Source organism: Rhizobium changzhiense, from assembly GCF_013087625.1.
Classification (GTDB): domain Bacteria; phylum Pseudomonadota; class Alphaproteobacteria; order Rhizobiales; family Rhizobiaceae; genus Rhizobium; species Rhizobium sophorae.
Window position 1 is genome coordinate 1 of record NZ_JABFCQ010000003.1, and the last position, 55,712, is coordinate 55,712.

Below are 55,712 nucleotides of genomic sequence, written 5' to 3' on the forward strand. Positions count from 1 at the left end.
AATGTACTCTCCATGGAGAAACTCCCGTTGCTCGTCCATGGAAAGGCGATCACAGATTAGAGCGGCATCGACAACGTGGGAGCGGGACACCGGTTACTCCCAAGCGAACGGACCGCACGGTAAACACCAAGCGCTGTCATCGTGGAACCGGCAACGATGGCGGTCGGCGCATTCGCGCTCTCCAGAAAAGAGCGGGCATGACGGAAGCCGCTCTCGTCGGAGAATTTATCGCAGACCATCAGGTTGGGATCGACGACGAGCCCACGCTCCTGATGGGCAATCCGAAAACCATGTTCGCGATGGATCGAATACGTCTTGCCCCGCAGGCCATTGATCATGGCAATGCGCCGGTGCCCGAGATCGATCAGGTGTTCGGTGGCTCTACGCACGGCATTTTCATTATCGATATCGAGCCACGCGTGAATGTGCTCGGTCTCCGAGCGGCCGTGAACCAGGAAAGGCAGGCCCAAGCTGTTCAGCAGCTCGATCCGCGGGTCCTTGGGGCGAGGCGAATGAATGATCACTGCATCCACTCGGCGACTTTCGACCAAGCGTCGGTAGGCCTGCATTTCGTCGTCATCATTGTGCGCGGTAATAGGCGTGATGAGAATATCGGTATCGGCCGTTTCCAGGCGCTGCGCCATCCCCGACATGAATTCAGCGAAATGGATTTCTCCCGAACGCGCCATCATGACGCCTATCGCTCCGGCTCTCCCGGTCTTTAGCCGCACGGCATTGATATCGGGGCGATAGCCGAGCCGCATTGCTTCGCTCGCAACCCGGGCGCGCGTGGCTTCGCTCACTTCGGGATAGCCGCTGAGCGCACGGCTGACCGTCGTCGGAGAGAGCCCAAGCTGCTTTGCAAATTCACGAAGTTTCATCGGATGTCTTCTTTGTCCCGGCAATCAATGGAGGAAGCGTCGGCGATGCGCAACGGGCAAGTGTCAATCCGGCAAAAAATTGAAATCGGTTTCAATTTTGTTGCTTTGAAACTCCGCTCGCGGGGGTAAAAAATACCTCCAATCACTGTATATCGGCGATTTTCCTATCGGAATACAACTGAAGATCGCTAATCGTGATGGCTTGACGCCTCTGCGACCTTCTGCAATGGTCCGATTGCCAAATCGATTTCAATTTCTGGGAGGAGATCATGAAAAAGTTTGCTTTAGCTTTGTCGGCACTCAGCGTCGCTATCGCTGCCGGCTCTGTCCGTGCCGCTGAAATTTCGTTTGCCGCAAATACCACCGGCAAAAACGTCGAATTCCTTCACAACCAGCTCGCAATTTTCGAGAAGAATACCGGCAATCATGTCAAGCTCGTCACCATGCCGTCATCGAGCAGCGAGCAGTTTTCCCAATATCGCCTGTGGCTTGCTGCTGGAAACAAGGACGTCGATGTCTATCAGACTGATGTCATCTGGGCACCGCAGCTTGCCGACCAGTTCGTAGATCTGAAGGAAGCCACCAAAGACGTGGTCGGCCAGTTCTTCCCGTCGATCATCGCGTCTCAGACTGTCAATGGCCGGCTTGTGGCGCTGCCGTTGTTTACCGATGCCCCAGCGCTGTTTTACCGAAAGGACCTGCTAGAGAAATATGGAAAACAGCCGCCGAAGACCTGGGACGAGATGGCAGCAACCGCCAAAGAGATTCAGGACAAAGAACGCCAGGCCGGACAGAAGGACATCTGGGGCTACGTCTTCCAGGGCAATTCCTACGAAGGGCTTACCTGCAACGGACTGGAATGGGTGAAGTCGTCGGGCGGCGGCCAGATCGTCGAGCCGGACGGGACGATCTCGATCAATAACGAGAAGGCGGCAGCAGCACTTGAACGGGCCAAGGACTGGATCGGCACGATCTCACCGCCAGGGGTGCTCGCATATCAGGAAGAAGAATCGCGCGGCGTCTGGCAGACAGGCAACGCCGTCTTCATGCGCAACTGGCCCTATGCCTATTCTCTCGGAAACGGTGCCGACAGCGCCGTAAAGGGCAAGTTCGACGTAATGACGCTACCGGTTGCGGCTGTCGGCGATAAGCCGTCTTCGACACTTGGCGGCTGGAACCTGGCGGTTTCGAAATATTCCGAAAAGCAGGACGCAGCCATCGCGCTCGTAAAATTCCTGGCGTCGAAGGACGTTCAAAAGGCACGTGCCATCGAACTCTCCAATTTGCCGACCCTGACGGATCTTTATGACGACAAGGATGTCGCTGCGGCCCAGCCCTTCATGCCGAACTGGAAACCCATTTTCCAGGACGCGGTGCCACGCCCTTCGGCGACGGCCAAGATAAAGTACAATGAGGTGTCCTCGAAGTTCTGGACTGCAGTGCACAATACCTTGTCAGGCAGCGGCTCAGCTGCCGAGAACCTCGAGCTTCTCGAAGCCGACCTAACGACCCTCAAGGGCGACGCTTGGTGAGTATTCCGACCGGCGGCTGTCAGGCCGCCGGTCCGGTCTTCGGACGCGCCAACGAGGGATAGACGTTTCATGAGCGAAATCGTAGTTCCACAAGCAATCAAGCCCAGGGTTTCCCATTTCAGAGCCACCACGGAGTTGCGGTCCGAGCGCATTCGATCGGCATGGATGTTTCTGGCGCCGACGCTGTTGATCTTGGCAATCGTCGCTGGCTGGCCGCTGTTCAGAACGATCTATTTCAGTTTTACGAATGCGTCGCTGAACGACCTTGGCAATGCGCAGTTCGTCGGCTTTGACAATTATTTGTCGTGGGTAACACTGAAGAGCGGAAGGACCGTCTATCGCGGGCTGCTTGCCGATCCGGTCTGGTGGAATGCCGCCTGGAACACTGCCAAGTTTACCGTCCTTTCGGTGGTGATCGAGACCGTGCTCGGGCTGATCGTCGCCTTGGTGCTGAACGCACGGTTCTTCGGGCGTGGGATCGTGCGGGCCGCAATCCTCATTCCTTGGGCGATCCCAACAATCGTGTCAGCAAAGATGTGGGCCTGGATGCTCAATGATCAGTTCGGCATTCTGAACGATATTCTGCTCGGCTTCGGTCTTATCAGCGAGAAGATTGCCTGGACCGCCAATCTGGAAACGGCGATGATCGCAGTGCTGATCGTCGATGTCTGGAAGACGACACCCTTCATGGCGCTTCTGATTCTTGCGGGACTACAGATGGTTCCGGGAGACATCTATGAGGCTGCCAGGATCGACGGCGTCAATCCGGTCAAGGTGTTCTGGCGTCTGACGCTGCCCCTGATCCGACCGGCCATCATGGTTGCCGTAATCTTCCGGATGCTGGATGCGATGCGCATCTTCGACCTGATCTATGTTCTGACACCCAACAATGCGCAGACGAAGACCATGTCGGTCATGGCGCGCGAGAACCTGTTCGACTTCGACAAGTTCGCCTACGGCGCCACCGCGTCAACGGTGCTTTTCCTCATCATTGCCTCCGTAACCGTCCTTTATATCTGGCTCGGTCGCGTCAAGCTCGGCGGGGAGGAACGTTGATGCTGCTTTCGATCGCCAAGAATACGCTCTTCTACCTGCTCGTCACAATCATCGTCATCATTGCGGTATTTCCGTTCTACTATGCAATCCTTACGAGCCTGAAGACCGGCACGGCCCTTTTCAAAGTCGATTATTGGCCGACCTCCATCTCCTTCGGCAACTACACTTCCGTGATGGGCCAGGGCGGTTTCGTCCGCAGTCTGGCAAACTCCGCGATGATCGCCTGCGTCGTGGTTTCAGCATCCCTGCTGCTTGCGATCACCGCTTCGTTCGCTTTGGCCCGGGTGCACTTCCGCGGGCGGGCGCTGTTGATGTTGACCATCCTCTCCGTGTCGATGTTTCCGCAGATTGCCGTTCTTGCGGGCCTCTTCGAACTCATCCGCTGGATCGGCATCTTCAACACGCCCTTCGCGCTGATCTTTTCCTACATGATCTTCACGCTCCCCTTCACCGTCTGGGTGCTGACGACCTTCATGCGGGAATTGCCGATCGAGATCGAGGAGGCGGCGATCGTCGACGGTGCCTCACCATGGGTCATCATCACCCAGGTGTTCATGCCGTTGATGTGGCCGGCGCTGGTGACGACCGGACTGCTCGCCTTCATCACCGCCTGGAACGAGTTTCTTTTTGCGCTGACATTCACATCGTCGGATACGCAGCGAACCGTCCCGGTTGCGATCGCCTTGCTTTCGGGCAACAGCGAATTCGAGATCCCCTGGGGCAACATCATGGCGGCTTCAGTGATCGTCACCGTGCCGGTCGTCGTGCTTGTTTTGATATTCCAGCGCCGGATCATTTCGGGGCTGACCGCCGGCGGCGTCAAGGGTTGAGGGAGTAGGACATGGCAGAAATCCGACTGGAGAATATCCGCAAGAGCTTCGGCGCTTTCGAGGTGATCAAAGGCGTGACGATGGACATCCGCCGGGGTGAGTTCATGGTGTTCGTGGGGCCATCGGGATGCGGCAAGTCCACGCTACTGCGGCTTATCTCCGGGCTCGAGGACATCACATCGGGAACCCTCTCCTTCGACAACAAGACAGTGAACCAGCACGCGCCGTCGAAGAGAGGGATCGCCATGGTGTTCCAGTCCTACGCGCTCTATCCGCATATGACGGTCTTCGACAACATGGCTTTCGGCATGAAACTTTTCGGGAGCACCAGAGACGAATGCCGCCAGCGTGTTGAACAGGCCGCCGGCATGCTGCAGCTCTCCCCCTACTTAGACCGCTTGCCGCGTCAGCTTTCCGGCGGGCAGCGTCAGCGCGTCGCAATCGGCCGGGCGATCGTACGCGATCCCAAGGTCTTTCTCTTCGACGAGCCGCTGTCCAACCTCGATGCGGCGCTTCGCGTCGCGACGAGGCTGGAAATCGCGAAGCTTCATCGCAGCATGCACGACACGACGATGATCTATGTGACCCATGACCAGGTCGAGGCCATGACACTCGCCGATCGGATCTGCGTGTTAAGGGACGGCGTCGTCGAGCAGATCGGCACGCCGCTGGAGCTTTACGAAAGCCCCAATTCGGTCTTCGTTGCCGGCTTCATCGGTTCGCCGAAAATGAATTTCCTCTCGGGCGGGCCGGCGCAACCCTATGATAGCCATACGATTGGCGTGCGCGCAGAGCATGTTCGCATCACGCCCGAGTCGCCCGTTTGGAGCGGCACGGTCATCCATTCAGAAATCCTCGGCGCCGATAGCTTCGTCTATCTGGATATCGGGGCGGATGAGCCGTTCGTCGTGCGGGAAGCCGGTGTCTCCCGCCACGCGCCCGGCCAAACACTTGGCCTTGTGCCGCTTGCCAGCCACGTTCACCGTTTCGACCGGTCGGGCCGGGCGCTTGAGCGAGCATCCATGCGGGCTGCCTGATTTTCCCAGGGTCGATGTTCCTCCCAAGGCTCGATCCGTTTTTAACTATAAGGAGAGAAGACGTGACCATTCGCACCGTTGTGTGGGGAGAGAATATCCACGAGAATACCAATGAGATCGTCCGGGGGATCTATCCCGAAGGCATGCACACGACGATCGCCAATGCGCTGAACACCGATCCAAGTATCTCGGCGACGACGGCGACGCTGCAGGAGCCGGAACACGGCCTCAGCGAAGCCCGCCTTAATGAGACCGACGTCTTGACCTGGTGGGGCCACAAGGATCACGGCGCGGTTTCCGACGTCGTCGTCGAGCGTGTCGCCAAGCGCGTCTGGGAAGGCATGGGCCTGCTCGTGCTGCATTCCGGCCATTTCTCCAAGATCTTCAAGCGGCTGATGGGCACGCCCTGCGCGCTGAAATGGCGCGAGGCGGGTGAGCGTGAGCGACTGTGGACGATCAACCAGCGCCATCCGATCGCCGCCGGCATCGGTGAATATTTCGAGCTTGAGAACGAAGAAATGTACGGCGAGCAGTTCTCTGTGCCGGAACCGCTCGAAACGGTGTTCATCTCCTGGTTCCAGGGCGGCGAAGTGTTCCGCTCAGGCCTGACCTGGCGCCGCGGCGCCGGCAACATCTTCTATTTCCGCCCCGGCCACGAGACCTATCCGACCTATCACGACGTCAATGTCCAGAAGGTGCTGATCAACGGCGTGAAGTGGGCCTATAACCGCGAAGGGTCGTTGACTGGTATCACCGACGCTCCAAATGTGCCGGTAGAAAAAGCACTAGAGCCGATCGTCGAACGCGGCCCGAGACTGCACCAGGCCGGCGAAGCCGGTTACCGCTGAGGAACTGAAACGCCTTCCTTGGGCGTGTATCCACGCGTGCGGTCGGCCCGGCAAACACTGCGCTGTCAGTCGTCGCTCTCTATCTGGCAAGACCATCTGGCGCTTGTGAAGGACGACGGTTTTGGAGCCAATGATTTCTATAAACGACCATGAGGACAAAAATGCGCTTGATCATTCTCGGAACCGGAGGATGGGCAAATACCCATGCCATGAATTTTTCCGAAATCACCGACGTAAAAATTGTTGCTGCTGTCGATACGGACGAGGTCCGGCTGCGGGCCTTCGCGCTCAGGCATGGTATCCCACTTACTTTCACGTCGCTTGATGACGCCCTTGCATGGGGAGAGTTTGACGCCGTGACCAATGTCACGCCGGATCGCGCGCATTATTCCACGACAATGAAGATACTCGGCGCCGGCAAGCATGTCCTCTGCGAGAAGCCGCTGGCGGTCAACTACCGCGAAGCCAAAGAGATGGCCGACGCAGCCGCTGCGTCCGGCAAGGTCACGATGGTAAACCTTACCTATCGTAATGTAGCGCCGCTGCAAGCAGCGCGTAAGATGGTGTTGGACGGACGCCTCGGCGCGATCCGCCACTTCGAAGCGTCCTATCTCCAGAGCTGGCTGGTCTCAAAGGCGTGGGGCGACTGGACCAAGGAATCGCAATGGCTTTGGCGGTTGTCGACAAAGCACGGCTCCAATGGCGTGCTGGGCGATGTCGGTATCCATATCCTCGACTTCGCGGTTTTTGCCGCCGGAAGTAACGTCAAGGCCGCCGCATCGCATCTTAAGGTGTTCGACAAGAGCCCCGGGAACCGGATCGGCGAGTATGATCTCGACGCTAACGACAGCTTCTTGATGATGGCTGAACTCGAAAACGGTGCTGCTGGCGTCATCCACGCAACGCGCTGGGCGACTGGCCATCTGAACGAATTGCGGCTGCGCCTGCATGGAGACAAGGGCGCGCTGGAGGTGGTGCATACGCCTGAAGGTTCGACGCTCAGGGCCTGTGAAGGTCCTGATGCCGACAAGGCAATCTGGCGTAAGATCGAGGTCGAACCGGTTATCACCAATTTCCAGCGTTTTGCAAATGCCGTGCAAAAGGGGCAGCCGGATGAGCCTGGTTTCGGCCACGCAGCCAAGCTGCAATTCGTTCTTGACCATGCAGTGAAGACGGCGGGCGCTCTGACTGCACTTTAGACCGGCCTCACACAGGTTCGTCGGCAGGGGAATTGCAAAGCACGATGATCTTATCAAGTTCGCTGGTTAAGATCATCTTCGCTGATGCCGAAGTGCTCGAGGATGATGCCGACGTTGCGGCGATGCGATTTGAAGTAGACGTCGAAGAGATCGCCGAGCAATGGAACCGAACCGCCGGCCGCATCGATGCCGAGATTGACAGCCATGCGTGCAAGCTTGTCGTTGGGAATGCCGAGACGCCGCGCCTCATTGAGAATGTAAAGACCGATGAGTGACGTGGCAACGTCGCCGACGGCTGGAAGGAGGCCGAGCACAGAGTCGGCGCCGATCCTCACACCGATGACGGGCAGGCGGATGGCAGTGTCCATAAGCCGAGCGATACGGGCAGCGCGGCGAATTCTTTCGAGTTCGGAAGAGGTGGGGTATCTCGTGGCATTGGAAGCTGACATCAGTGGTCCTGCCGCGCGACGGATCGCTGCGCCTCCGTCGAGAATGAAAGGAAGCCTTCCATCATCCGGCACAGCGAGTGCTCGCCGCAATCGTACGGGTTTTTCATGGCCGGGAAACGCCGCAAACCCGATAAGGTTCGTCTGCGGGGCGATGCAGATCATCTCTCGTCGGGAACCACGACCAATTTGCCCACGAAGTTCTTCGCCATGAAATCGGTCTGCGCGCGGTGGAATTCCGACAGCGGATAGACACCACCTACGAGAGGCCGAATCTTCCGGCTTTCGATATAGCCGACGATCCGGCGAAAGTCGGCGCGGCTTCCCTGGCTCGAGCCGTGCAGCTCCAGCTGTTTCAGATACATGGTCCGCAAATCGAGCTGAACGACCGGGCCGGCGATGGCGCCGGCCGTCGTGTAGCGGCCTTCGGGGCGCAGGATCTTTAGGAGATCGTTGAACAGCGGTCCGCCGACGAGATCGGCGACGACATCGATCGGCTGGCCACGGCTGGCGGAATGGACGGCTTCGACGAGATCGCCCTTGCCGCGGGTCACGACCGCTTCGGCGCCGATATCGAGCATCGCCGCCTCCTTGCCGGGGCCGGCGACCGCGATCGGGATGGCGCCGCGGGCCCGTGCGAGCTGGATGATCGCCGAGCCGACGCCACCCGAGGCGCCGGTCACGAGGACGCGTTCGCCGGCGACAAGCCTTGCCCGTTCGAGCATGCGCTCGCCGGTCAGATAGGCGCAGCAGAAGGTGGCGAGTTCGACGTCGGTCAGATCGGTTGCGACGACATGCGCGTTCTCGGACGGCAGTGCCATGTATTCGGCATACCCGCCGTCGCGGCCATGGCCCATGTAATCGATGTCGGCGAGGCTGTCGTCGTCCCGGTTGTAGATCGAGAAGTCGACCATGACGCGTTCGCCGACGCGCGCCGGATTAACGCCGGCTCCGACGCCGACGATATGGCCGACCGTATCGGTGCCCTGGATGCGTGGGAATGTCAGCGTATTGCCTTGCCTGCGCCACGTGGAGACGGCCGATGGATCATCCTCGGTGCCATAGGCGCCCTGGCGCACCCAGACGTCGGTATTGTTCATGCCGCAGGCCGTGACGCGGATAAGAACCTCGCCGTCCGCGGGTCTCGGGACGGGCACGCCCCTGTCATAGACGAGCTTGTCCAGACCGCCATGGCCGGTGAGCAATACGGCCGCCATCTTTTCCGGGATCGTCATACCGCTCTTCTCCCTCAGATGCTCTTGAAGACGGTTTCGATCGCATCCGCCGCGGCCCTGACCACGATGTCGGCCTCCTCGCGTGTCAGGCAGAGCGGCGGGGCGAAGCCGAGGATGTCGCCCTGCGGCATGGCGCGGCCGATGACGCCGCGTTCGAGGAGGGCAGAGGCGACCTGCGGGCCGATCTTGCGGCCGGCATCGAAGAACGTGCGGTCGTCCTTGTCCTCGACGAATTCGATGGCTGCCATCAGCCCGTCGCCACGGACTTCGCCGACGTTGCGGTGGCCGCCGACGGCCTTTGCGAGTTCCGAACGGAAATAGGCGCCTGTCATGCCGGCATTCTCGACGATGCCGAGTTCGTCGATCAGTTCGAGATTGGCAATGCCTGCCGCAGCACAGATCGGATGGGCGGAATAGGTCCAACCGTGACCGATCGCGCCCATCTGATCGGAACCCTGAACCAGGACTTGCCAGATCTTGTTCGAAACGATCGTGCCGGAAAGGGGAGCGTAGGCCGAGGTCAGCCCCTTGGCGATGGTGATCAGGTCTGGCTTCATGCCGTAATGGTCTGAGCCGAACATCGTGCCGAGACGGCCGAAGCCGGTGACGACTTCGTCGGCGACGAGCAGGATATCATACTTGTCGAGTACGGCTTGGATCTTCTGCCAGTAGGTTTTCGGCGGCGGCACGATGCCGCCGGTGCCGAGAATGGGTTCGCCGATGAAGGCCGCGATCGTTTCCGGGCCTTCGGCCATGATCATCTCCTCGAGCTTGTCGGCGCAATATTGCGAGAACTGCTCCTCGCTCATCGACCGGTCGGGGCGGCGGAAATAATAGGGTGCTTCGGTGTGCAGCACCGGTGCCCGCGGCAGATCGAAAGCGTTGTGAAAGAGCGCAAGGCCGGTGAGGCTGCCGGTCATGACGCCGGAGCCGTGATAACCGCGCCAGCGTGAGATGATCTTCTTCTTTTCCGGACGGCCGAGGATGTTGTTGTAGTACCAGATGAGCTTGATGTTGGTCTCGTTGGCATCCGAGCCGGAGAGACCGAAATAGACGCGGCTCATACCGGCGGGCGCGCGGTCGATGATCATCTTCGACAGCGTAATCGAGGCTTCCGTGCCGTGGCCGACATAGGCGTGGTAATAGGCGAGGTTCTTCGCCTGTTCGGCGATCGCGTCGGCGATCTTCTGGCGACCGTAGCCGACATTGACGCAATAGAGGCCGGCAAAGGCGTCGAGGCTTTTGCGGCCTGTCGTGTCGGTGATGTAGACGCCTTCGCCGCCGGCGACGACACGGGTCGGCGTCTCGCCGCGGGCATGCCCACCCATATGGGTCGAGGGATGGAAGAAGTGATCGCGGTCCCAGGCGGTGAGTTCGTTACTTCTGTCGAGCATATCTAGCCTCTTTCTTGAAAATGGGGCTCACTTGAAATGGGGTCAGGCGGCCGTGTCGATGCAGAGATATTTGAGCTCGGTAAAGGCCTCGAGCCCATGGTGTGAACCCTCGCGGCCGAGGCCGGACTGCTTCCAGCCGCCGAAGGGAATGGGAGCGCCGGTGATTTTTACGCGGTTGACGGCGACCATGCCGTATTCCAGCGCGCGGCCGAGCCGCATCTGGCGGGCGCCGTTCTCCGTGACGATATAGGCGACGAGGCCGTATTCGGTATCGTTGGCGCGGGAGATAACCTCGTCTTCGGTGTCGAAGGCGGTCATGGCCGCTACAGGGCCAAAAGTCTCCTCGCGCATGATCAGCGCATCCGCCGGCACATCGGTCAGCAGCGTCGGCTCATAGAAAAGCCGGCCGGCCCTGTGGCGCTTGCCGCCGGTGACGAGCCGCGCGCCGTGCACCAGCGCGTCGGAGACCTGCTCCTCGACCTTGGCGACGGCGCGTTCATGCATCAGCGGCCCGATCTCGGCGCCATTCTCGAGCCCCGGACCAACCTTCAGTTCGGCGATGCGGTCTGCGAAGGCCTTGGCAAAGCCATCGGCGATCCGCTGCTGGACGAAAATGCGGTTGGCGGCGAGGCAATCCTGGCCTGATGTGGCAAACTTGGCGTTGACGGCGATCTCGACCGCTTTTGATATATCGGCATCATCGAAGATGATCAGCGGGGCGTGGCCGCCGAGTTCCATCACCAGCCGCTTCAGGGTCGGCGCGCACTGGGCGGCGATCAGCCGTCCGATTCCGGTGGAGCCGGTAAAGCTCATGGCGCGCACGCGGGTGTCGGTGCACATCCGTCCGACGATCGTTGCGGCATTGCCGGTGACCACGTTGAAGACGCCGGCTGGAATGCCGGCCCGCTCGCCGAGCTCGGCAAGCGCCAGTGCCGAAAGCGGCGTCTCGGAGGAGGGGTGGGCAATGACCGTGCAGCCGGCGGCCAGCGCTGCGGCAGCCTTTCGGGTGAGCATGGCAGAGGGGAAATTCCAGGGCGTGACGATGCCGGCGACGCCGAGCGCCTCGCGCCGGACGATCATTTCCGCGCCGGGCAGATGGCTGGTGACGCTCTCGGCGTGCAGCCGCTTGCCTTCTTCGGCATACCATTCGATGAAGGAGGCAGCATAATCGATCTCGCCACGCGATTCCGCAAGCGGCTTGCCCTGTTCGAGCGTCATGATCAGCGCCAGGTCCTCCTTGGCCGCAAGCATCAGCTCAAACCATTTGCGCAGGATCGCCGCACGACCCTGCGGCAGCATCGCGCGCCAGGCGGAGAAAGCCTCCGACGCCGCATCGATCGCCACCGCCGTCTCATCGGCGCCAAGGCTTGCAACCCAGGCCAGCGTCGCCGAAGAAGCGGGATCGGTGACCTCGAAACTTTTCCCTGTTTTGCCGGCAATCCACCGGCCGCCGACATAGGCCAGATCGCGCAGGAGATGACGGTCGGCGAGCCGAGACAGCGCGTCATGATAGGCGGGGCGGGCAAAAACGGCGGTCATGTCCAGTCTCCTCGTGGCGGTTGACGTAGTCTTCCACGGGAGCGGGCGAGAGATTGTCTGTTGGCGGATGCGAAAAGAGAGAGATGGTCTAAAGGGCGGCGGCCTGGCAGAGAGATTGTCTACGGTGCGCTCTGTTCTTCGCCGGTGGCAGTGAAGGAAGAGACCGGAAGGACGGTGTCCTCCTTCACCGTCTTGGTGACGATGTAGGTGAAGTAGCGGTCGATGCCGAGTTCACGGTCGAGAAGCCCGTCGACCAGCCGCTGATAGGCGTCGATATCGGGCGCGATGATCTTCAGAATGTAATCGACGCCGCCGCCGACCGACCAGCAGGCAACGATCTCTGGGATTGCGCTCACGGCGCGCTCGAAGCGCTCGAAATCCGCCTGGCGATGATTGGCGAGCGTCACTTCCATCATCACGCTGGCGACCGGCGCGATGCGCCGTGGCGCGACGCGCGCGTGGTAACCTGTGATGATCCCGGCCCTTTCGAGTTTGCGCAACCGCATCCAGCACGGTGTCGGCGACAGTCCGGCCTTTTCGGCCAGTGCCAGTTTGGTGATGCGGCCGTCGCGCTGGACGGCGTCGAGAATGCGCAGATCGATGGCGTCGAGCTTCATGGTGCCTTCTTAAGAAGAAATCATTTCAAACGCAGGGAAAAGACAATGGGAGCGCATTTTTGCATTGTCAATTGAACTGATTTTCAGCAGTGTTAAAATCATGACAAAGTGGCGCCCTGATCCCTCGCAACTCCGCCGTCCGGCCTATCTCTCGCTTGCCGAGCAAATCGCAAACGCGATCACGGATGGCAAGCTCACCGACGGCACGCAATTGCCGCCGCACCGTAAGATGGCGGATGATCTGCATCTCTCGGTGCAGACGGTCAGCCGCGCCTATGACGAGCTGATCCGCCGGGGGCTGATCTCCGGCGAGATCGGACGCGGCAGCTTCGTCCAGACCAGGCCGCGTGAGCCGGAGCCGCCCTATCTGCCGGAACGGCTGGGCGAGGTGATCGATCTTTCGATCCTGAAACCGGTCTGCGAGCAGATCCATTTGGAAAGGCTGCGGCAGGCCTTCGGCTGGCTTTCGGAAAACCTGCCTTCCAGCTCGGCGCTTTCGTTCAGGCCGAACATGGTATTTCCGCGCCATCGCGCGGTCGCTACGGAATGGCTGGCGCGCTGCGGGCTGGAGGTATCGCCGCTGAACATCAGCGTGACGAACGGTGCGACATCGGGCATGACGGTGGCGCTGATGAGCGTTGCCCCGCCCGGCTCGACGGTTGCGACCGAAGCGATCAGCCATCATACGCTGGTTCCGCTCTCCAGCTATCTCGGTCTCCACCTCGAAGGGCTGGCGATCGACGAGGAGGGCATGATCCCCGAAGCGCTGGACGAAGCCTGCCGAAAGGGACCGATCCGGGCCATTTTCCTGCAGCCCTCGGTGATCAATCCGATGGCGGCGCTGATGAGCGCGGAGCGCAGGCAGGCGCTTGCCAGCGTCGCTGCGAAACATGATATCGCGATCATCGAAAACGATATTCTCGGCCCGATGGTCGAGGGTCGTGCGCCGCCGATGGCCGCGTTTGCGCCGGAGCGGACACTTTACGTCACGAGCTTCACGAAGATTACCGTTCCAGGCCTACGGATCGGCTATCTCACAGCGCCCGACCGTTATGTCGCCGCCGTCGCCAACCGGCATCTCGTCTCCAACTGGATGGCGACGCCTGCCATGGCCGAGATCGCCACCCGCTGGGTCAGCGACGGCACGGCAATGGAACTGGTCAATTGGCAGCGCCGTGCACTTTTGAGCCGTCACGCGATCGCGGCGGAGATGCTGGCCGGCCTCAGCTACCGGGCGCATCCGCAAAGCCTGCACGTCTGGCTGCCGCTCTGCGACAACCATACGGAGGACGGTTTCGTGTCGCAGGCAAGGCTGCGCGGCGTGGCGATCGCGCCCGGCAAATCGTTCCACACCGCCGATCAGGGCTGGACGCCGGCCGTGCGCATCTCGCTTGGTTCGACAACCGAAGGCGAGCTGCGGACCGGGCTTGGCATCGTCGCCTCATTGGCGCAAGGAAATCCGGAAGAGCTGCTGCTTGCGATCTGATGCCGCTGCCTTGTATTTGAGCGCGAGCAGAATAATTGTCATGATATTATTTTACGAATTGACATGATTTTGATGGGCCGTCATCGTTAGGACATTGCTTGTCTCAACAGGGAGAGACATGAATGCTTCCGCCCATTATCCGCATCGACAACATCGTCAAGAAATACGGCCCGCTGACCGTGCTCGACGGCCTGTCGATGAATGTCATGCCGGGCGAGAAGCTGGCGCTGATCGGGCCATCCGGCTCCGGCAAGACGACGATCCTGCGCATTCTGATGACGCTGGAGACGATCAGCGGCGGCCATATCGAGGTCGACGGCGAACAGCTCTACCATATGCCGAATGGCGGCGGGCTAGTGCCGGCCGATGAGCGGCATCTGCATCGCATGCGCGAAAAGATCGGCATGGTCTTTCAGCATTTCAATCTGTTCCCGCACAAATGCGTGCTCGACAACGTGACGCTGGCGCCGATGTTGACCAAGGGCATCAAGCGGCCCGTGGCGGAAAAGCGGGCGATGGAGCTTCTCGACATGGTCGGCTTGGCCGACAAGTCAAAGAGCGTTCCGGCGCAGCTTTCCGGCGGGCAGAAGCAGCGCGTCGCCATTGCCCGGGCGCTGGCGCTGTCGCCGAAGATCATGCTGTTCGACGAGGTGACGTCGGCGCTCGACCCGGAGCTTGTCGAGGAGGTGCTGAACGTCATGCGACGGCTGGCGTCCGAAACCGATATGACCATGCTTCTCGTCACCCATGAAATGGGTTTTGCCCATGATTTCGCCGACCGTGTGCTCTTCTTCGATCGCGGCAAGATCGTCGAGGAAGGCAAACCGGGCGACATCTTTCGCAATCCGACGCAGGAGAGGACGCAGACCTTCTTGCGCAAGATCATTGCGGCGGGGCACCGCGTCTGAGTTCAGACATTGCCCGCAAGAACAAGACTCAAGGAAAATCAGAGGAGTTGGGAACGATGAAAACAGGATATCTTTTGAGCGCCGCCAGCCTGTCGGTGCTTCTGGTCACGGCGGCTGCGCCTGCATCCGCCGCCGATGACAAGCTCGAGCAGCTGAAGGAGCAAGGCTTTGCGCGTATCGCCATCGCCAACGAGCCGCCGTTCACCGCCGTCGGCGCCGATGGCAAGGTGTCCGGCGCCGCACCCGATGTGGCGCGCGCAATCTTCGAAAAGCTGGGCGTCAAGGAAGTGGTCGCCTCGATCTCGGAATATGGTGCGATGATCCCCGGCCTGCAGGCCGGCCGCCATGACGCGATCACCGCAGGCCTCTTCATGAAGCCCGAGCGCTGCAACGCCGTTGCCTATTCCGAACCGATCCTTTGCGACGCCGAAGCTTTCGCTCTCAAGAAGGGCAATCCGCTGAAGCTGACGAGCTACAAGGACATCGCCGACAATCCGGACGCCAAGATCGGCGCGCCGGGGGGCGGCACCGAGGAGAAGCTGGCGCTCGAGGCCGGCGTGCCGCGTGACCGCGTCATCGTCGTTCCGGATGGCCAGAGCGGCATCAAGATGCTGCAGGACGGCCGCATCGACGTCTACTCGCTGCCGGTTCTGTCGATCCATGATCTGATGGCCAAGGCAAACGATCCGAACCTCGAAACCGTCGCTCCCGTCGTCAATGCGCCGGTCTATTGCGATGGCGCTGCCTTCCGCAAACAGGACGTTGCGCTCCGCGACGCCTTCGATGTCGAGCTGAAGAAGCTGAAGGAATCCGGCGAATTCGCCAAGATCATCGAGCCCTACGGGTTCTCGGCCAAGGCGGCGATGTCGACGAGCCGCGAAAAGCTCTGCGCCGCGGCGAAGTAAACGAGGTGAACAGCCGGCCATGCCATGGGCATGGCCGGATTGTCCCCCAACGATCTCCCAAAGCGCGTCGCGCTTTAGGTCCTTGTTTTTACGCATGTCGTTATCGCAAAACCGCTGCACCCTTTTGCGCGACATGCTCTAGGAAGTGAGTTGCCGATGTCGGTATGGTCCGGCTATCTGACACTGATCCTTGAGGGCGCCCTGGTGACGCTCGAATTGACGATCATGGGGTCTGCGCTGGCGCTGGTGATGGCCTTCCTGGCGGGCCTCGGCCGGTTGTCGCGCTTCTTCGCCGTGCGGGCTCTGGCGACGGCTTATATCGAGTTCTTCCGCGGCACCTCGATCTTCGTCCAGCTCTTCTGGGTCTATTTCGTGCTGCCTTTTGCGGGCTTGACCCTGACGCCGCTGCAGGCGGGCGTGCTGGCGCTCGGGCTGAATGTCGGCGCCTATGCGGCGGAAGTGGTGCGCGGCGCCGTCAAGGCCGTCGGGCGCGAACAGTCGGAAGCCTGCATCGCGCTCAACCTGTCGCGATACCAGCGTATGCGCCACGTCATCCTGCCGCAGGCGCTGCCGCTGATGCTGCCGACCTTCTGCAACAATGCGATCGAACTCCTGAAGGGCACGGCCGTCGTCTCGCTGATCTCGCTGACGGATATGACCTTCCAGGCGCAGGTGGTGCGGGCGCAAACCGGCAATACGCTGGTGCCCTTCGCAACGATCCTCATCCTCTATTTTCTCATGGCCTCGGCGATCTCCGCGACGATGCGCTGGCTGGAGCGGCGAATGGCGCGCAGCCTCGATGGCATAAGGACCTGATCAGATGGAATGGGATTGGGACTTCGTCTGGCAGATCATGCCGACCCTTCTCGAAGGGTTCAAGATCACTCTTCTCGCCACCATCCTCGGCGCTGCCGTCGCCATGATCGTCGGCCTGGGGCTCGCCATTGCGCGGCGCTCACCGGTCGCCGGCATTTCCAGGACGGTCGCTTTCGTCTCGGAATTCATCCGCGGTACGCCATTGCTGGTGCAGCTCTACTTCATCTTCTACGTGCTGCCGGATATCGGCATCCGGTTGGCGCCGCTGGTCGCCGGCGTCATCGGTATGGGCATTCACTATGCGACCTATACCGCCGAGGTCTATCGCGCCGGCATCGAGAACGTGCCGCGCGGACAATGGGAGGCAGCCAAGGCCACCAATCTGTCGACGCGCCAGGCCTGGATCCACGTGATCCTGCCGCAGGCGATCCCACCGATGATCCCGGCGCTCGCCAATTACTTCATCGCCATGTTCAAGGAGACGCCGCTGCTTTCGGCGATCACCGTGCTCGAACTGATGAACCAGGCAAAGAGCATCGCCAACAGCAATTACCGCTACATCGAGCCGATGACGCTGGTCGGCGTCTTCTTCCTCGTCATCAGCCTGATCTCGGTGGTGGGTTTGCGCTGGCTCGAGGAACGTTACGCCAGGATGGATGACTGACCATGAGCGCAAAGATCGAAATCATTCCCGCCGGCCGGCTGCCGCGACTGGAGGACCGGCCGCTGGAAAAGCGCATCGGGCTGGTCATCCTCGCGACGGACCACACGACGGAAGTCGATTTCCAGCGCATGGTCGCCAGCCATCGCCTCGGCGTCTATGTCAGCCGCATCCATTATGCCAATCCGGTCACACCGGAAAACCTCTTGAGGATGCAGCCGTCGCTGACCGAAGGCGCAGCGCTGATCCTGCCGGACGAGGCGCTCGATGCCATCGTCTATTCCTGCACCTCCGCCTCGGTGGTGATCGGCGACCGGAACATCGAGGCGGCGATCCATGCGGCCAAGCCAGGCGTTCCCGTCGTGACGCCGACGGCTGCCGCCGTTACCGGCCTGAAGGCGCTGGGCGCTAAACGGATTTCGGTGCTGACGCCCTATACGATCGACACCAGCCGGCCGATGGCGGATTATTTCGCGAAGCTCGGCTTTGCGATCGACCGCTTCACCTGTCTCGGCCTGACCGATGACCGCGAGATGGCGCGGATCGCACCGGACGAGATCCTTGCCTTCGCGCGCCAGGCCCTGGCGCCGCAGTCGGACGCGCTGTTTATCTCTTGTACGGCCGTGCGGGCAGCAGAGGTCGCGGCCCGGATCGAGGCTGCGATCGGCAGGCCGGTCGTCACCAGCAATCTCGCGACCGCCTGGGCTTGCCTGCGGCTTTGCGCCGATGATTGGGCGCGGCCAGAACTCGGTCAATTGATGACCAAGCCCTATCGGGAAGGCTGAGATCATGGTGAGCACCTTGCCCGTTTCGCTGGAGGATATCCGCGCTGCGGCGCGGCGGATTGCCGGCCGCGTGATCGGCACGCCGATGGTGCAGTCGTTTTCACTCGGCGAATTGGCCGGCGTGCCAGTCCATCTCAAGCTTGAGCATCACCAGACGACCGGCAGCTTCAAACTGCGCGGCGCGACCAATGCGGTGCTCTCCTTGTCGCCGGCGGAGCGTTCGCGCGGCGTCGTCGCGGCCTCGACCGGAAATCACGGCCGGGCGCTTGCCTATGCGGCAAAGGCGGAAGGCGCTGTTGCGACCATCTGCATGTCGCGGCTGGTGCCGGAGAACAAGGTTTCGGAAATCCGCCGCCTCGGTGCCGATGTCCGCATTATCGGATTATCGCAGGACGAGGCGCAGCAGGAGGTCGACCGGCTGGTCCGCGAGGAGGGGCTGGTGATGGTCCCGCCGTTCGACCAGCCTGATGTCGTAGCCGGGCAGGGAACACTGGGGCTCGAAATCATCGACACCTTGCCGGAGGCGGCAACCGTGCTGGTGCCGCTCTCGGGCGGCGGCCTTGCGGCCGGCGTTGCCGCCGCAGTCAAAGGCATCAGTCCGACGACCAAGGTGATCGGCCTGACGATGGAGAAGGGTGCCGCGATGAAGGCGAGCCTCGATGCCGGACGGCCGGTGCAGGTCGAGGAAGTGGCGAGCCTTGCCGACTCGCTCGGCGGCGGCATCGGCCTCGACAACAGCGTGACCTATGCCATGTGCCGCGACCTTCTCGACGAGGTCATCCTGCTGACGGAAGCGGAAATCGCCGCTGGCATGCGCCATGCCTATGCCGCTGAACGCCAGGTCGTCGAAGGCGCTGGCGCCGTCGGTATTGCGGCGCTGCTTGCCGGGAAAACCTGGGGCGACGGTCCCATCGTCGTGATCCTGTCCGGGCAGAATGTCGACATGGAACAGCACCGGCGGGTGATCAATGGCAAGGCGGCACTCGGTGGGGAGGAGAGACCATGAGCCGGATGATCATTCTGACGGAAGCGGAACTGAGGAAAGTCATCGCGCTTGATCGCGATGCGGTTGATTGCGTCGAGGCCGCTTTCGCAGCGCTTGCGACCAAGGCTGTCGCCATGCCGCCGATCCTGCGGCTCGACATTCCGGAATATCGCGGCGAAGTCGATGTGAAGACGGCCTATGTGCCCGGCATCGAGGGCTTCGCGATCAAGATCAGCCCCGGCTTCTTCGACAACCCCAAGATCGGCCTGCCGAGCACCAACGGCATGATGGTGCTGCTGTCGAGCCGGACCGGGCTGGTGCAGGCGCTGCTCTTGGACAACGGCTATCTCACCGACGTGCGCACCGCAGCAGCCGGCGCCGTCGCGGCAAAACATCTATCGCGGGAAAATGCATCCGTGGCCGCGATCTGCGGTGCGGGCATGCAGGCGCGGCTGCAGCTCGAAGCACTGACGCTGGTCCGGCCGATCCGCGAGGCGAGGATATGGGCGCGCGATGCGGCCAAGGCGCAAAGCGTGGCAGCCGAATTGGCCGCAAAGCTCGGCTTTCCCGTCACCGCGACAGCGGACGCCAGAGGCGCAATGATCGGCGCTGATCTCATCGTCACCACCACGCCGTCGGAAACCCCGATCATCGGGGCCGGGTGGCTGGAACCCGGACAACATCTGACGGCGATGGGCTCGGACGCGGAACACAAGAACGAGATCGATCCGGCCGCCATTGCGGGTGCCGGCCTCTACGTCGCCGACAGCCTGAAGCAGACGCGGCGCCTCGGCGAGTTGCGTCACGCAATCGATGCTGGGCTGGTCGCAGGCGATGCGGTCTTTGCCGAGCTCGGCCAGATCGTCGCCGGCCGGACTCCGGGACGGATGCGCGACGACCAGATCACCATTGCGGACCTGACCGGGACCGGCATCCAGGACACCGCCATCGCCACGCTCGCCTTTGCCCGCGCCGGCGCGGCAAATGCAGGGACCACGTTCGAAAGCTGACCGGCGCGGCGCCGGAAAAGAAGGGAAGAAACATGACCCAGCCCAATCTCAAATTCTCGCTCGGTGAATATGCCGCGCGGTTGGAAAAGACACGGCGTGCCATGGAGGCGAAGGGCGTAGACCTGCTGATCGTCAGCGACCCGTCGAACATGGCCTGGCTGACCGGCTATGACGGCTGGTCCTTTTACGTGCACCAGGCGGTGATCGTGCCGCCGCAGGGCGAGCCGATCTGGTTCGGCCGCGGCCAGGACGCCAACGGCGCCAAGTTCACCGCCTATCTGAAGCACGACAACATCGTCGGCTATCCCGATCACTACGTGCAGTCGACCGAGCGCCATCCGATGGACTACCTTTCGGGCATCCTGACCGAGCGCGGCTTCGGCAAGCTGACGATCGGCGTCGAGATGGACAATTACTGGTTTTCGGCAGCAGCCTTTGCGGCGCTGCAGAAGCACCTGCCGAATGCGCGCTTCATCGACGCGACCGCCCTCGTCAACTGGCAGCGAGCCGTCAAGAGCGAGACCGAGATCGGCTACATGCGCAATGCCGCCCGTATCGTCGAGGCGATGCACGCCCGCATCTTCGACAAGATCGAGGTCGGCATGCGCAAGTGCGATCTGGTTGCGGAAATTTATGATGCCGGCACCCGCGGCGTCGACGGCATCGGCGGCGACTATCCGGCGATCGTGCCGCTGCTGCCGTCCGGCGTCGAGGCGTCCGCACCACATCTGACCTGGGATGACCGGCCGATGAAGAAGGGTGAGGGCACCTTCTTCGAGATTGCCGGCTGCTACAACCGCTATCACCTGCCGTTGTCGCGCACCGTCTTCCTCGGCAAGCCGACGCAGGCCTTTCTCGACGCCGAAAAGGCGACTCTGGAGGGCATGGAAGCCGGTCTTGCGGTCGCCAGACCCGGCAATACCTGCGAGGATATCGCTAACGCCTTCTTCGCGGTGCTGAAGAAATACGGCATCGTCAAGGACAACCGCACCGGTTACCCGATCGGCCTTTCCTATCCGCCGGACTGGGGCGAGCGCACCATGAGCCTGCGACCGGGCGATCGGACGGAGCTGAAGCCCGGTATGACCTTCCATTTCATGACCGGCCTCTGGCTCGAGGACATGGGCTTCGAGACGACCGAGAGCATCCTCATCACCGACAGCGGTGTCGAGTGCTTCGCGAACGTGCCGCGCAGGCTGATGGTCAAGGATTGAGGCTGTCATGACAGAGATTGGCTTGCGGCCGTCGCCGATCAGCGCGACGGTCAATTTTGCCGCCGAGGGCGTCCAGCACGGCTTTCTGCGCCTGCCTTATAGCCGCGACGATTCCGCCTGGGGATCGGTGATGGTGCCGATAACGGTCGTTCGGAACGGCAAGGGGCCAACGGCACTGCTGACCGGCGGCAATCACGGCGACGAGTATGAAGGACCGATCGCGCTTTTCGATCTTGCCCGGACGCTGAAGGCCGAAGAGGTGAGTGGCACTGTCATCATCGTGCCGGCCATGAATTATCCGGCATTCCTGGCGGGAACCAGGACCTCGCCGATCGACAGGGGCAACATGAACCGCAGCTTCCCGGGCCGGCCGGACGGCACGGTGACGGAGAAGATCGCCGACTATTTCAGCCGTGTGCTTCTGCCGATGGCGGATCTCGTCCTCGACTTCCATTCCGGCGGCAAGACGCTCGATTTTCTGCCGTTCTGCGCGGCCCACATCCTGCCGAACAAACAACAGGAGAAAAAAGCCTTCGAATTCGTGACTGCCTTTGCCGCTCCCTATTCGATGAAAATGCTGGAGATCGATGCGGTCGGCATGTACGACACCGCGGCCGAGGAGATGGGCAAGATCTTCATCACCACGGAACTCGGCGGCGGCGGCACCGCCACGGCCAAAAGTGCTGCGATTGCCAAGCGCGGCGCCATCAACGTGCTACGCCATGCAGGGATCGTCGTGGGCGCCGTCGATCCCGGGCCGACGACCTGGCTCGACATGCCGGACGGCCGCTGCTTCTCCTTCGCAGAGGAGGGCGGGCTGATCGAACCTGTCATCGATCTCGGTGAAGCCGTCACCGCCGATGCCGTCATCGCTCGCATCTATCCGACCGGACGGACCGGGGTGGCGCCCCGCGAGATCCGCGCCAGCATGAACGGCATTCTCTGCGCACGCCATTTCCCGGGGCTGGTCAAATCAGGCGACTGCGTTGCCGTGGTGGCGATCGTTACGGACTGAGGTGGAAGAGCCGGGTCTTCCCTTTGCCGCGGACGCGTCAGGCCGCTTTCTGCGATCTCGACGGGCTGGCGGCCGCATCGATCTGAAAGCGGCTGACGACCCCCTCCAGCGTCTGCGTCTGGCTGCCGAGCGCCCGGCAGGCCGAAGCGGTTTCGACGGCCATGGCGGCGTTGCGTTGCGTTACCTGATCGAGAGCGTTGACGGAGGCATTGATCTCGCCGATCGCCACCGCCTGCTCGGAGGAGACCGAGACGATGCGGGCGATCAGGCCGGCAACCTGCTCGACCTGTCCTTCGATTTCCAGGAGCGCCTTGCCGGTCCGGTTGACGAGCTCCACACCGCTGGAGACCTGAGACGAGGAGGTGGAAATCAGAGCTCTGATCTCCTTGGCGGCGTTGGCCGAGCGCATGGCAAGTTCGCGCACTTCCTGTGCGACAACGGCAAAACCCTTGCCTGCTTCGCCGGCGCGCGCTGCTTCAACCCCGGCATTCAGCGCCAGAAGATTGGTTTGGAAGGCGATTTCATCGATGACATTGACGATGTCGCCGATTTGGGAGGATGAGCCTTCGATCCTTTCCATGGCGGCGATTGCTTCACGAACGACAGCCGCCGAATGTTCGGCGCTGGTGCGGGTCTCGGCCATCATGCCGGTTGCCTTGCCGGCATGGTCGGAGGCGTCTTTCGCCTTGGCATTCATCTCATCGAGCGCGGCTGTGGCCTCTTCGAGCATCGCTGCCTGCTGTTCCGTGCGCGAGGCAAGGCTGTCGGCGGCATCGGTGATGCCGGCCGAGGAACTGCCCACTTGCTTGGAGGTCTGGGCGATCTCCGCCATCGAAGCGCAAAGCGCGTCCATGCTGTCGTTGAACTTTGCGCGCAAAGTTTCGTAGGCCGTGGCGAAAGGCGTCTTGATGCGGCAATCGAGATTGCCGTTCGACAGTTGTTCCAGGCCGTATGTCAGCTGGGCGATCACCGTTTCGCGGATCTGCTCCTCGGCGGCCTTTTCGGCCAGCTGGCTGCGTTCACGCTCGAATTCCGCATCGCGAAGTGCGGTCTCGCGCTTCTGCGCGTCCTGCCGCTCGAGCGCGTTGCGGCGAAATACCGCCACGGCCTTGGACATGGCGCCAATCTCGTCGGAACGGTCGGCATAGGGGACTTCGGTTGAAAAATCGCCCTTGGCAAGGTTGCCCATGTAGGCCTTCATACCGTCGAGCGGTATGATGGCGCGGCGGCGCAAGAGATAAAGGCCGACGAGCAGCAGGGCGAACGAGCCGAAGCCCGCAGCACCGGCATAGATCGTCCAGGTCACGATCTCCGAGGCTGCATTGCGCTCCTCGCCCTTCAGGAAGGCGTCGGAATTGGCAACGAGTTTCTCGACCGCGTCCTGGTGCGAATGGAAGGCGACGCGCAGCTGCTCGATCGCACCATGCGCCTTGTCTTCATCCTTGGCATTTAAGGCGGGGATGATCTCGCGGTTCATCACCCCCCAGAATGCATCGCCCTTGGCGATGACATCGTTTTCAAGCTGGTCCTTCAAAGCTTGCGGCAGCCGGGTGGTTTTCCAATAGGCGCGGCGGTCGTCGTAAGCGGCCTTGAGATTGGCGATCTTGGCAAGATTGGTCTCGGTGAGTTCGGGAAATTTGCTCGCCTCGAAGGAGAGCATGTAGGATTCGACTACAAACAACGGCGGCGGCAGAATATCGGCGATCAAATCTTTGCCGTAGACCACCTGTTCATAAACCGGCCCGTTGACTTTCAGCCGTTCGAGCGCCGATTGCTGCAATCCGATCGACATGAAAAGACCTACTGAAACGGCGACGCCGAACGCCACCAGACTGCGAGCAATGGTGAATGCCAAGACTGTCTCCAAATAACTTTTGGCCTCTCTGCTTCGATGCGCCAGATCGACGCGTAGCATTATTTCGAAAGAATGCTGAAATATGGTTAATCTATTGGCGCCGGAAGAAAACGCCAACCCAAATACTTATGATATCCCGCCATCAGTTGTCATCCTGATGGCTAATGCGCTGATGCTATGCATAGATGAAAGGAGATCTGCATGGCTGAACCCCAACTTTCCGTGCGCAGTGCGAAGGCACGCGATCTTGCACATCGGCTTGCCAGACGCGAAAGTCGCTCATTAGCTGACATTGCTCCTCGCGGTAGCCCGACTGGTCGGAGAAGCGGTTCATGACAGCGTCATCAGCTGGGATAGGAGTTCGTCGGCGCTGATCGACGTGTCTTCGTCGAGCTCCCGCTTTTGGTTGCTTTTGCGGACTAAACCGTAGAGGATAGATGTCCTAGGACGCGGATGTCGGGCGCTTGTTATAGGAATAGGAAGAGACTGATGTTGCAGCGGAAATGGTCGTCACAAGCGCTCCATCGTTAGACAGGTGGGGATGCAAAGAGTTACAGAACTGATTAGTTCTCAAAATTGAAATCACTAATGCCACAACCGAAAACACAATCCCTCAGAAATCGTCGTCTGCGTTCTCAGGTCGTCGGCACGCGATTCGGTAGAGTGGTCTAGATTATCATGGATATTGTCGACGAGCCTGCGGTTGAGCCGCGCAAACGGGGCCGGCCGAAAGTTTCCAGCGACGAGGACAAGCGGGCGCATATCGTCGAAGTCGCCGGACGCGTTTTCGTGAAATACGGTTATGCGGGAAGCACGACCGCGATCGTCGCCTCCGAGGCGGGCGTTTCGAAGCAAACGCTCTATAAGCTGTTTCAGAGCAAGGAAGAGCTGTTTGCCGCCGTGGTCGGTGCGCATCGGCGCTTGATGCTCGATCTGCCCAGGCCCGCCGAAGATATTTCGATTGCCGCGAGCCTCGAGCGCATTTTCATGATCGATATGGATGAGGACAAGGATGCGGATCGCACCGGCTTCCTGCAGCTCGTCTTTCGCGAAGCGGTGCAATTTCCCGAACTTGTCGATATCCTTCAGCGCGAAGGTATGCTTGCCAGCCGGCAGCATCTCGCCGACTGGCTGAGCGAACGCCGGTCGGAAGGCAGATTGACGCTGGACGATACGGCGAGCGGAGCCCGGATGCTGATGGATATGATCCTCGGCGGCATGGGTCCGCCGGAAGGGCGCGCGCAGGCCTGGCCCGATCGGGCTGGACTGTTTGCCCATCTTCGACGCTGCATTGCCATCTTTGCCGCAGGCGTCGGCGCGGCCTAAAACGCGTTTGCAATCTGTCAGATTCGCTCCTCGCGCTTTCGTCCGGCAAAACGCCATCCGTTGACTTTCGCTTCCAATTCCGCATTGGATTAATTATAGAACTATAAAGTTCTATAAAATTGATTCGACCACATGTAGGTGGCTGCGCTTCGCCATGACCGGCGACGACATTTCCGCAGAGATGAAATTTTCACCCGTGACTGCTGGCAGGCTTTCGCGCACCGCCTTGCCTATGAAAGGCCGACGATCGTCTGGTTTCCTTCGTGCTCGAGGCGAAGGGGCTTGATCCTGATGATGTCACGTCGGACGAGTTGGAGAAGATGTTTTCTTCCGCCCTCGGATTGGCTGTCAGATCGCCGAACGGGAAGGCATGATGTTGAGCCTCTGAAACAAGAGAACAATGCTGCACTGCCGAAAAAATCACCTCGCGCACCGCTGCGCGTTTTTTCGGCATGACCCATTGACAATTCATCCTTGATGGCACTTCATAACATTGTTCCAGTAAAACAGACATGCGTCCATTATACTGGAACAATACAAGCCATCCATAAGGGGAACGCCATGACCAATTCCTTTCGCACCGGCGTGATATCGCTGGCAGTCGCCGCTCTGTTGTCCACGCCTGCGCTGGCCGACGGCAGCAAGCTCGATGAAGTGCTGGCCCGCGGCCATCTCGTCCTCGGCACGGGCAGCACCAATGCGCCTTGGCACTTCAAAAGCGCCGACGACAAGCTTCAGGGATTCGACGTCGACATGGGCCACATCATCGCCAAGGCGCTCTTCGGCGATCCTGAGAAGATCGAATATGTGAACCAGTCCTCCGATGCCCGCATCCCGAATATCACCACCGACAAAGTCGACATCACCTGCCAGTTCATGACCGTTACCGGCGAGCGCGCCCAGCAGGTTGCCTTCACCATTCCTTATTATCGCGAGGGTGTCGGCCTGATGCTCAAGGCAGACGGAAAATATGCCGACTACGCCGCCCTCAAGGCAGCTGGTTCCTCCGTCACCATCTCGGTTCTCCAGAACGTCTATGCCGAGGCGATGGTGCATGCGGCCTTGCCGGAGGCGACCGTCGACCAGTACGATTCCGTCGACCTGATCTATCAGGCGCTGGAATCGGGACGCGCCGATGCAGTTGCCACGGACCAGTCGTCGCTTGCCTGGTACATGACGCAGAATCCGGGCCGCTACAAGGATGCCGGCTACGGCTGGAATCCGCAGACCTACGCCTGCGCCGTCAAGCGCGGCGATCAGGATTGGCTGAACTTCGTCAACACCGCCCTGCACGAAGCCATGACCGGCGTTGAATTCGACTTTTACGCCAAGTCCTTCAAGACCTGGTTCGGCAAAGATCTGACGCCGCCGCAGATCGGCTTCCCGGTCGAGTTCAAGTAACAGCCATGCGGAGCGGGACATGTTCCCGCTCCGCATTTAAAGAGTGAGAGAATGATGTCGTCCGAAAACCGCTCAGATTTTTCGGCATCATGCTCTGGTCTGAAAGGGCGGCCCGCATGGGTTACACGTTGAATTTCGCTGCCGTCTGGCGCAACTTCGATTTTCTTTTGAGCGGGCTTGCGCTCAGCCTCGGCCTTGCGGTGATCTCGATCCTGATTGGGGCCGCAATCGGCCTTGTGGTGGCCTTCGCGCTGACCTCCAAAAGCCGCTTTGCGGTCGTGCCGGCGCGGGTCTATGTCACGGTCATTCGCAACCTGCCGATTCTCGTCCTGGTGCTTTTCGTCTTTTTCGCGCTGCCGCAGATGGGCCTGCGCCTCGACAAGATAAAAAGCTTCCTCCTGGTTTTGTCCCTCTATTCCGGCGCCTATCTGGCCGAGGTGTTCCGCGCCGGGCTGCTGTCTATTCCAAGAGGACTGACGGAAGCGGGGCTTGCCATTGGCCTGACGGGGATGCAGATCCGCAGTTCCATCATCGCTCCGCTGATGCTGCGCAACGTGCTGCCATCGCTGTCCTCGACGATCATCTCGCTCTTCAAGGACACCTCGCTCGCCGCCGCCATCGCCGTGCCCGAACTGACTTTCGCCGCCCGCAAGATCAATGTCGAGAGCTTCCGCGTCATAGAAACCTGGATGGTGACATCCGCGCTCTATGTCGCGGCCTGTCTCCTCATCGCCGCCGTGATGCGCTTTGTCGAGCGCCGTCTGGCCCTGCCGAGATAAGCCGATGTCCCACACTTTTCTCGAACAACTCTGGATCGCCCGATACGTCATCATGAACGGCATCGGCGTGACCGTGTCGATCTCCCTGCTGGCCATCCTCGCCGGTTCCATACTCGGCGTTTTCGTCGGTTTAGCGCTCGTCTATGGCGGCGTTGTTTTGCGTCTGGTCGTGCGCGCCTATACGGATATCATCCGTGGCACGCCGGTGCTCGTACTCGTGCTGGCGAGCTACTATGTCTCCGCCGCCGTCGGCCTCGATCTCGGGCCGTTCTCGGCCGGCGTGCTCGCCCTTGCCATCTTCTGCTCCTCCCATGTCGGCGAAATCGTGCGCGGGGCGCTTCAGGCAATTCCCAAGGGGCAGACCGAAGCCGCCAAGGCGATCGGCCTGACTTTTACCCAGACCTTCACTTCGGTGCTGTGGCCGCAGGCCATGCGCCAGTGCCTGCCGGCCTGGGTGAATACCGCAGCCGAGATGGTGAAGGCCTCGACGCTGCTCTCAGTCATCGGCGTCGCCGAGCTTCTCCTGCGCACGCAGGAGATCATCTCCCGCAACTTCATGAGCCTCCAGTTCTATTTCCTGGCCGGTGGTCTCTATTTCATCATCAACTACGGTATCGAGCACTTCGGCAAATATGTCGAGCGCAAGACCGCCCTGCCGTCCTGAGGAGACACCCCCGATGGCCAAGACCATTCTCGACATCAAGGGTCTGCGCAAGACTTACGGCATCCACGAAGTCCTCAAGGGCGTCGATTGCGCCGTGCAGGAAGGCGAAGTCATTTCCATCATCGGCTCTTCCGGCTCCGGAAAGACCACCTTGCTGCGCTGCATCAACATGCTCGAAGAGTTCCAGGGCGGCACGATCAGCCTTGACGGTGAGGAAATCGGCTATCGCGCCGAAGGCGCAACACGGCGCCGCAAGAGCGAGAAAGAGATTGCGCGCCAGCGTGCGTTGACCGGCATGGCGTTTCAGCAGTTCAATCTCTTCCCGCATATGAGCGCCGCTGAAAACGTCATGCTGGGCCTCGTCAAGGTGAAGAAAATGACGAAGCCGGATGCCCGCGTCATCGCGGAAAAATGGCTCGATCGTGTCGGCCTTTCCGCCCGCTCGAACCATTATCCCGGGCAGCTTTCCGGCGGTCAGCAGCAGCGCGTCGCGATCGCCCGCGCCATCGCCATGTCGCCGAGGCTGATGCTGTTCGACGAAGTGACCTCCGCGCTTGACCCGGAACTGGTGGGCGAAGTGCTCCAGGTCATCAAGGGGCTTGCCGCCGACGGCATGACCATGCTGCTCGTCACCCACGAGATGCGCTTTGCCTATGACGTTTCGTCACGCGTCATCTTCATGAATCAGGGCGTCATCTGCGAGGAGGGCGATCCGAAGGACATGTTCGTGCATCCGAGGACCGAACGGCTCGTGGAATTCCTCAAGACATCGAGTTTCAACTAATGCATGTCGCCCAAAAGTGCGCAGCGGTTTTGGGATAACGATTTGCATAAACAAAACTTAAAGAAGCTCCTGTGACGGTCCGCTCTGCGGATCGTCACGGGCGCTCGGCCCAAGGGTCGACAAGCTCGATCCCAAAGCCCTCGAAGTCCTTTATATTGCGGGTGGCGAGGGTGAGATCGTGAGCAATCGCGGTGGCGGCAATCAAGCCGTCCATTGACGACAAGCCGCGTCCGCCTCGCTTTGCGAGCCCCATCAAGTCGCCCCAGGCTATCGCAACCGGTTGGTCCACAGGAATGACACGCTGCTCAAAGCGCCGCGGCAGATCCTGGGCAAGCCATTCAGCCAGCGCGTCGCGCTTCCGACCGCTTTCCATCAATGCAACACCACGCCGGATCTCCGCGATCGATACGACGCTGATGAATGAGCGATCCTCGTCGAGACTGTCCAGCCATTGTAGGACATGTGCATCGGGACGCGGCCTTGTCACCTCGGAAAGCACATTGGTGTCCAGCAGAAGTCTCACAGCTGGAGATCACGCGGTTCGTCGCGCTGTCGTTCGAGGTCCAGATCGGCACCACGCAGCGGCGATTGCATCAGAAACTCTGCAAGGGTGCCCTTGCGCGCGGTCTTCCGCTGCCATTCTTCCGCCGAAACGACGATGACGCTTGGTTTGCCATTGCGCATGATCGTTTGTGGTGTCGCTTGCGCGCGTTCGATAACCTCAGACAGCTTGGCCTTCGCACTGGCGACGGTCCAACTTTTATCCTCTGGTCGTGATGGCTGCATTCGCTATATCCTGACTATAGTGACTATCATGACTATATAAGCCGAACCGATCTTGCCGCAAGCAGCTTTTCGATAGGGAAGGGGCTTTGTCGGCTTTGGGCGCGAGTGCCCGCAATTCCTTGCAAACCCCGATCAGCGCCGGCCGCTCAATTTGCGCTCAGTTTGCATTCCAGTGTGCAAAATTCCAGGGGGAGGGATCCGGGGACATCTTGGAAATCCTGAGCGCAGAATTTTGGCACGAGCTTTGCTTCCCTGTCTTGTATGCAAGATAGCCAGACATCTGAGACCACGCAGAAGACCATCGAGGAGACAATCGTCTCCGGGATTCTTTCAGCCAAAATTCGGCCCGGGACGCGTCTCAGCGAAAACCAGCTGGCAACGCTCTTCAGCGTGTCTCGAACCCGCGTTCGTGAAGCCATGATGCGCCTGGAAACACGCGGCATCGTGCATGTCAGTCCGAGACGAGGCTGGTTCGTCGTCGAACCGTCCGCCGAAGAGGCGATCGCGGTCTATGAGGCACGGCGCGTCGTCGAGGCCGGATTGCTGCGCAGCATGCGCCTACTGACAGACGAGGGACACAAAGCGCTCGACGCGCATTTGAACGAGGAAAAAGGCGCCATGGCTGCGGGCGACCGCCAGCGCCTGACCTATTTGATGGGCGATTTTCACATCCGCATCGCAGAATTGAGCGGCAACGCCATCATCGTCGATATCCTGCGCGATCTCACCGCGAGGACGATCCTGATTTCGATGCTCTACCAGTCTGAATTTCATGCGGCACAGTCTCACGACGGGCATTGCCGCATCTTCGAGGCCATGCGGGCGGGCGATTTCGCCAGAGCTGCCGAGCTCTCTATCGAACATCTGGACGAAGTGGAGATGGGCCTCGACCTCACCGCGCGCCCGGATCCGCTCTCGGAACTGCGCAGTTCCCTGTCCCTTCCTCCCAGGACCGTATCCCCAACCGTCAGACCCAATAAACCACAACTTCAAAGGAGCAATTGAAACATGCTGACAAGACGAGTCTTCTTCGCAATCGCGACCCTGGCTGCAACCTTCGGCTTCGGTTCGGCGTCCTACGCCGATGCTCTCGCTGACATCACGGCGCGCGGGACGCTGCGTGTCGCGGTGCCGCAGGATTTCCCGCCCTTCGGCAGCGTCGGCACCGATATGGCGCCGATGGGCTACGATATCGATGTGGCCAATCTCATTGCCGAAAAACTGGGCGTGAAGACCGAACTCGTGCCGGTCACCAGCGCCAACCGCGTTCCTTATCTGCAGACGAATAAGGTCGATCTGGTCATCTCCAGCCTCGGCAAGAATGCGGAGCGCGAAAAGGTGATCGATTTCACCACGGCCTACGCCCCCTTCTTCAATGGCGTGTTCGCGCCCGCCGATGTTTCGATCGCCAAGGTGGAAGATCTCGCGGGCAAGAGCATCGGCGTTACGCGCGGCGCCGTCGAAGATCTCGAGCTGACGAAGATCGCGCCGACCGACGCGACGATCAAGCGCTACGAGGACAATAATGGCACCATCTCGGCCTTCCTGTCCGGCCAGGTCGACACCATTGCGACCGGCAACGTCGTCGCCGCGGCGATCCTCGCCAAAAATCCCCCCAAGCGCCCTGAGATGAAGTTCCTCATCAAGAACTCACCCTGCTACATCGGTATCAACAAGGAACAGGCAGCTCTTCTGGAGAAGGTGAACGGCATTATCGCGGCCGCCAAAACCGATGGCGCACTCAACGCCATATCGCAGAAGTGGCTCGGCGCCGATCTTCCGTCGGATCTGTAAGGACCCGGTCCTACGGATGTCATTCCGCGCCCGGGATGACATGACGCTCGGTCACCGCAAGAGGGGACAATTCCTTGAGCTATCATTTCGAATTTGGCTGGCTGCTTGAATATTATCCGCAGATCGTCAAGGGCATACTGATCACACTGGAGCTTATCGGCATCGGCGGAGTGCTGGGCATTTCGCTCGGCATCTTCTGCGCCTGGGTGCGCGCACTCGGCCCGGCCTGGCTGAAGCCAATCGTTGCGACCTACGTCGAATTGATCCGCAACACGCCGTTCCTGATCCAGCTGTTTTTCATCTTTTTCGGTCTGCCGTCGCTCGGCCTCCAGCTTTCCGAACTGACGGCCGCCAACCTCGCAATGGTCGTCAACCTCGGCGCCTATAGCTGCGAAATTATCCGCGCGGGCATCCAAGCGACCCCGAAGGGCCAGTTCGAGGCAGGCGAGAGCCTTGCCATGACGCGTTTCGAAACCTTCCGGCATGTCGTTCTCGTACCGTCCCTGCAGCGCATCTGGCCGGCGCTGTCGTCGCAAGTGGTCATCGTCATGCTCGGCTCATCGGTCGTCTCGCAGATCGCCGCCGAGGATCTGACCTTTGCCGCGAACTTCATACAATCGCGAACCTTCCGCGCCTTCGAGGCCTACATCGTCTCGACAGCCATCTATCTCATGCTGGCGATCCTGCTCCGGCAGGTGCTGGCGGTGGCCGGCGGGTTCCTTTTCCCGAGGAGGGCGGCGAAATGATCGAGTTCACACTCTGGGACATCCTGCGCAACCTGCTGCTCGCCACACGCTGGACGATCCTTCTTTCGCTGGTCTCATTCATCGGCGGCGGCGCAGTCGGACTGGGGCTGCTGTTCCTGCGCATCAGCAAGCGCAAGGCGTTCAGGGCATTCGCGAAATACTATATCGAACTCTTCCAGGGCACGCCGCTGCTGATGCAGCTCTTCATAGCCTTTTTCGGTCTCGGCCTCTTTGGGATAGACGTGCCGGCCTGGCTTGCCGCGGGATTGGCGCTCACCCTGTGGAGTGCCGCCTTTCTCGCCGAAATCTGGCGAGGCTGCGTCGAAGCGGTCGCGCGGGGTCAATGGGAAGCCTCGGCCAGCCTCGGCATGGGCCGGCTGCAGCAGATGCGCTATGTCATCCTGCCGCAGGCGCTGAGGGTCGCCATACCGCCCACGGTCGGTTTCTCCGTTCAAATCGTCAAGGGGACGGCGCTGACCTCGATCATCGGTTTCGTCGAATTGTCGAAAGCCGGCACCGTGGTCACCAATGCCACCTTCCAGCCCTTCACCGTCTACGGGCTCGTCGCTCTCATCTACTTCGCCCTTTGCTGGCCTTTGTCGAAAAGCAGCCAGATCCTGGAAAGGAAGCTCAATGTCGCTCATCGAAATCACTGAAGTCCGCAAGAGCTTTGGCACCACCGAGGTGTTGAAAGGCATCAATCTCGATGTGGAGGCTGGCGAAGTCATCGCCATTATCGGCAAGAGCGGTTCGGGCAAATCGACCCTGCTTCGCTGCATCAACGGCCTGGAGACCATCACTGACGGCTCCATCTCTGTGGCCGGCGCGCAGCTCCTTGATGACGAAGTCCATCTGAAGGCACTGCGCCTCAAGGTCGGCATGATCTTTCAGCAGTTCAACCTCTTCCCGCACCTGACCGTCGGCGGCAATGTCATGCTATCGCAGACCGTGGTCAAGAAGACACCGAAGGCCGAAGCAGAAGCCACCGCCCGCAAGATGCTGGAGCGGGTGGGTCTGGGTCACAGGTTCGACGCCTATCCCGACGAGCTCTCGGGCGGCCAGCAGCAGCGCGTCGCCATCGCCCGCGCGCTCGCCATGCAGCCGACAGCGCTTCTCTGCGACGAGATCACCTCGGCGCTCGATCCGGAGCTGGTCGCCGAAGTTCTGGCCGTCGTGCGCGAACTCGCCGCCGAGGGAATGACCCTCCTCATGGTAACGCACGAGATGAAGTTCGCCCGCGACGTCTGCAGCCGCGTTGTCTTCATGCATCAGGGTCGAGTCCATGAAGCAGGCCGGCCGGAGGACGTCTTCGCCAGTCCGCAGACTGCTGAGCTCAGGCAGTTTCTCGGTGTCAGCTAGAGCCTTTCCGGGTTAGATTGAAGCATTCTGCCGGAGCAGGTTTTCGTCAGGGCAGAGGCGATTGGCGAAGGGCATACCTCTTGGTACGTCCGAGCCGATCGCCTTTGATCCTGGCGGAAAGATGCCCGGCCCTTCGGGTTGGCTGAAACGGGCCGGCTGATCGACCGGCCGGCTTGGCCGTAGAGCTTGGCTACGACGCGCGCCGGCCGGTCGACCATCCGACTCCGTTTGAGCCAACAGAATGCTGCAATCTAACCCGGAAAGGCTCTAGGCGGCGGTGACAATTCAATCATTTGAGCCAGAGCATGCTGCCTGCAATATTGACGAACCCCCTGAAGTCGGCGGCGATTTTGTCATAGCGAGTTGCATTTCGTCGTCATTGCTGCGTCGCGCTCCAAGCAAACACAAGAGGGGGCGCTCTGCGCCCCCGATCCGGCTACTTGCGGCCTCGGCTAGTCAGTGGGCCAGCATCTCCTCGGCGATCTGCTTCCCATTCAGGCTCGAGGGGTAGTAGGTCGGCCAGTTAGTGACCTCATTCAGTAGGGCGGCGCGGTCATTGCCCCAATAAAGATGGTAGTGGTCGGCCTTCTCGGGGGCGACGATGTGATCGCTGAACTGGATGAACCGAGGTGCGGCGTCATCACCGGCGCTTTTCCTGAAGATGAAACGAACCCCTCGATTACCCTTTTTGTAGGTGAGGATTTCGTGGCCATCCGTCTCGTAGTCTCCGGTCACGGAGTCCTTGCCGCGGAAAAACGCAACTTTCTTTCCGTTGATGACGATCCGGTCGACGTCGGTCTTGTATCCCTTGTCGTAGTAGGCACGATATTCCCCGGCGCTCTTCTCGCCGTGTTTCGCCTTGTCGGCCATCACCGGATCCAAGGTTCCGTCGACAAGATAGGGATAGACCGACTGCCAGTCGCCTTCCCAGTCCGACAGTTCACGCGCCTTCACCTGATCGTCATCGAAATAACCCTCATTTACCGACCCCTTCTTATCGTGGGAATGGCTGTGGCTGTGATTGTTTCCCGAAGATGTCTGGGCGCCTGCCGTTCCTGCAAAAGTCAATGTTGCAGATACAGCCAGTGCGTAGCTGAGTGTTGTGATCGCTTTGTTCATTCACTGAAACTCTTTCGATTGGCCGGCACGGATCGAGCCGTGGTGGTGATGTAATAACATTACAGAAGCCAACTAGCGTGCTTTGACTGCAAGCGCAAGATGCGCGTCGCGGGGGATCACCATTCAAATGCATTACATCCAAATAATTAGGAGGCGCCCATCGCTCCAAAAGCTCCGGCTCAAAGCCGCATCGGTGCCGAAATCCGGGATCGTGCTGGCGTCATAGGCGCGGTCTGCGAGCACGTGCTTGGCCGGCAGCCCACTGACGAGCTCACAGGCAGGAGCCGTATCATTCTTCGATTTGTTCGGGCTGCAACGCCGAAAGTCCCACGTGCGGCCGCTCTGTCTTGAATCTGCCGACAGGGCGGCCGCTTCGCAAATTATCAGTCTTTGTTGCCGGCGGGCGCGGGCAGCAAGATGGGATCGACCGAATGCTTCGGTGCCATCAGTTGTGCAAGAATGTCGTCGGCCGAGTGGCTCGAACTGCCAATGCCGGCCTCGCGCAGTTGACGATCGAGATCGCTGCCGTTTTCCAGCGCGGCCAGTTCAGCACCGGCTTCGATGCGGCCGGAAGTGATTTCCTGGCGCTTCTTGATACGTTCGAGACTTTCGACGGCGCTACCGAGACGGGTGTTGATGCCCGACTGGCTGTGGGCAATCGCCGACTGAGCGCGCAGCAGGGACTCATTGGCTTTGACATTCTCCACCTCACGCTTCATCTGAGCAATGCGCGCTTCGGTGTCCTGGATCGTGCGCAGCATCTGCTGCTGGCGGGGCAGCAGCCGATCGAGCTCTTCTTGGTCGCGCTGCACTTCGGCACGGGTACCGGCAATGCGCTGAGCGAGACCCTGAGCCAGATCCGTGCGGCCCGCGGAGATCGCGGCGCGAGCGCTGTCGGTATCCTTGGTCTCCTTTGCGCGGTTTTCTTCAAGTCGGCGCATGACGCTCTTGTTGGACGCCATAATCCCGGCCAGATCAGACCGCGCGCTGCGTAGAGACTGTTCAGCGTCGCGGATTTCTTGGTCAAGAATGCGCATGGACTGGCTGTCGGCGGCCGCTTCCGCTGCCTCGTTAATGCCGCCGCGAATGGCGGTGAAAATCTTTCCCCAGGTACTCACGCTGCAATCTCCCCGTTTTTCCATTCTTCAATCATGTGTGCCGCATCGACGGCATTGGCAGCCAGAATTGCGACCTCCTCGACCACCGTCTCGGCCGTCGAGCGTGCCGACAGCGAGCCGAACAATTCATACCATTCCTCACCGTCGATCGTGGTGATGCCGAAGCTGGAGAGGGGCACGAACTTGTGCGTCTTGAGCACCAGGCGTTCGAAGGCTTCCCGCTTGGGGATGTCCTTGCACGGCACCAGAACAGCGCTGACAAGAATATCGCGCTCCCCGCTTACCGCGACGAAGACGTCGAGATCGCCTTTTTCCTTCAGAGTCACGCATATGACGTCGCCCTGTTCGGGTACGGCTACATCCACATCGCCCAGCACCTCCGGATCGGCGGCGAACAGGCGCGTTAAAGTGGTGAGGTTCCAGGTCTCCAAAAAATCCTCCATCGGTTGGAACGTCGAAAATATCTGGGTAGTCGATATGCCACTTAAAGGTGGCGCGCTAAATAAATTTCGCTAGGCTAAGCGTTGGGAACGGGGGCCAATCGCGTGCCATTTATCGCTTCATTACTGCGGCGTGTATATCTCTCGCTCGGCGAATTGGCCTGGTCAGCCCTTTTTCTTATCCTCGTGATCCACCTGGTCGCTTCTTATCTGCTCTTCCTGCTAGCCGGCGAAGGCGACCTCGTCGGCAATCCGGTTGACTTTCTTTATTACTATATGGTGACGGCAACGACTGTCGGCTATGGCGATCTCTCTCCAAAATCCGGGCTCGGCCGAATCATGACCGTCCTGTTCGTTCTTCCCGGTGGCATTGCCATCTTCACCGCTGTTCTTGGCAAGTTGTTGACAACTATAGGTACGATCTGGAGAAACCGCATGCGCGGATTGGGTGATTACAGCGAACGCACCGGCCATATCATCGTCCTCGGCTGGCAGGAGGGGCAGACATACCAGACGCTTCGGCTGCTGCATGCCGAACGACAGGCCAACGAACCGATGAGTGTTCTGGTTGCCAAGGACCTTCAGGAAAACCCCGCCAGCCATTACGCCGACTATATCAGAACCGAGCGGCTTGCAGATGCCGACGCTCTGGTGCGGGCCGGCGTGGCCCAAGCGCGGGCGATCATCGCGCGCGGAGCAAATGACGACGAGACGCTGGCCGCGGTGCTGATTGCCGAAGACCATGCGCCCAACGCCCATATCGTGGCCTATTTCGCCGACGACCGCACGGCGCAGATGGTCAAACAACGCCGGCCGCGTGTCGAGGCGGTGGGCTCGCTCGCCGAGGAGCTGCTGTCGCGTTCGGCCCGTGATCCTGGCTCTTCGGAAATCGCCGCACGGCTGCTGTCGGCCGCCTCCACCGACACGGCCTTTTCCCTGGCGGTACCGCCTTTGCAAATGCCGCTACTCTATGGAGACGTGTTTTTAAGGCTCAAGCGTCAACATAACGTGACGCTGGTGGGCATGCTGAGCCAGGGCATGACCGACCTCAATTGCCGGGACGAGACGCTGATGCGGGGCGGCGAGACCCTTTACTATATCAGCGGAATGCGGCTAGATCCCGCTGCCATCGCTTGGGCTCGAATGGGAGATGTATCATGATCGGCTGGTTCGGCAGAGACAAGAACGAAAGGCCCTTACCCAAAGAACTTGGCCCGTTGAGCGCTGCCATCGGCGGGGCGTTGGAGATCGATTTCCTCTCCCTCGAAGCCGAGGCTTTGGCCGGCCAGCCGGCCATGCCGCTGCCACGGAGCGGCCCGTTCATCATTGCCGCCTATGGTGAGGTTTCGCTCGATGCCGCGACGGTTCTGTCGCGCTACTACGATGAAGACCATCGGATGATTCAGGTGATGTCGACGTCGGGCCAGCCGGGTGATGTCGACGACATCAGCTTTTATCAGCCCTGGGACAGCGTCGTGCCTGCCGGGCAGGGCGAATGGAACCGCTGGACCGGGCCGGACGGCCTGATCGGCCAGCCAACCTACGATGCCGACGGCATCCTCTACAGCCGATTCTGGGGCGAAGGCCCGGAACGGACCCCATTGGCGGAGTTTGTCGAGAAGGTCGACGATGGTGAGGCGCAACGCTCCATTCACCAGACCTGCATGTTGTATTATCGCCCGCTTGGCTCGACGCGCGAAATGCTTCTGATCAATGTCGAGCGCGACCTCGATCTCGGACAGAGCCAGGCAGGCAGCTCGGTGGAATTTCTGATCGGCTACGGACTCGCCCCGGCCGATGTTCGCCGCGTCTGATGGATCCTATCAATTTCAACGGAGGACTTTTTCAATGCTCCATTACGTGGCGGGTCTGCCTGCCTTCCTCGGCTATTTCGCCGTCGGTCTTGCCGCCTATGGCGTTTTCGCGGTGATCTACACATTCTTGACGCCGCAGAAGGAAGTCCAACTCATTCGCGCAGGCAATCTTGCCGCCGTCACGGCATTCTTGGGCGCACTTGTCGGTTTCAGCCTGCCTCTGGCTTCGGCCGCAGCCAATTCGGTCAGCATCGTCGACTACATCATATGGGCGGTGGTCGGCATTCTGGCGCAGATCCTCGCTTACTATATTGCGAATTTCACCATGACGGATCTGCATGAAAAGATCACTGCCGACAATATCGCCGCGGGCATATGGGGCGGTGGCATCGCGCTCGTCATCGGTATTCTCAACGCCGCCTGTATGACCTATTGAGGGGAGGGAACGATGCGCAGACGTAAGAGCGGGCACAAACGACCTTTCCTGGCCCTCGGCACGATCGCTGCCTCGACCCTGGCGCTGTCCGGTTGCGGCGATCAGACTCCTTCGGAGACAATGTTCACCTCCGTCGACCAATGCGTGACTTCCGGCATGGACCGGCAGGTCTGCCAGGCCGGCTATCAGGATGCCATGCGGGCCCATCTCGCTGCAGCGCCGCGTTTCAACGGCATGGCCGCCTGCGAGGCCGAATACGGCTCGGGCCAGTGCACGGAACAGTCGGCCAGTGCCGTCCCCAACAATACCGGCGGAGGCGGCAGCTTTTTCGTGCCGTTCCTGACAGGCTACGTGTTGTCTTCCGCACTCAACAACATCGGCGACTATTACAATTATCGCCGGCGCCAGGAGGAGAGTGGCTCCTACGGCTCGACACCGATTTATCGCAATCGCTCGGGGCAAACGGTGACAACGACTGTTCGCTCGGGCGGCAACGACACCGCGATCGCGCCCTCGCGTCAGACCGTCAAGCCAGTCAACGTCAACACTCGCACCGTTGCCCGTCAAGGCTTCGGGGGCCGTTCGTCGTTCAGTTTCGGCGGCTGACATGAAGCGCATCACCCTTCCGGCGCGTCCTGATTGGCTTGACAAGGCGCGCGCCGTCGGCTTCGGGTTTCACGTCATGTATGGCGAGCCCTATTGGCTCGACGATGCCGCCTATACGTTCACGCTCGATGAGATCGAGATGCAGATCGAAGGGCCGAGCCAGGAACTGCACGACATGTGCATGGATATGGTCGGCGATATCGTCAGAAGCGAAGAGACGCTCGACAGGCTAGCCATTCCGGAGGACCTGCGCGATGTGGTGCAGCGCTCCTGGCAGCGCCGCGACCGGCACCTCTACGGCCGGTTCGATCTTGCTTACGACGGCACTGGCCCGGCCAAGTTGCTCGAATATAACGCCGATACTCCCACTTCGGTGTTTGAGACAGCCTATTTCCAGTTCAACTGGCTGACTGACCAGGTGGCTTTGGGTGTCCTGCCCAAGGAGGCGGACCAGTACAATTCCTTGCAGGAAAGCCTCGTCGAGGCATTCGAGCAATTTTCCAAAGAGCCTATCTTCCACTTCGCCGCGATGACCGACAATGAGGAGGATCGCGGCACTACTGTCTATCTGATGGACTGTGCAGTGCAAGCCGGCCATCGCGTCGAGCTTCTGGACATACGCGAGATCGGCATCGATGCGCAGGGTCGCTACACCGACCTCCAGGATCGGGTGATCGACCGCTGCTTCAAGCTGTACCCCTGGGAGTTCATGCTGCGCGAGCCGTTCGCCCGTCAACTCGTGCGCTCGGGCGATGTTTTCATCGAGCCCGCCTGGAAGTCCGTGCTCTCCAACAAGGGGCTTCTGCCTCTGCTCTGGCAGCGCCACCCCAATCATCCCAACCTGCTGGCCAGCTATTTCGCAGACGACCCGGCGGCCTCGACCTTGACGGACTACGTACGCAAACCGCTGCTGTCGCGAGAAGGCGAGAACGTCACGATATTCCGGGATGGCCGGGAATTGATTTCCGCGCCCGGCGATTATGGTGACGAAGGCTTTATCGTCCAGGCCTATGCCCCGCTTTTCGAAAGCGATGGCGGCTTCGCCGTGCTCGGCAGCTGGATCGTCGGTGATCGCGCCTGCGGTCTTGCCGTCCGCGAGGACCGCTCGCGTATAACCGCCAATCTATCGCGTTTCGTGCCGCACGTCATAGTCGGATAAGAGGAGGTATATCGCTTCAGGCGCAGCTATCTTCATGTACGCGTCGAGCGATGCCGCCCGAATTTCTCGCCGATAATCTCGACCCTGATGCCGGCCGTCCGCCGACGCACCTGGCGCGTACTCAGATCAAGCACATACGCCGCCGACACCACCTCATCCGGCCGGCGATCACCTTCGACAAAACCTCGATCCGCTGCAGATCACGCTCGCTCATCGCTATCAGTCCCATCCGCAATCTCCCAGGTCATCAAACACGGGGAGAGTGACATTCCAACTTTGCAGAAACAGGACACTTCAACTTTGCGGCTACAACAACTTTGCGGCATAAGATAGCTTATGGAACTGCAAGGGGAAAACCACGAACCTCGTGCGGCTGCATCGACCGATCCTGCCCGAGGAAGGCAGCAAGTTCGGCTCGAAACACGTTACACGCAGGCTTGTCCGGCACGAAAACATGGTTCTTGCTCTCAAGCGGTACGAAACTCGCGTTCGAAATCGCGGCAACCTTGATCAAATGGCAAGCCACGTCACGGCGGCTAGGCAAATCGCGCCGCTCCCTAAGATAACCTTCTCCGATGCATTCCCTCGGAAACTAGTTTCGATCTTGGGCCCTGTGAGATAGACATCCCAGGTCCATACGCGCGTGTTTAGCTTCGACGCGTCAATCCCCGGAGTTGCATCATGAAAATCGCGCCGCAGCAGCGGATCTATGTCTGCTTCTTTCTCTTCGCAGTGTCGCTGGGGGCGCTGCTGTCGAGGATGCCGGATTTGCAGGTTGCGATGGGCGTCAATAAGTCCGAGCTTGGGTTGACGCTGATAGGGGCTGCGATCGGCGCCTTGATTTCGTTAACTTTATCTTCGCCCTTGATCGCCCGGCTCGGCGCGCGTACGACGGCATTCATTACTGTTCTCGGCACGTCTGCGCTGCTGTCGCTGGTGCCGTGGATCGGTGCGGCGCCGGTCGTGTTCTGTGTGCTCTTCCTCGAGGGGTTGCTCGCCGGGGCGCTGGAGATCAATCTCAATGTTGAGATCGACCGCATCGAAGCGCAGCTAGGACGCGGCGTGATGAACAGGGCGCATGGTTTCTGGAGCCTCGGCTTCTTCGTCACGGCGCTTGTCTCCTCAGTCGTCCGCCAAGCGGGCATTTCGATGGAACTCCATCTCGCCGCGACCTTTGTCACGGTTCTTGTCATCGGCATCTGGGCGATTTCCGGCATGCGGAATGCGCCGGCGCGGATCGCGTTGCATGAAGGCAAGGCGCCGCTGGTAGCGCTTCCCACCTGGGGCCTAATGCCGCTCTGCGTGATCGGCATCGCGGCCTTTCTCGTCGAAGGTGCCGGGATCGACTGGTCGGCGATCTATATGCGCGATGTGTTTTCGGTCGAGCCCTTCATTGGCGGACTGGGATTGACGCTTTTTACCTTCTGCATGGCGCTGGCGCGGCTGTTCGTCGATCCGCTGGTCGATCGGTTTGGCGCGCGGGCCGTCGCCACGATGTTGCTTGTTCTTTCGGCGATAGGCATCTGCGCCGTGTCCGGGGCGCCGCATCCCTATGTCGCGCTGGCGGGCTTTGCCTTGATGGGCGCTGGCTGCAGCGCGGTCTATCCTCTCGCCGTTTCGGCGGCGGCCCAACGCACAGATCGCGCAGCGTATCTCAACGTCGCCGCCCTCGGCCAGATGAGCTTTGTAGTCTTCTTCCTGGCGCCGCCGCTGCTCGGTTTCATTGCCGAACATGCTGGCATCCGGACATCCTATCTCGTCTGTCTTCCGCTGATCATTTACGCGCTCTTTTCGGCCAAGGCGCTTGCTACGCGCCGGGCTGCCGGCGGCGGTAGCGCTGCGACTGCTCGGAGCGTCAACGGGTAACGGATTGTGCTGCCGGTTTTTGGCCGCGCGATTGGTTCGGTGAAAACCCAAACGAGCACGTATTGGCGGCCTGCTCGGTGCTCTCCTAAACAATACGGCTGGCACTGCAGGTCGGAATAGATCGCCTTGATTGAAGGTCAGTCGCGCGTCTGGTCGAGGGAAATGCGGGCGCAGGCGCGAGCCACTTGCTTGCCGCCGAGTTTGTTGACGGCAAAGGTATCTGAGCCGGCGGGCTCGACCACGTCGATTAGGCGATCGCCCTCGCCACTCGTGCCCCATTGATCACCTTTAAACCAGCATGGCGGTGACGCTTCGCCGAATTTGCAGACGAAACGTGGTCTTGAACGGGATCGAACCGGCGTTGGCTAATCGTGAAGCACCTGATAGGTCATAGACCGCTGAGTATGAGGTCTTGGCACCATCTTCAGAGACAACCCTCGGACCGGACAGGAGACCTTTGATGGGCTGGAAAACACCGAAGATCGAATACGTGAATGGCTATAAGATCGTTGAAGTTGAAGGGCCGACTTTCAAAGTTTACGATGGCGACCGTCAGCTCGGGGACGATTTCCCCTACCCCGGCGAAGCTGCTGCTTACGCAACCTCGTTGCCAAAACGGGATCATCCACGCAGCTAGGCGAAACGCCGCGGAAGATCATTCAAAAACCCCTTATGGCAGCCTTACTGAAAGTGGAACAAGATTTGACAAGCTCCCAACTTTCTTCACCGCTGGAACTGCTTGGGTGGTCTGAATTCTTCGCGGACCAGCTCCAGCCCAGCGAAGCGGACTTGATCCCCCGACGCATCGCTTCAGTTCACCGGGCACGCATCGAGGCGATCGATGTCACCGGGCCGGTCGGACTCGAATTTCCATCCAATACCAGTACTGGTGAATACGCGGTGGGCGACTGGGTTCTTGCCGATGCCCTGACTGACATGCTTATCAGACGTCTCGACCGAAAAAGCGTCTTTCAACGACGCCCGGAAGGCGGGCGTGGTCAGCAACTTGTTGCCGCCAACATCGACACCCTGTTGATCGTGACCTCGTGCAATGCCGATTTTAATCTTGCTCGGCTGGAACGTTACCTGATCATGGCCAACCAGGCCGGGAGCAATCCGGTGATTGTGCTGACGAAGGCTGACACCGCGGAAGATGCCGGCATATTCCAGACGCAAGCCGAGGCTTTGCAGCGCGATCTGCCTGTCATTGCCTTGAATGGGCGCTCCGCGGACGCCGTTTCCCGGTTGAGGCCCTGGTGCGGTGTTGGCCAGACGGTTGCGTTGGTGGGATCTTCTGGTGTCGGAAAATCAACGCTGGTGAACACCATGACCGGGCCTGAATCTGACACAAAGCAAAAAACAGGCACCATCCGCGAATATGACGCGCAGGGCCGACACACAACCACGGCGCGATCCCTGCATGCAATTTCAGGCGGCGGCTGGGTCATCGATACACCGGGAATAAGAACGCTTTACGTGAGCGATGTTGCCGACGGCATAGACACCCTCTTTGCTGAAATAACCGAACTGGCGCCGCTTTGCCGCTTTCGCGATTGCACGCATGTCCATGAACCTGGGTGCGCGGTCCAGGCAGCTGTCGCAAGCGGTGCCCTGGTCGCCGATCGCCTGGAACGCTGGCGGAACCTGCTTGCAGAAAACCGCGACCGAACACCCATCGTGAGCGGACCCCGCGGCAACAAGATCGTTCGCAAGAAGAAATATTGAAAGTGTAGAACGTTTGAGACGGTGCTCATCGGCGTCAGCCATGATCCGCCACCTGAATTGGCTGGGCTGGGGGATAGCGTGAGCGCTCAATGATTGGGATTGCGGTCACGAAGAAGACCCTGCAAGCGGCCGCTCCCGCTTGTGAGGGATATATCTTTGAACAACCGCGATATGAGGCGCGGTTGCAATCCCTGCCTCTCATCGATGAGGAGGAATGACATCCTCTTTATCTCGATCGTGATCACGCCTGCATTGTCATGGCGACGATAATTCCCGGAATCCATCGCATGGAATCCATTTTCCACCGCCCAGGCGGCTATCATATCCGCGTTCATCAAGATCCTGCTTTAGGAGATGCGGACGTGCTGTCTCTAGCTGTCCCGCTCGCGCAAATCGCTTCGCAGTCCTACGGATACCGTAACTGAATCGCTCTAATCCAGCCAAATCCTTCCAAGATTACAGTTCCCGCTCAGGTGTTGCGAGAAAGACTCGAAGCAATCGTTGTAAATCGGTACGATTCAGCCGAGGCCTCGCCCGTTAGTGCTCTTGAAGGGATGTGAACCGGTGACGCCACCGCAGGGTCGAGGTGGAAGCAAAACCCTCGAAAATCTACAGACGGTAACGCCAGCGCCGAAGGTTGGGGTGTTATCACGGGTGCTGAACCGCCACAGCCGGCTTTATCGAGAGCAGCTTCTGTTTCGGTGGAAAATCTGGGCCAGGTCGGCGAAAAGGAGCAGCAGGCTCCGCAGCTTCGGCAATCAAAATCGATCAGTGATGTTATGACCCGCTCACAGCCTGACAATGATAAAGCTACAGGCTAACCGCTTCTCTCGGAGCGAGCGCACCCATTTCATCAGGCTCCTCGTCTTGACGTTAGGCGGTGAAATTCCACCAATGTGTTTTCTAAACTAGGGGTCAGTGGCCGGGATATCATATGGGTGGCAGAACAGCCGCAGCCTGGTCGGCGGCCCGCAACCCGCTTTCCCATGCGCCATGCGCGGTCGAGAAGTCGGACTGGTGCGTCGCCTCGCCGGCAAAAAACAGCCGGTCGCCGACCGGTCGCGCCAGGACTGCGCGTGCGCCCGCATGGCCGGGCAGCGCATGGCTGTAGGAGCCGCCTATCCAATCGGTACGACACCAGGAAGAGGCTGCCAGCGGCCGCAAGTGGCGGCGGATGTTGCTGCCGAGCAGCGATGTCAGCTGGTCGAGCGCGAAGGCAAATGCGTCCACCAAACCCGCGCGTTCGATGACGACAGCGCCGTTTCCGCCAAAGAAGCCTTCGATGATTGGCCGGCCGAGCGGCCGGATATAATAGCTGCCGGTCTCAGCATTTTGCGGGTCGCCGAGCAGATGGGTTTCCGGCTCTAAACCATGATTGCCATGGAGTTCCAAAAACAGCTTGTCTGCGAGGCCAAGCGGCAGCTGACTTGCGGCATGGAGGTGTTCGTCGGCCCCCGGGTCGAAGACAATGGCTCCGCGGGCCAGAACGGTCGTCGATGCCGTGATGATTGCGGCACCTGACGTGACAGGACCGCGGTCGGTCTCCAGTCGGATGCCGTTTGCGGTCATTGCCACACGCCGAACCGGCGTCGAAAGGCGCAAGGCCACGTTCGGAGCGGCCGCGCTGATCAGACTTCCATAGCCTTCGTGCACCCGCCAATTGGCGTCGGTCGCCGCATTGTCATAGGCAAGAAAGTCAGCGATCGACAATCGATCGAGCGGTGCGCCGTTCAGATATCCGCTTAAGGACTGGCAGTAGGCGTTCCATTCGCCGCCGGGCTCCAGCGCGTCTGACGCCCTGTCGCTGGCGGGGGGGCTGACCCGCATCCGCGTCTTGAGTGCGGTCCAAGCCGCCGCCGCCGCCGTACGCTCATCCTGTGTGAAGCCGAGATTGCGCCACTGGCCTTGCCATGCCGTCGGCCCGCGCTCGATATTGAACCCGGAGGCACGGCCAATGGCGACGAAAGGATTGCGCTCGGCAGAATGCAGCCAGCCGCAACCCATATCCAGCGGCATTCCGGCCAATTCGATTGTCCAGGCTCGCCCGCCCACGCGGCTGCTGGCCTCCAGGATGAGGACCGAGCGGCCAGCATCGGCAAGTCTTTTTGCTGCTGCAATGCCGGCTGCGCCAGCGCCGACAATCGCAACCTCGTAGTCCATCGTCGCCCTCATCAGCTTGATACGACACAAGCTTTACATCGGGGCGGCACCCGCTTCAATGTGCTCGAAAGCCTGCTAGTATGCTGAAATGACGTTCTTCGAAACACTTGTTGCATTGCTGGCGGTTGCCATCCTGTTGCTGCAGGTGACGCGTCGCACGCGCCTGCCCTACCCCGGCATCCTGGCTGCCGCCGGCGTCGCAGTGGCGATGCTGCCCGGCGCGCCCACGATCCCCATCGATCCGCCGACGGCGCTTGCCCTGTTCATCGCCCCCGTCCTTGTCGACTCGGCTTATGATTTCCCGGTGGGCGCGGCCCGGCGCATGCTGCTGCCGCTGTTCTTCTATGCCGTCGTTGCCGTTCTCGTCACGACAGGCGTGGTGGTGTCGATCAGCATGCTGACAGTCGGGCTTCCGATTGCGGTTGCAGTCACACTCGGCGCAATCGTTGCGCCGCCCGATGCCGCGGCCGCCACGGCGGTCCTTTCCAATTTGCCCGTCGCGCGCCGTGTGGATGCCCTGCTCAAGGGAGAAAGCCTGTTCAACGATGCGACCGCGCTGCTGCTTTTCGGGGCTGCGCTCACCGTCCAGGCGCGGGGTGGGCTGGATGCGGGGACGGCCCTTCAGGTGGGGTTCGCCGCGCCTGGAGGAATCCTGTTCGGCATCGCCTTCGGCTTTGTCGTCTCACGGCTTCGACCGTTAACCGAAAATACGGTTGGTGGCACCCTGCTTCAGTTCGTCTACGCCTTTTCGACCTGGCTGATTGCCGAACATCTGCACCTGTCGGCTGTCCTTGCCACAGTAGCGAGCGCAATGACCATCGCCACCCTCTCTTCGGTCGAGGATTCGCCACGGATGCGGGTGCATTCCTTCGCGGTCTGGACGACCGTCGTATTCCTGTTGAACGTGGTGGCTTTCCTGTTGATGGGGCTGCAGGCGCGTCGCATCCTCGAGACGATGTCGGCTGAAGAGCTTCAGCGGGCGATGGGATTTGCCGCCATCGTGGTGGTCGGCGTCATTCTGGCGCGAATGGCGATGGCGTTCCTGCTTCACGCCGTCGTCGCGTCTCGCCACCGAAGAGGAAATGAATTGGCGCCTTTCACTTCCGGCGAGACCTTGCTCGTGGGTTGGGCCGGTATGCGCGGCCTCGTTACGCTGGCGACGGCCTTCGCACTCCCCGCGGACTTTCCCGAGCGAGACCTGGTCGTGCTCACAGCCTTCACGGTGGTGCTCGCAACCCTAGTCATTCAGGGGGCGACCCTGGCACCGATGATCCATTTCTTGAAACTCGGTCGGCAGGCAGAAGTCCGCGATGAACTCAAGGCGGCCCGAAGATCGCTCGCCGAAGCGGCCTTTCAGCGGCTTGAGAAAGAAAACGGCATCGAGGCCGAAGCGATCCGGACGATCTGCAAGGATCATTGGACCGCATCAACCGATGCAGACAAGACCTCGCCGCTCGATCGCCGCCGCGACCTGACGATCGCCGTCGTTCTCGCCCAGCGCCAACGCCTCGAGGAATTGCGTGACACAGATCAGATCGGCGCTACGCAATATCTCGAGCTGCAGGAGGACCTGGACTGGAAGCAGCTCTCCGTCGGCTCCGATGAAGATCGCCGCATCACAGAAAGCTAGATCCGATGTCGATGCCAACGTGATCGGCCTCAAAAAGTCTGTTGCTCCGTCAGCCCAGCGTTTCCAACGAGGTGGGAGGCATTACTCGATATCCTTCAGCGCATCGAGTGGGCCGATCAGCGCCGTGCGTGGTGGCACGAGTGTCGGCCGCACCAGATGCGTGATTGGCGGGCGGCGGTCCGCATCGAGGATCGCAAACCCCTTTGTAATCATCGTTTCGCTGTCCTGCCGGATCATGAAGACGGGGAAAGGCAGGAAAGAGCCGAAGGGATCGTAGTCATAGCAGCCGACGATGATATCGGCGAAGGTCTCGTGCGGATGCAGGGCGAGGAAACGCATCAGCCCTTCGAGGTTGATCGAGGAATTGACGAAGAATGCGCGCGGCAGCTTTCCATGGCCTTCGTAGAAGGCTTCGAAGGCACGCGCCGTCATGGCCGGGGAATAGCCGGTCGGCTGGATGCAGACGTCGGGATCCGCGCCCAGCAATGCGCGCTTTACGTCGCGGAAACCGCGAATTCGCTCATGGCTGGCGTGGTCGTTGCGGCCGCCGAACAGGTACAGATCGTCAGGTGAAAGCGGGCCGTCGTCCTGCGCGCGCTCGATGATCGCCTGTGTCAGCATGCGCGCACCTTCATGATTGTCGCTGATGATCGACGGCGCCAGCGTGCCCGGCAGATCGATGTTGACGTGCTTCAGCCCTGCCTTTTCGCAAACCTTGTGCACGCCATCCGGATCGGTTGCGCCGGCGATGAAAAGTTCGTCGATCGAATAGGAGATCAACGTCTCGACGACCTTGCGCTCCTCCTCCGGATCGCGACAGGCACTGACGACGAGAGGGCACTGGCCGCGGCTTCTGACCTGCGCCTCGAAAGACTGCGCCATGGAGGAGAAATAGCGGTTGTCGTGCACCGGCAGCAGAAGACCGACAAGACCGGAGCGGGACGAACGCAGGCCACGGGCCTGCAGGTTTGCCGTATAGCCGTGCTCGTTTGCCAGGTTTTGAATGAGCTGCGCCGTCGCCTCTTTGATACGCCGCTTCCGCCAGCTTCCGTTCAGCACGGCGCTCACGGTGGAAGGCGACGCACCCGATAGCATCGAGAGATCGTAGATCGTCGCCTTCTTCTTGCCGATGTCGGTCATATCTCGCCTTTCCTTTGTCGCTTCCCTTAGAAACAAACCCCTCTTGACGAAAGCCCCACCTTGATCGATAGTCATTGCACCATCGATTGTGCAAAAAAGAAAGATCGATTGTGCAAAGATGGTTCGCCGGAGGAGGCGGGATGGGAGGCAAGGGTATTCCCTCGCCAAGAAGCAACCAGGAACAACCTGCCGCAAAACCGGCCGGTGGTCGTCGTTCGTATGAGCGACCTTTGAGGAGGAGTGAGAATGAGGAGCCTTATCGTAGCGGCATTTGCCGCATCGCTGTCGCTTGCCGGGGCGGTGGTCGCGTTTGCGCAGGATGCGCCGAAGGTCGGTGTTGTCGTCAAGATCGGCGGCATTCCCTGGTTCAACGCGATGGAAGCCGGCATCAAGGAACAGGGCCAGAAATTAGGCGTCGATGCCTTCATGATCGGCCCGACCAGCGCCGATCCGGCGCTGCAGGTGCGCGCCATCGAGGATCTGATTGCCCAAGGCGTCAAGGTTATCGGCGTGGTGCCGAACGATGCCAAGGTGCTCGAGCCGGTGCTGACCAAAGCGCAGGCCGCCGGCATCAAGGTCATTACGCATGAATCGCCCTCGCAGAAGGGCGCCGACTGGAATTTCGAACTCGCATCGGCCACCGGCTTCGGTGAAGCGCATGGCAAGCTGCTCGCCGAGAAAATGGGCGGCAAGGGTGAATATGCCGTCTTCGTCGGTTCGCTGACCGTGCCGCTCCACAACGCCTGGGCGGATGCCGCAATCGCCTATATCAAGGCGAATTACCCGGACATGAAGCTCGTCGGCGAGCGCTACGGCGTGGCGGAAGATGTCGACAAGAGCCGCTCGACGGCGCTCGATCTCATTGCCGCGCATCCGGATCTGACCGGCTTCCTCGCCTTCGGCAGCCAGGGTCCTATCGGCGCTGGGCGCGCCATCGAGGAACGCCGCAAGACGGGCAAAATCTTCGTGCTCGGCCCATTCTCGCCCGGCCAGGGCCAGAAGCTGATCAAGTCCGATGCGATATCGGGCGGCTTCATGTGGAATCCGAAGCAGGCCGGCGAAGTCTTCGTCACGCTCGCCGATCGCCTGATCAAGGGCGAGAGCGTCAAGGAAGGTGATGACATTCCGGGTCTCGGCGTGATCAAGCCTGTTGGTAACGACATCATCGTCGATCAACTGCTGCCGATCAACAAGGATACGGTCGACGACCTGGCCGCAATGGGCCTCTGAAGAGGCCCCCTCCCCGGGTGTCGGGCTGGTCCATGTCGACCGGCCCGGCGTTCGGGAGAGAGAGAGAGAGAGAGAGCGGTATTCGGCCATGGCCGGACCATTGATCTTTCATGGCATTCGACTGGACAGGCAATCGGCATGAGCACGGCAACGGATGATGGTGTGAAGGCCCAGCCGCTTCTTTTGCTTCGCGGCATCAACATGACATTCGGCGGTGTGAAGGCGCTGAAAAACGTCTCCTTCGAAGTCTTGCCCGGCGAAGTGCATTGCCTCGCCGGCGAGAATGGATCCGGCAAGAGCACGTTGATCAAGGTGATATCAGGCGTCTATCGGCCTGCAGACGGCGCTGAGATCGTCTTCGACGGCGAGACGATATCCCACATGACGCCTGCCATGGCCCAGTCCCGCGGCATCCAGATCATCTGGCAGGACCTCGCGCTCTTTCCGGAAATGAGCGTGGCGGAAAACATCGCCTTCCAGACCCTTTCCGGTTCGCGCCCGCGCTTCGTCAATTATGCCGCGATCCGCGGAATAGCCGAGGAGGCGCTCGCCCGGCTCGGCGTCACCCTCGACGTCGACAGACCCCTCAAGGACTTCGCCATCGCCCAGCGCCAGATCGTTGCCATTGCCCGCGCGCTGGTCGGAGAGGCCCGGATCGTCTTCATGGACGAGCCGACCGCCTCGCTCACCCAGTCTGAGACCGATCATCTGCTGTCGATCGTGCGTACGCTGTCGGCTTCGGGCGTTGCCGTGGTCTTCGTCAGCCATCGTCTTGCGGAAGTGCTGGACATCTCCTCGCGCATCACCGTGCTGCGCGATGGCGCACTGGTCGGGGTCTATCCGGTGGAGGGCATGACCCAGTCTAAGATCACCGAGCTGATGACCGGGCGCACCTTCGACCAGAATGTTCTCGCCCGCGACGTATCGCAGAACCCGGTCCTGCTTTCTGTCAGCAAACTTTCCCGGCCTGGCGAGTTCGAGGACATCTCCTTTGATCTGCGCCGTGGGGAGACGCTCGGGATCACCGGCCTGCTCGGCTCCGGGCGCACCGAACTTGCGCTGACGCTGTTCGGCATGCGTCGGCCCGCCGCCGGAATGATCATGTTGGAGGGAAAGCCGGTGCGCTTTGCCTCCAACCGCGAGGCGATCACATCAGGCGTCGCCTATCTCTCCGAAGACCGCCTTTCGCTCGGTCTCAACCAGCCGCAATCCATCGCCGACAATCTGGTCATGGCCTCGCTTAACCGTATCCTGAGCGGCCGGCTCATTTCGCCGGACAAGAAGCGTTCGCTGGTCGCGCGCTGGATCGCCGATCTCGGCATCAGGATCGGCAAGCAGGACGATGCGATCTCGACGCTTTCGGGCGGTAACCAGCAGCGCGTCGCGATCGCCAAATGGCTCGCCACCGATCCAAAAGTGTTGATCCTCGATGCACCCACGGTCGGCGTCGATGTCGGCGCGCGCGCCGGCATCTTCGAAATCGTTGCCCGCCTCGCCGAGGCGGGGCTTGCGATCATCCTCATCTCGGACGAGGTGCCGGAGGTCTATTTCAACGCCGACCGGATCATCCACATGGAAAAGGGCCGGATCGCCGGCTGGCACGATCCGCGCGCGACCACACTGAAGGACCTGGAGGCGGCGGTCTATGCGTAAGCTGTTCCTGTCCCATACGACGGAATTTGTGCTGTTTGCCGTCATCATCGCGATGAGCATTGTCCTCGCTTTTACGACCGACCGTTTCTTCACGCTCGGCAATGCCTTCGACCTGCTCAATATCAGCGCGGTCAACATTATCTTTGCCGTTGGCCTGCTCGTGGTGCTGATATCAGGCGGAATCGACATCTCTTTCGCCGTCGCCGCCTCGATCGTGCAATATGTCACTGCACTTGCGCTCGAGAGGATCGGCGGGGGTGGATGGGTATCCGGCTTCCTGATTGCGACCGGCATCGGCATCGTGCTCGGCGTGATCAACGCCTTCCTGATCCACCGCTTCCGCATCATCTCGATCGTCGCGACGATCGCGACCTTCAACGTCTATTTCGGCTTGCTGATGTTTTTCACCAAGGGGGTGTCGATCTACAATCTGCCCGACTGGCTGACAAGCCGTGTCATCATCTACGAGCGCGAAATGGCCGATGGGAGCTGGGCTGAGATCACGTTGCCTGTAGTGGTCATGGCCGTCTGCGCGCTCGCCACCTGGTTCTTCATTACCCGCACGACGACCGGCCGGCAGCTCTATGCCTTCGGCGACAATCCGGAAGGCGCGCGCCGCTTCGGCATCAATATCGGCGCCATGCAGTTCATCGCCTTCGGCTGGCTTGGGTTGATGGCAGGCATCGCCGGGCTCATGCAGGCGCATTATGCGCAGGAGGTCGTGCCGAACGCACTTTATGGCCGCGAGCTCGATGTCCTGGCCGCGGTGGTGCTCGGTGGCGCGCGGCTGGGCGGCGGCAAAGGCTCGGTGCTCGGTTGCGTGCTGGGCGTGCTGCTCGTCTCGATCACCCAGAACGGCCTCAACCTGATGGGCGTCTCGCCCTTCGCCTTCAAGATGATCGTCGGCGCGATCATCCTCGTTGCGATCACCTTGTCGAGCGCCCGCATCGGCAATCTGGTGCCGGTGTTTGCGACCCGCAAATCGACCGGCGGCAGCCCCGCAGACAGGGGAGAGAGCTGATGAACGCGTTCGCCGCCCGCTTCAACGCCATCTTCGGGGCTGACATGGCCGGTCCCCTCGCCGCGCTCGTAGCTGTGCTCATCGTCTTCGGTTTCGCCTCGCCGCATTTCCTGACAGGCGCGACCTTCGGATCGGTCGCCTTTCAGCTTCCCGAGCTTGGCGTCCTGACGCTTGCCATGCTGATGCCGATCCTCACCGGCGGCCTCAACCTTGCAATCACCTTCACCGCCAACATCGCCGGCCTGACGCTCGCCTGGACGCTGCAGGCCAATGGCGGCATCGATGCCGGCCCGGGCGCCTTTCTGCTGGGCTCGGCTCTGGCGCTTGCCGTCGGCGCGGCAAGCGGCCTGGTCATGGGCCTGGTCATCGCCTTTACCCGCGCCCATCCGATCCTCGTTTCGCTGTCGATGATGATCTTCCTGCGCGGCCTCGGCGAATTCCTGACACGCGGCGGCGATATCTCGGGCTTCCCCACCTTCATCGCGCCGATCGGCCACGGCAGCATCCTCGGTATCCCGGTCCCGTTGCTGATCCTGATCGCCTGCGTGATCGCCAGCCACGTCTTGCTTTCGCGCTCCAGGCTCGGCTTTTCCACTTACATGATCGGCTCCAATATCGAGTCTGCCCGTTATTCCGGCATCAACACCCGCAAGGTCCTGGTGCTGGTCTACATGCTCTCCGGCGTGATGGCTGCGGTTGCCGGCATCATCATGCTTGCGCGTTTCAATTCGGTGCGCGTCGGCCACGGCGAATCCTATCTGCTGATCACCGTGCTCGCCTGCTTCCTCGGCGGCATCAATCCCTTCGGCGGCTTCGGCCGCGTCCTGCCCGTCTTCGTGGCGCTGATCGTGCTGCAGCTTCTCTCTTCGGGGCTCAACCTGCTCGGCGCCAACCAGCATCTCACTACTGCCGTCTGGGGCATCCTGCTCATCGTCGTGATGGTGCTGCGGTGGCTCTCGGCCAAATTCATCAGAATCGTGAAATAGGAGATACGACCATGGAAGGTTTCGGCGTTCACACCAGTATGTGGACCATGAACTGGGACCGCGCAGGCGCCGAGAAGGCGATTGCCGGAGCCGTGCGCTACAAGATGGACTTCATCGAGATCGCGTTGCTCAACGCGCCGGCCGTCGATGCCAAACACACTCGCGACCTGCTTGAAAAGCACAAGCTGCGCGCCGTCTGCTCGCTCGGCCTGCCGGAACATGCCTGGGCTTCCGTCCGCCCGGATGCGGCGATCGAGCATCTGAAGGTCGCGATCGAAAAGACCGCGGAAATGAACGCAGAAGCTCTGTCCGGCGTCATCTTCGGCGGCATCGGCGAGCGCACCGGCGTGCCGCCAACTGAGGGCGAATACGACAACATCGCCAAGGTGCTCGACGTCGCGGCAAAGCATGCTAGGAAGTACGGCATCCAACTCGGCGTCGAGGCCGTGAACCGCTATGAGAACCACCTGATCAACTCGGCGCAGCAGGCCGTCGACATGGTGGAGCGGGTCGGCGCGGACAACGTCTTTGTTCACCTCGATACCTACCACATGAATATCGAGGAGAAGGGTGCGGCAAACGGCATCCTGACCGCCCGCGACCACCTGAAGTACATCCATCTTTCCGAAAGCGACCGCGGCACGCCGGGCTACGGCAATATTCCGTGGGATGCGATCTATGCCGCGCTCGCCGCGATTGGCTTCAAGGGCGGGCTCGCGATGGAAAGCTTCATCAACATGCCGCCTGAGGTCGCCTATGGCCTGGCCGTTTGGCGCCCCGTTGCACGCGATATGGAAGAGGTCATGGACAAGGGGCTGCCGTTCCTGCGCAATAAGGCGGAACAATACGGTCTCATCTGACCCGGTTTGCCAGATATTCCGGATTCCACTCTTGGCCGACTGACATCGACCACAAGCCATAACCGTAGCGGCCGCTCGGGGGTGTCTGGCTGAAGAGTTCTTGCCACCGCCGGGACCGTGACGGCCCACCCCTCTTCAGCACTGCCACTAAATTCATTCGGCTCGCCGATACGAACCGGCTCTTGAGAAATATCATGCCCGTTGTGATATTGTTATTATTGCTTGTTACATTCCTCCTCCTATGCCATTTTGCCTATTAAAATAAGACGCTTGAACGGCTCACGCCCGGGCTCTAGTTTCGAAGAGATGGCGGCGTTTCGATCGACCATCGATATGGGGGAATCTTGGATGGCACGCATTACGCTGAGGCAACTGCTCGACCATGCTGCGGAGGAAGGCTACGGCGTTCCCGCTTTCAACATCAATAATATGGAGCAGGCGCTCGCCATCATGGAAGCCGCCGACGCGTGTCATGCGCCGGTTATCATGCAGGCGTCGCGCGGAGCCCGCGCCTATGCCCATGACATCATGTTGAAGCACATGATGGACGCGGTCGTCGAAATCTATCCGCATATTCCGGTCTGCGTGCATCTCGATCACGGCAACGATCCCTCCAACTGCATGACGGCGATCCAGGCGGGCTTTACCTCGGTGATGATGGATGGTTCATTGAAGGCGGACGCCAAGACGCCCGCCGATTGGGCCTATAATGTCGGCGTCACCAAGATGGTGACGGATATGGCGCATTTCGGCGGCATCTCGGTGGAAGGCGAACTCGGCGTTCTCGGTTCTCTGGAGACCGGCATGGGCGAGGCCGAGGACGGCCATGGCGCCGAGGGCAAGCTTTCGCATGACC

At 60.5% G+C, this 55,712-nt stretch carries 56 protein-coding genes and 7 pseudogenes (1 of these 63 running past the window's edge); 42 read left to right on the forward strand and 21 right to left on the reverse strand.

Translation table 11 applies throughout. The annotated features are described in order from the left end of the window. Positions 1–98: 98 nt before the first annotated feature. Positions 99–881: pseudogene (locus G9X68_RS15120) on the reverse strand (LacI family DNA-binding transcriptional regulator); the annotation flags it as partial. Positions 882–1,150: 269 nt separating this feature from the next. Here G9X68_RS15120 and G9X68_RS15125 point away from each other — a divergent pair. The 6 genes from G9X68_RS15125 to G9X68_RS15150 all read left to right on the forward strand — a co-directional run bounded on the left by G9X68_RS15125 (position 1,151) and on the right by G9X68_RS15150 (position 7,383). Next, positions 1,151–2,413, forward strand: a complete 1,263-nt coding sequence (locus G9X68_RS15125; protein WP_171603083.1) for an ABC transporter substrate-binding protein — start codon at positions 1,151–1,153, stop codon at positions 2,411–2,413. A 69-nt stretch (positions 2,414–2,482) separates the two neighbouring features. Next, positions 2,483–3,469 (forward strand): carbohydrate ABC transporter permease, encoded by a 987-nt coding sequence (locus G9X68_RS15130; protein ID WP_171603084.1) that lies wholly within the window; start codon positions 2,483–2,485, stop codon positions 3,467–3,469. After that, on the forward strand, positions 3,469–4,299 hold the full coding sequence (locus G9X68_RS15135) for a carbohydrate ABC transporter permease (protein ID WP_171603085.1): 831 nt from the start codon (positions 3,469–3,471) through the stop codon (positions 4,297–4,299). The genes G9X68_RS15130 and G9X68_RS15135 overlap by 1 nt, the downstream gene beginning before the upstream one ends. An 11-nt stretch (positions 4,300–4,310) precedes the next feature. Continuing rightward, the gene (locus G9X68_RS15140) at positions 4,311–5,336 is read left to right on the forward strand and encodes an ABC transporter ATP-binding protein (RefSeq protein WP_171603086.1); all 1,026 of its coding nucleotides are present in this window, start codon (positions 4,311–4,313) and stop codon (positions 5,334–5,336) included. A gap of 62 nt (positions 5,337–5,398) precedes the next feature. Continuing rightward, positions 5,399–6,184, forward strand: coding sequence for a ThuA domain-containing protein (locus G9X68_RS15145; RefSeq protein WP_171603087.1), 786 nt, complete (start codon positions 5,399–5,401; stop codon positions 6,182–6,184). A gap of 161 nt (positions 6,185–6,345) precedes the next feature. Continuing rightward, complete coding sequence (locus tag G9X68_RS15150) at positions 6,346–7,383, forward strand: Gfo/Idh/MocA family protein (RefSeq protein WP_171603088.1); 1,038 nt, start codon at positions 6,346–6,348, stop codon at positions 7,381–7,383. Between the two features lie 53 nt (positions 7,384–7,436). Here the strand turns inward: G9X68_RS15150 and G9X68_RS15155 are convergent, their stop codons facing one another. From G9X68_RS15155 to G9X68_RS15175, 5 genes are all read right to left on the reverse strand, one after another. Then, the gene (locus G9X68_RS15155; RefSeq protein ID WP_171603089.1) at positions 7,437–7,832 is read right to left on the reverse strand and encodes a DUF4112 domain-containing protein; all 396 of its coding nucleotides are present in this window, start codon (positions 7,830–7,832) and stop codon (positions 7,437–7,439) included. A gap of 158 nt (positions 7,833–7,990) precedes the next feature. After that, the gene (locus G9X68_RS15160) at positions 7,991–9,064 is read right to left on the reverse strand and encodes an alcohol dehydrogenase family protein (protein WP_171603090.1); all 1,074 of its coding nucleotides are present in this window, start codon (positions 9,062–9,064) and stop codon (positions 7,991–7,993) included. Positions 9,065–9,078: 14 nt separating this feature from the next. Next, positions 9,079–10,458: an aspartate aminotransferase family protein gene (locus G9X68_RS15165; protein ID WP_171603091.1), complete on the reverse strand. Its 1,380-nt coding sequence runs from the start codon at positions 10,456–10,458 to the stop codon at positions 9,079–9,081. A gap of 42 nt (positions 10,459–10,500) precedes the next feature. Then, a complete protein-coding gene (locus tag G9X68_RS15170; RefSeq protein WP_171603092.1) occupies positions 10,501–11,997 on the reverse strand; it encodes an NAD-dependent succinate-semialdehyde dehydrogenase in 1,497 nt (498 codons plus the stop codon). Positions 11,998–12,116: 119 nt separating this feature from the next. Then, complete coding sequence (locus G9X68_RS15175) at positions 12,117–12,614, reverse strand: Lrp/AsnC family transcriptional regulator (RefSeq protein ID WP_171603093.1); 498 nt, start codon at positions 12,612–12,614, stop codon at positions 12,117–12,119. Between the two features lie 100 nt (positions 12,615–12,714). On the opposite strand from G9X68_RS15175, the gene ehuR reads away from it, so the two are divergent. The 10 genes from ehuR to doeB all read left to right on the forward strand — a co-directional run bounded on the left by ehuR (position 12,715) and on the right by doeB (position 22,399). Beyond that, positions 12,715–14,100, forward strand: coding sequence for a MocR-like ectoine utilization transcription factor EhuR (gene ehuR, locus G9X68_RS15180; RefSeq protein ID WP_171603094.1), 1,386 nt, complete (start codon positions 12,715–12,717; stop codon positions 14,098–14,100). Positions 14,101–14,222: 122 nt separating this feature from the next. Further along, positions 14,223–15,008, forward strand: coding sequence for an ectoine/hydroxyectoine ABC transporter ATP-binding protein EhuA (gene ehuA, locus G9X68_RS15185; RefSeq protein WP_171603095.1), 786 nt, complete (start codon positions 14,223–14,225; stop codon positions 15,006–15,008). A gap of 56 nt (positions 15,009–15,064) precedes the next feature. Continuing rightward, complete coding sequence (ehuB, locus tag G9X68_RS15190) at positions 15,065–15,913, forward strand: ectoine/hydroxyectoine ABC transporter substrate-binding protein EhuB (RefSeq protein ID WP_113545682.1); 849 nt, start codon at positions 15,065–15,067, stop codon at positions 15,911–15,913. 156 nt (positions 15,914–16,069) lie between these two features. Next, positions 16,070–16,729 carry an ectoine/hydroxyectoine ABC transporter permease subunit EhuC gene (gene ehuC, locus G9X68_RS15195; protein WP_003550191.1) on the forward strand — a complete coding sequence of 220 codons (660 nt, stop codon included), beginning with the start codon at positions 16,070–16,072 and terminating at the stop codon, positions 16,727–16,729. Positions 16,730–16,733: 4 nt separating this feature from the next. Continuing rightward, positions 16,734–17,393: an ectoine/hydroxyectoine ABC transporter permease subunit EhuD gene (gene ehuD, locus G9X68_RS15200; protein WP_003550192.1), complete on the forward strand. Its 660-nt coding sequence runs from the start codon at positions 16,734–16,736 to the stop codon at positions 17,391–17,393. A gap of 2 nt (positions 17,394–17,395) precedes the next feature. Continuing rightward, complete coding sequence (gene eutA / locus G9X68_RS15205) at positions 17,396–18,175, forward strand: ectoine utilization protein EutA (protein WP_171603096.1); 780 nt, start codon at positions 17,396–17,398, stop codon at positions 18,173–18,175. 4 nt (positions 18,176–18,179) lie between these two features. Further along, positions 18,180–19,181, forward strand: a complete 1,002-nt coding sequence (gene eutB, locus G9X68_RS15210) for a hydroxyectoine utilization dehydratase EutB (RefSeq protein WP_171603097.1) — start codon at positions 18,180–18,182, stop codon at positions 19,179–19,181. Continuing rightward, a complete protein-coding gene (eutC, locus tag G9X68_RS15215) occupies positions 19,178–20,170 on the forward strand; it encodes an ectoine utilization protein EutC (protein WP_171603098.1) in 993 nt (330 codons plus the stop codon). The genes eutB and eutC overlap by 4 nt, the downstream gene beginning before the upstream one ends. A 32-nt stretch (positions 20,171–20,202) precedes the next feature. Next, on the forward strand, positions 20,203–21,384 hold the full coding sequence (gene doeA / locus G9X68_RS15220; protein ID WP_171603099.1) for an ectoine hydrolase DoeA: 1,182 nt from the start codon (positions 20,203–20,205) through the stop codon (positions 21,382–21,384). Positions 21,385–21,391: 7 nt separating this feature from the next. Further along, positions 21,392–22,399 carry a N(2)-acetyl-L-2,4-diaminobutanoate deacetylase DoeB gene (doeB, locus tag G9X68_RS15225; protein ID WP_171603100.1) on the forward strand — a complete coding sequence of 336 codons (1,008 nt, stop codon included), beginning with the start codon at positions 21,392–21,394 and terminating at the stop codon, positions 22,397–22,399. A 37-nt stretch (positions 22,400–22,436) separates the two neighbouring features. On the opposite strand, the gene G9X68_RS15230 is transcribed toward doeB, so the two are convergent. Then, entirely contained in the window at positions 22,437–24,254 is a 1,818-nt protein-coding gene (locus G9X68_RS15230) for a methyl-accepting chemotaxis protein (protein WP_171603101.1), read from the reverse strand. Between the two features lie 201 nt (positions 24,255–24,455). On the opposite strand from G9X68_RS15230, the pseudogene G9X68_RS15235 reads away from it, so the two are divergent. Both G9X68_RS15235 and G9X68_RS15240 read left to right on the forward strand, forming a co-directional pair. Beyond that, a pseudogene (locus G9X68_RS15235) lies at positions 24,456–24,557 on the forward strand (plasmid stabilization protein); the annotation flags it as partial. 375 nt (positions 24,558–24,932) lie between these two features. Continuing rightward, positions 24,933–25,580, forward strand: a complete 648-nt coding sequence (locus tag G9X68_RS15240; protein WP_171603102.1) for a TetR/AcrR family transcriptional regulator — start codon at positions 24,933–24,935, stop codon at positions 25,578–25,580. Positions 25,581–25,770: 190 nt separating this feature from the next. Here the strand turns inward: G9X68_RS15240 and G9X68_RS15245 are convergent, their stop codons facing one another. Then, the gene (locus tag G9X68_RS15245; RefSeq protein ID WP_171603103.1) at positions 25,771–26,115 is read right to left on the reverse strand and encodes a hypothetical protein; all 345 of its coding nucleotides are present in this window, start codon (positions 26,113–26,115) and stop codon (positions 25,771–25,773) included. A gap of 26 nt (positions 26,116–26,141) precedes the next feature. Here G9X68_RS15245 and G9X68_RS15250 point away from each other — a divergent pair, with 26 nt between their 5' ends. The 4 genes from G9X68_RS15250 (at position 26,142) to G9X68_RS15265 (ending at position 29,208) form a co-directional block, all read left to right on the forward strand. After that, positions 26,142–26,981 carry a transporter substrate-binding protein gene (locus G9X68_RS15250; RefSeq protein ID WP_171603104.1) on the forward strand — a complete coding sequence of 280 codons (840 nt, stop codon included), beginning with the start codon at positions 26,142–26,144 and terminating at the stop codon, positions 26,979–26,981. A 116-nt stretch (positions 26,982–27,097) separates the two neighbouring features. After that, positions 27,098–27,760: an amino acid ABC transporter permease gene (locus G9X68_RS15255; RefSeq protein WP_171603105.1), complete on the forward strand. Its 663-nt coding sequence runs from the start codon at positions 27,098–27,100 to the stop codon at positions 27,758–27,760. Between the two features lie 4 nt (positions 27,761–27,764). Further along, a complete protein-coding gene (locus tag G9X68_RS15260) occupies positions 27,765–28,424 on the forward strand; it encodes an amino acid ABC transporter permease (RefSeq protein ID WP_171603106.1) in 660 nt (219 codons plus the stop codon). A 13-nt stretch (positions 28,425–28,437) separates the two neighbouring features. After that, on the forward strand, positions 28,438–29,208 hold the full coding sequence (locus tag G9X68_RS15265; RefSeq protein WP_171603107.1) for an amino acid ABC transporter ATP-binding protein: 771 nt from the start codon (positions 28,438–28,440) through the stop codon (positions 29,206–29,208). A gap of 94 nt (positions 29,209–29,302) precedes the next feature. Here G9X68_RS15265 and G9X68_RS15270 read toward each other — a convergent pair whose 3' ends face one another. Continuing rightward, positions 29,303–29,731 carry a type II toxin-antitoxin system VapC family toxin gene (locus G9X68_RS15270; RefSeq protein WP_171603108.1) on the reverse strand — a complete coding sequence of 143 codons (429 nt, stop codon included), beginning with the start codon at positions 29,729–29,731 and terminating at the stop codon, positions 29,303–29,305. Further along, entirely contained in the window at positions 29,728–29,994 is a 267-nt protein-coding gene (locus G9X68_RS15275; RefSeq protein ID WP_171603109.1) for a type II toxin-antitoxin system prevent-host-death family antitoxin, read from the reverse strand. The genes G9X68_RS15270 and G9X68_RS15275 overlap by 4 nt, the downstream gene beginning before the upstream one ends. Positions 29,995–30,255: 261 nt before the next feature. Here G9X68_RS15275 and G9X68_RS15280 point away from each other — a divergent pair, with 261 nt between their 5' ends. The 5 genes from G9X68_RS15280 to G9X68_RS15300 all read left to right on the forward strand — a co-directional run bounded on the left by G9X68_RS15280 (position 30,256) and on the right by G9X68_RS15300 (position 33,893). Next, complete coding sequence (locus G9X68_RS15280; RefSeq protein ID WP_171603110.1) at positions 30,256–30,999, forward strand: GntR family transcriptional regulator; 744 nt, start codon at positions 30,256–30,258, stop codon at positions 30,997–30,999. A 3-nt stretch (positions 31,000–31,002) separates the two neighbouring features. Then, the gene (locus G9X68_RS15285; protein WP_171603111.1) at positions 31,003–31,788 is read left to right on the forward strand and encodes a transporter substrate-binding domain-containing protein; all 786 of its coding nucleotides are present in this window, start codon (positions 31,003–31,005) and stop codon (positions 31,786–31,788) included. A gap of 74 nt (positions 31,789–31,862) precedes the next feature. After that, the gene (locus G9X68_RS15290; protein WP_171603112.1) at positions 31,863–32,534 is read left to right on the forward strand and encodes an amino acid ABC transporter permease; all 672 of its coding nucleotides are present in this window, start codon (positions 31,863–31,865) and stop codon (positions 32,532–32,534) included. Beyond that, positions 32,531–33,190, forward strand: coding sequence for an amino acid ABC transporter permease (locus G9X68_RS15295; protein ID WP_171603113.1), 660 nt, complete (start codon positions 32,531–32,533; stop codon positions 33,188–33,190). The genes G9X68_RS15290 and G9X68_RS15295 overlap by 4 nt, the downstream gene beginning before the upstream one ends. Then, positions 33,168–33,893: an amino acid ABC transporter ATP-binding protein gene (locus G9X68_RS15300; RefSeq protein ID WP_171603114.1), complete on the forward strand. Its 726-nt coding sequence runs from the start codon at positions 33,168–33,170 to the stop codon at positions 33,891–33,893. Before G9X68_RS15295 ends, G9X68_RS15300 begins: the two co-directional genes overlap by 23 nt. Before the next feature lie 289 nt (positions 33,894–34,182). Here the strand turns inward: G9X68_RS15300 and G9X68_RS15305 are convergent. The 5 genes and pseudogenes from G9X68_RS15305 to G9X68_RS15320 all read right to left on the reverse strand — a co-directional run. Then, positions 34,183–34,269 (reverse strand): annotated as a pseudogene (locus G9X68_RS15305) (IS5/IS1182 family transposase); the annotation flags it as partial. Between the two features lie 80 nt (positions 34,270–34,349). Beyond that, positions 34,350–35,012 carry a ZinT family metal-binding protein gene (locus G9X68_RS15310; RefSeq protein ID WP_171603115.1) on the reverse strand — a complete coding sequence of 221 codons (663 nt, stop codon included), beginning with the start codon at positions 35,010–35,012 and terminating at the stop codon, positions 34,350–34,352. A gap of 201 nt (positions 35,013–35,213) precedes the next feature. After that, a pseudogene (locus G9X68_RS32395) lies at positions 35,214–35,309 on the reverse strand (IS5/IS1182 family transposase); the annotation flags it as partial. 86 nt (positions 35,310–35,395) lie between these two features. After that, positions 35,396–36,130: a PspA/IM30 family protein gene (locus G9X68_RS15315; protein WP_171603116.1), complete on the reverse strand. Its 735-nt coding sequence runs from the start codon at positions 36,128–36,130 to the stop codon at positions 35,396–35,398. After that, positions 36,127–36,573: a DUF2170 family protein gene (locus G9X68_RS15320; RefSeq protein ID WP_171603117.1), complete on the reverse strand. Its 447-nt coding sequence runs from the start codon at positions 36,571–36,573 to the stop codon at positions 36,127–36,129. The genes G9X68_RS15315 and G9X68_RS15320 overlap by 4 nt, the downstream gene beginning before the upstream one ends. A 102-nt stretch (positions 36,574–36,675) precedes the next feature. On the opposite strand from G9X68_RS15320, the gene G9X68_RS15325 reads away from it, so the two are divergent. The 5 genes from G9X68_RS15325 to G9X68_RS15345 are packed head-to-tail and all read left to right on the forward strand — an operon-like array spanning position 36,676 to position 40,585. Next, entirely contained in the window at positions 36,676–37,731 is a 1,056-nt protein-coding gene (locus G9X68_RS15325) for an ion channel (RefSeq protein ID WP_171603118.1), read from the forward strand. Continuing rightward, entirely contained in the window at positions 37,728–38,384 is a 657-nt protein-coding gene (locus G9X68_RS15330) for a YjfK family protein (protein ID WP_171603119.1), read from the forward strand. The genes G9X68_RS15325 and G9X68_RS15330 overlap by 4 nt, the downstream gene beginning before the upstream one ends. Before the next feature lie 34 nt (positions 38,385–38,418). Next, positions 38,419–38,820 carry a DUF350 domain-containing protein gene (locus G9X68_RS15335; protein WP_168308160.1) on the forward strand — a complete coding sequence of 134 codons (402 nt, stop codon included), beginning with the start codon at positions 38,419–38,421 and terminating at the stop codon, positions 38,818–38,820. 12 nt (positions 38,821–38,832) lie between these two features. Beyond that, entirely contained in the window at positions 38,833–39,426 is a 594-nt protein-coding gene (locus tag G9X68_RS15340; RefSeq protein WP_029871133.1) for a DUF1190 domain-containing protein, read from the forward strand. 1 nt (position 39,427) lies between these two features. Then, positions 39,428–40,585, forward strand: coding sequence for a glutathionylspermidine synthase family protein (locus G9X68_RS15345; RefSeq protein WP_171603120.1), 1,158 nt, complete (start codon positions 39,428–39,430; stop codon positions 40,583–40,585). 44 nt (positions 40,586–40,629) lie between these two features. Here the strand turns inward: G9X68_RS15345 and G9X68_RS32400 are convergent. Next, positions 40,630–40,814 (reverse strand): annotated as a pseudogene (locus G9X68_RS32400) (ISNCY family transposase); the annotation flags it as partial. Positions 40,815–41,266: 452 nt separating this feature from the next. Here G9X68_RS32400 and G9X68_RS15350 point away from each other — a divergent pair. After that, on the forward strand, positions 41,267–42,451 hold the full coding sequence (locus tag G9X68_RS15350) for an MFS transporter (RefSeq protein WP_171603121.1): 1,185 nt from the start codon (positions 41,267–41,269) through the stop codon (positions 42,449–42,451). Between the two features lie 129 nt (positions 42,452–42,580). Here the strand turns inward: G9X68_RS15350 and G9X68_RS32405 are convergent. Beyond that, positions 42,581–42,714: pseudogene (locus G9X68_RS32405) on the reverse strand (sugar ABC transporter ATP-binding protein); the annotation flags it as partial. A gap of 197 nt (positions 42,715–42,911) precedes the next feature. On the opposite strand from G9X68_RS32405, the gene G9X68_RS15360 reads away from it, so the two are divergent. Together G9X68_RS15360 and rsgA are read left to right on the forward strand one after the other, a co-directional pair. Next, on the forward strand, positions 42,912–43,088 hold the full coding sequence (locus tag G9X68_RS15360; protein ID WP_164902139.1) for a hypothetical protein: 177 nt from the start codon (positions 42,912–42,914) through the stop codon (positions 43,086–43,088). 35 nt (positions 43,089–43,123) lie between these two features. Then, positions 43,124–44,176: a ribosome small subunit-dependent GTPase A gene (gene rsgA / locus G9X68_RS15365; RefSeq protein WP_171603122.1), complete on the forward strand. Its 1,053-nt coding sequence runs from the start codon at positions 43,124–43,126 to the stop codon at positions 44,174–44,176. 86 nt (positions 44,177–44,262) lie between these two features. Here rsgA and G9X68_RS15370 read toward each other — a convergent pair whose 3' ends face one another. The 3 genes and pseudogenes from G9X68_RS15370 to G9X68_RS15375 all read right to left on the reverse strand — a co-directional run bounded on the left by G9X68_RS15370 (position 44,263) and on the right by G9X68_RS15375 (position 46,336). Beyond that, positions 44,263–44,511, reverse strand: a complete 249-nt coding sequence (locus G9X68_RS15370) for a hypothetical protein (protein ID WP_027663746.1) — start codon at positions 44,509–44,511, stop codon at positions 44,263–44,265. 344 nt (positions 44,512–44,855) lie between these two features. Next, positions 44,856–44,957, reverse strand: a pseudogene (locus G9X68_RS32315) (YkgJ family cysteine cluster protein); the annotation flags it as partial. Between the two features lie 149 nt (positions 44,958–45,106). Next, positions 45,107–46,336, reverse strand: coding sequence for a flavin monoamine oxidase family protein (locus G9X68_RS15375; RefSeq protein WP_171603123.1), 1,230 nt, complete (start codon positions 46,334–46,336; stop codon positions 45,107–45,109). An 88-nt stretch (positions 46,337–46,424) separates the two neighbouring features. Between G9X68_RS15375 and G9X68_RS15380 the strand changes: the two genes are divergently transcribed. Further along, positions 46,425–47,966, forward strand: a complete 1,542-nt coding sequence (locus tag G9X68_RS15380) for a cation:proton antiporter (RefSeq protein ID WP_171603124.1) — start codon at positions 46,425–46,427, stop codon at positions 47,964–47,966. A gap of 81 nt (positions 47,967–48,047) precedes the next feature. Here the strand turns inward: G9X68_RS15380 and G9X68_RS15385 are convergent, their stop codons facing one another. Further along, positions 48,048–49,106, reverse strand: a complete 1,059-nt coding sequence (locus tag G9X68_RS15385; protein ID WP_171603125.1) for a LacI family DNA-binding transcriptional regulator — start codon at positions 49,104–49,106, stop codon at positions 48,048–48,050. Positions 49,107–49,352: 246 nt separating this feature from the next. On the opposite strand from G9X68_RS15385, the gene G9X68_RS15390 reads away from it, so the two are divergent. The 6 genes from G9X68_RS15390 to fba all read left to right on the forward strand — a co-directional run. Beyond that, positions 49,353–50,336 (forward strand): autoinducer 2 ABC transporter substrate-binding protein, encoded by a 984-nt coding sequence (locus tag G9X68_RS15390; RefSeq protein ID WP_129417506.1) that lies wholly within the window; start codon positions 49,353–49,355, stop codon positions 50,334–50,336. A 138-nt stretch (positions 50,337–50,474) separates the two neighbouring features. Next, positions 50,475–51,989, forward strand: coding sequence for a sugar ABC transporter ATP-binding protein (locus G9X68_RS15395; RefSeq protein ID WP_171603126.1), 1,515 nt, complete (start codon positions 50,475–50,477; stop codon positions 51,987–51,989). Further along, positions 51,982–53,010, forward strand: coding sequence for an ABC transporter permease (locus tag G9X68_RS15400; RefSeq protein ID WP_171603127.1), 1,029 nt, complete (start codon positions 51,982–51,984; stop codon positions 53,008–53,010). Before G9X68_RS15395 ends, G9X68_RS15400 begins: the two co-directional genes overlap by 8 nt. Beyond that, positions 53,010–53,996, forward strand: a complete 987-nt coding sequence (locus G9X68_RS15405) for an ABC transporter permease (RefSeq protein ID WP_171603128.1) — start codon at positions 53,010–53,012, stop codon at positions 53,994–53,996. The genes G9X68_RS15400 and G9X68_RS15405 overlap by 1 nt, the downstream gene beginning before the upstream one ends. A gap of 11 nt (positions 53,997–54,007) precedes the next feature. Further along, positions 54,008–54,856: a sugar phosphate isomerase/epimerase family protein gene (locus tag G9X68_RS15410; RefSeq protein WP_171603129.1), complete on the forward strand. Its 849-nt coding sequence runs from the start codon at positions 54,008–54,010 to the stop codon at positions 54,854–54,856. 348 nt (positions 54,857–55,204) lie between these two features. Next, on the forward strand, positions 55,205–55,712 hold the 5' end (the start) of the coding sequence (fba, locus tag G9X68_RS15415) for a class II fructose-bisphosphate aldolase (protein ID WP_011648981.1). Its footprint extends 557 nt past the window's final position; the window shows 508 of its 1,065 coding nt (coding positions 1–508); its start codon is at positions 55,205–55,207; the stop codon falls past the right edge of the window.

Coding starts and splice junctions, on each gene's coding strand:
- G9X68_RS15150 (WP_171603088.1), top strand. CDS start 6,346: ATGCGCTTGATCATTCTCGGAACCGGAGGATGGGCAAATACCCATGCC.
- eutC (WP_171603098.1), top strand. CDS start 19,178: ATGAGCCGGATGATCATTCTGACGGAAGCGGAACTGAGGAAAGTCATC.
- G9X68_RS15340 (WP_029871133.1), top strand. CDS start 38,833: ATGCGCAGACGTAAGAGCGGGCACAAACGACCTTTCCTGGCCCTCGGC.
- G9X68_RS15405 (WP_171603128.1), top strand. CDS start 53,010: ATGAACGCGTTCGCCGCCCGCTTCAACGCCATCTTCGGGGCTGACATG.
- G9X68_RS15380 (WP_171603124.1), top strand. CDS start 46,425: ATGACGTTCTTCGAAACACTTGTTGCATTGCTGGCGGTTGCCATCCTG.
- G9X68_RS15140 (WP_171603086.1), top strand. CDS start 4,311: ATGGCAGAAATCCGACTGGAGAATATCCGCAAGAGCTTCGGCGCTTTC.
- ehuB (WP_113545682.1), top strand. CDS start 15,065: ATGAAAACAGGATATCTTTTGAGCGCCGCCAGCCTGTCGGTGCTTCTG.
- G9X68_RS15135 (WP_171603085.1), top strand. CDS start 3,469: ATGCTGCTTTCGATCGCCAAGAATACGCTCTTCTACCTGCTCGTCACA.
- G9X68_RS15310 (WP_171603115.1), bottom strand. CDS start 35,012: ATGAACAAAGCGATCACAACACTCAGCTACGCACTGGCTGTATCTGCA.
- rsgA (WP_171603122.1), top strand. CDS start 43,124: ATGGCAGCCTTACTGAAAGTGGAACAAGATTTGACAAGCTCCCAACTT.
- ehuR (WP_171603094.1), top strand. CDS start 12,715: ATGACAAAGTGGCGCCCTGATCCCTCGCAACTCCGCCGTCCGGCCTAT.
- G9X68_RS15130 (WP_171603084.1), top strand. CDS start 2,483: ATGAGCGAAATCGTAGTTCCACAAGCAATCAAGCCCAGGGTTTCCCAT.
- G9X68_RS15335 (WP_168308160.1), top strand. CDS start 38,419: ATGCTCCATTACGTGGCGGGTCTGCCTGCCTTCCTCGGCTATTTCGCC.
- G9X68_RS15320 (WP_171603117.1), bottom strand. CDS start 36,573: ATGGAGGATTTTTTGGAGACCTGGAACCTCACCACTTTAACGCGCCTG.
- G9X68_RS15390 (WP_129417506.1), top strand. CDS start 49,353: ATGAGGAGCCTTATCGTAGCGGCATTTGCCGCATCGCTGTCGCTTGCC.
- G9X68_RS15125 (WP_171603083.1), top strand. CDS start 1,151: ATGAAAAAGTTTGCTTTAGCTTTGTCGGCACTCAGCGTCGCTATCGCT.
- ehuC (WP_003550191.1), top strand. CDS start 16,070: ATGTCGGTATGGTCCGGCTATCTGACACTGATCCTTGAGGGCGCCCTG.
- G9X68_RS15345 (WP_171603120.1), top strand. CDS start 39,428: ATGAAGCGCATCACCCTTCCGGCGCGTCCTGATTGGCTTGACAAGGCG.
- G9X68_RS15240 (WP_171603102.1), top strand. CDS start 24,933: ATGGATATTGTCGACGAGCCTGCGGTTGAGCCGCGCAAACGGGGCCGG.
- G9X68_RS15155 (WP_171603089.1), bottom strand. CDS start 7,832: ATGTCAGCTTCCAATGCCACGAGATACCCCACCTCTTCCGAACTCGAA.
- doeB (WP_171603100.1), top strand. CDS start 21,392: ATGACAGAGATTGGCTTGCGGCCGTCGCCGATCAGCGCGACGGTCAAT.
- G9X68_RS15300 (WP_171603114.1), top strand. CDS start 33,168: ATGTCGCTCATCGAAATCACTGAAGTCCGCAAGAGCTTTGGCACCACC.
- G9X68_RS15250 (WP_171603104.1), top strand. CDS start 26,142: ATGACCAATTCCTTTCGCACCGGCGTGATATCGCTGGCAGTCGCCGCT.
- G9X68_RS15260 (WP_171603106.1), top strand. CDS start 27,765: ATGTCCCACACTTTTCTCGAACAACTCTGGATCGCCCGATACGTCATC.
- G9X68_RS15165 (WP_171603091.1), bottom strand. CDS start 10,458: ATGCTCGACAGAAGTAACGAACTCACCGCCTGGGACCGCGATCACTTC.
- G9X68_RS15170 (WP_171603092.1), bottom strand. CDS start 11,997: ATGACCGCCGTTTTTGCCCGCCCCGCCTATCATGACGCGCTGTCTCGG.
- doeA (WP_171603099.1), top strand. CDS start 20,203: ATGACCCAGCCCAATCTCAAATTCTCGCTCGGTGAATATGCCGCGCGG.
- ehuD (WP_003550192.1), top strand. CDS start 16,734: ATGGAATGGGATTGGGACTTCGTCTGGCAGATCATGCCGACCCTTCTC.
- G9X68_RS15370 (WP_027663746.1), bottom strand. CDS start 44,511: ATGAACGCGGATATGATAGCCGCCTGGGCGGTGGAAAATGGATTCCAT.
- G9X68_RS15360 (WP_164902139.1), top strand. CDS start 42,912: ATGGGCTGGAAAACACCGAAGATCGAATACGTGAATGGCTATAAGATC.
- G9X68_RS15295 (WP_171603113.1), top strand. CDS start 32,531: ATGATCGAGTTCACACTCTGGGACATCCTGCGCAACCTGCTGCTCGCC.
- G9X68_RS15175 (WP_171603093.1), bottom strand. CDS start 12,614: ATGAAGCTCGACGCCATCGATCTGCGCATTCTCGACGCCGTCCAGCGC.
- ehuA (WP_171603095.1), top strand. CDS start 14,223: ATGCTTCCGCCCATTATCCGCATCGACAACATCGTCAAGAAATACGGC.
- G9X68_RS15375 (WP_171603123.1), bottom strand. CDS start 46,336: ATGGACTACGAGGTTGCGATTGTCGGCGCTGGCGCAGCCGGCATTGCA.
- G9X68_RS15275 (WP_171603109.1), bottom strand. CDS start 29,994: ATGCAGCCATCACGACCAGAGGATAAAAGTTGGACCGTCGCCAGTGCG.
- G9X68_RS15285 (WP_171603111.1), top strand. CDS start 31,003: ATGCTGACAAGACGAGTCTTCTTCGCAATCGCGACCCTGGCTGCAACC.
- eutB (WP_171603097.1), top strand. CDS start 18,180: ATGGTGAGCACCTTGCCCGTTTCGCTGGAGGATATCCGCGCTGCGGCG.
- G9X68_RS15410 (WP_171603129.1), top strand. CDS start 54,008: ATGGAAGGTTTCGGCGTTCACACCAGTATGTGGACCATGAACTGGGAC.
- eutA (WP_171603096.1), top strand. CDS start 17,396: ATGAGCGCAAAGATCGAAATCATTCCCGCCGGCCGGCTGCCGCGACTG.
- G9X68_RS15385 (WP_171603125.1), bottom strand. CDS start 49,106: ATGACCGACATCGGCAAGAAGAAGGCGACGATCTACGATCTCTCGATG.
- G9X68_RS15265 (WP_171603107.1), top strand. CDS start 28,438: ATGGCCAAGACCATTCTCGACATCAAGGGTCTGCGCAAGACTTACGGC.
- G9X68_RS15400 (WP_171603127.1), top strand. CDS start 51,982: ATGCGTAAGCTGTTCCTGTCCCATACGACGGAATTTGTGCTGTTTGCC.
- G9X68_RS15160 (WP_171603090.1), bottom strand. CDS start 9,064: ATGACGATCCCGGAAAAGATGGCGGCCGTATTGCTCACCGGCCATGGC.
- G9X68_RS15350 (WP_171603121.1), top strand. CDS start 41,267: ATGAAAATCGCGCCGCAGCAGCGGATCTATGTCTGCTTCTTTCTCTTC.
- G9X68_RS15395 (WP_171603126.1), top strand. CDS start 50,475: ATGAGCACGGCAACGGATGATGGTGTGAAGGCCCAGCCGCTTCTTTTG.
- G9X68_RS15330 (WP_171603119.1), top strand. CDS start 37,728: ATGATCGGCTGGTTCGGCAGAGACAAGAACGAAAGGCCCTTACCCAAA.
- G9X68_RS15255 (WP_171603105.1), top strand. CDS start 27,098: ATGGGTTACACGTTGAATTTCGCTGCCGTCTGGCGCAACTTCGATTTT.
- G9X68_RS15280 (WP_171603110.1), top strand. CDS start 30,256: ATGCAAGATAGCCAGACATCTGAGACCACGCAGAAGACCATCGAGGAG.